This window comes from uncultured Devosia sp., from assembly GCF_964244875.1.
GTDB lineage: Bacteria > Pseudomonadota > Alphaproteobacteria > Rhizobiales > Devosiaceae > Devosia.
The window spans coordinates 1-55,174 of record NZ_CAXTKA010000014.1 but is presented as its reverse complement, the minus strand read 5'-3'; the positions used below and the strand labels follow the sequence as shown (position 1 = coordinate 55,174).

Sequence of the window (55,174 nt, the reverse complement as noted above, 5' to 3'; positions counted from 1 at the left end):
GGGATCGTGTTCAAGCTGGCCGAAACCAGCTTTGAGGTGCTGACCGTCCTGGACGGTGTCACGCAGGCGCCCTATTTCGCCAAGCGGCACTGGGTGCATGTGGCGCCCGCCGCCTTGCCGGACGACGATATCCAGCACTACCTGGCGGCTTCGCACGCCATTGTCGCGAAAAGCCTGACCAAGACACTGCAACGTGAATTGGGCTTGCTGGACAACCAATAGCGGCAGCGACGCCCCGTGCTGGCTTGCCTTGGTCATGGCGGCAGAACCGCATAGATCTTGAGGGGGCCGCCAAGGCTGACCTCGGGGAGCCAGGCGGGCAGCGCGCCTGCTTTCGCCAGGGCCGAGAACGAGTCGGCGGCGCGATCGGGCAGTCCAACCATTTCCGCCATGGCGGGACAGGTGACCACCAGGCCAATGCCGCGGCGCTGCAGAATCAAGCGAGCCTGCCCGATCGGCAGATTGAAGAAATCGAAGGTGTCGCGCACCCCTTCGGCGTCGCGGTGATAGGGCGCGGAAACGACGGCATGGGGCGTTTGCAAGAGCATGTGCGACCCCAGGTCGATCGGCGTCATGATTCGTTCGGGTGGGAGAGCCGCGAGATCGGCAAAGGCGGTTGGCAGCAGGCAGGGCAGCTTGCTGGCCTGGGCGCTTGCCACGATTTGGGCGCGGCCGGGGCGCAGCGTCGTTATCCCGTCGACCCCCAAGACGATGGCCGAGCCGGCAAAAACCAGACAGCTGGCGACTAGGGCAATCGCCGTCAGCGGACGCCGCCGAACGGCAAAGTGCCGCCAGGCCAGGGCGATCACCCATGCCGCGGCGGGCACGGCGGGCATGACAGCGAGGCGGGCGCCCCGCACCTGCATCAGCATGATGAGGGCGGCAAAGACCAGGAAGGCCAATAGGGCCAGCCATTGGGCACGATCCCGGGTGACAAGCATGATCCGCGCGAGGGTGGCGACGATGGCCAGCACGACCGGCAGGCCGGTTGCCAGGGTAAAGGCCGGCAAATCGAACAGCGAGGCGATCCAGGGCTTGGCCTCGGCGATATTGCCGATCCAGTGTTGGCGCAGCCATGGATCAAGCCCGCCATAGGGCCCGTCAAGGCATTGCGGGTAGATGAACAGCAGGGCGGCGAGCCCCAAGGCCCCGAGCCCGGCAAGCATAAGGAACCGAAGCCATGCCCGCCGTGGTGCCGGAACCATGGTGACCGCGCTAAAGGCCAGCATGACGATGAGGGCGCCCCCGGCATAGACCGGCGAAATCATGTCGCAGGCCGGCTCCAGCCAGCGGGAGGGGGGGCGCGTTAGTGCCAGATGCACCACGGCCGCCATGCCGAAGGATACGCCGAACTCACGCAACTGGGCTGCTCGGCCTGGGGATATGACCCACAGCGCACCGAAAACGGTTATGGCGGCGGCAATGGCGGGAATGGATTCGGTGGCGATCGCCAAGGCCGTGGCGCAAAGCAGGCCGGCCAGCCAGGCAAAGCGGGCGCGCTCCAGGGCCTCGATCGTGGTCCAGGCGATCAACAGCGTCAAAAGAATTTCCACATTGTGATGGTCCAGCCGCCCAGGCGCGAATTCGGTGGTGATGGCCGGGCTGAGCAGGGGCAGCACCAGGGCCGGCAGCACGCCGGCCGGGCCGACCAGGCGACGCGTAAGCCCGGCGCTGACGGCGAGCAGCGCCCCCAGCAGGCACAATGGCCAGGCATAGGCGGTCGCGATGGTGGCCAGGTCGGCGCCAAGGACGGGGCGCAGCACCAGGATCAGCGTGGCGATGGGCAGATCGACCAGGCGGGACCAGTGCACTTCGGCGCCGAAGGGCGTGTTCAGCCGATGCTGCACCAGATCGTACCAGGGCTGACCGGCAAGGAAATCGCGCACGATCACCAGGCGCATGGCGTCATCGGTATCGGCCAGGAGCGGGGTGCCCGGGGTCAGCAGCGCCCGACCGATCAGCACCAGCGACGCGATGACGAAGGCGGCCGGCAGCAGCCAGGGACTGTCCCCGATGGGCGCTTTGACAGTCCTGATCGTGGGCTTGGTCATGGGTTCGAGCGCTGCACCGGTCGGGCCTGTTGCCCTGGAGCATTGGCTCATGGCGGTTAAGATCGCGCCAATGGCCCGGACACAGAAAAGGGCGACAGTTTACGCTGTCGCCCAGTGGTCGGGAAGAAGCCGATTATGTGGGATAAGGCGCCGCCGGTCCCAGTTCAGGCGCGGGGTTGGGGCACGATCCGCAGATAGGGCTTGGGTTCCTTCCAGCCATCGGGAAACTTGAGCTTGGCCTGCTCGTTGTTGACCGAACCGGCGATGATCACGTCCTCGCCGTTCTTCCAGTTGACCGGGGTGGCGACCTGGTGCTTGGCGGTCAGTTGCAGGCTGTCGATGACGCGAATGACCTCATCGAAATTGCGGCCGGTCGAAGCGGGATATTCGATCTTGAGCTTGACCTTCTTGTCCGGCCCGATGACGAAAACACTGCGCACGGTCAGCGTGTTGTCGGCATTGGGATGGATCATGTCATATTGGCGCGCCACCTCGCCCTTGGTATCGGCGAGCAGCGGAAAATTCAGCGCCGTGCCCTGGGTTTCCGCGATATCGCTGGCCCAGGCGGCGTGATCCTCGAGCTTGTCCACCGACAGGCCCAAGACCTTGACGTCGCGCTTGTCGAATTCGGGCTTCAACTTGGCGGTGTAACCCAGTTCGGTGGTGCAGACCGGGGTGAAATTCTTGGGGTGGGAGAACAGCACCGCCCAATGACCGTCGATATAGTCGTAGAAATTGATCGGGCCTTCAGTGGAGTCGAGCTGGAAATCGGGCGCAGTATCGCCGATCAGTATTGCCATGATGATAGGTCCTTTCCTCGTCCGGACGGACGCGGTGCGTGAGGGCAGACTATCGCAACGGGGACGCCGGGCAGAAGCACCCGGTTGCGAAATCTTTTTGTGTTTTGCACAACGAGAACGCCATGACATTCCAAAGCCCATGACGGCGGCAGCATTGCGCTTTTGACCGGCACGGCAGCCGCCCTGCATCTGTCCGTCATGGCGTGCGGGCCGGCGCGCCATTGCTCCAGGTGACGTGTTCGCCCGCCAATGGAATGACCGAAAGGGACATCTTGCCACTGCCCTGCTGGATTTCGCGGGCATGGGCCAGATAGATCAGGGCATTGTTGGCCCCGTCATAGACCCGGGTGACCCGCAGCGACTTCCAGATCAGCGAGCGGCCCTCGCGGAAAATCTCCTCGCCGCCCGGCCGCGTGGCGATATCGCCGATGGTGATGGGGCCGACCACCGAGCAATCGAGCGCCGAATAGGATGGGTCCTCGAACCAGTTGCCCTGTTGCAGGCGATCGATGAAGCCGCGGTTGAAATAGGCCAGGTGGCAGACGACCCCAGCGATATCCGGGTCGGGCACGGCATCGATGGCGATGTCGTTGCCGGTCCAATCGACGCCGACATTGCCGACCTCGCGACTGTCGCCGCAGGCGGCCAGGGCGACGGCCAGCATGGCAGGCAGGGCGATGCGGGCGAAACGGTTCATGGCAAGGTCCTTGTGTGGCGTCAGCGATAGATGGGCGATCGCGGCCCCTGCACCAATGATCATTGCCGCTTGCCGCCCAGATGGCGCTCCAGCAGCCGCACCAGCAGCGACAGCGAAATGGTCATGGTGAGATAAAGGAAGGCCACGACGTTGTAGGTTTCAAAGAACTTGAAGGTGCTCGAGGAATAAACCTTGCCCAATTGGGTGATGTCCTGCACCCCCAGGGCCGATACCAGCGCCGAGTCCTTGATCATCGACACGAAGTCATTGGCCAGGGGCGGCAGGATGGTGCGGAGCGCCTGGGGCGCCACCACGAGGCGAAAGCAGTGCCAGCGCGACAGGCCGAGGGCCCGCGCCGCCTCGACCTGCCCGCGATCGACGGCCTGGATGCCGGCGCGGAAAATCTCCGCGATAAAAGCCGAATAGCACACCGTAAGCGCCAGGATGGCACGCCAGACGAAATCGAAATCGCGGATGGTCACCGCCTCGAGCCAGCCAAGCTGCAGCAGGGGAGCCAGCACCACATTGATGCCGGCGACAAACCAGGGCGCGCCCACAAAGGCGACGTAGAACAGAAAAACCAGCACGGGAATGCCCCGGATGATTTCGACATAGAAGGTCGCCACCTCCCGCAACAGGCGATTGGCCGAGGTGCGCGCCAGCTCCACCAGCAGCCCCAAAGCGATGGCCGCCGCGAAAGCCATGAACGCGACCCACAGCGTCGTGATCACGCCGCCCGCCAGGGACCGGAAAATCTGGGCATAGCCGGCATCGGCGGCGATTGCCCACAGGCCCAGCACGAACAGCAGCGCAATGGCCAGCAGCCACCAGGGGACATTGGCGAACGGGGAGGTGCGAACGGGGGATGGTGCCATGGGGGCAGGGACGGTGGATCGATCCGCCGCCCTTTGGCCTTATTGGGCGGCGTTGTAGTCGTAGAACCACTTTTGCTGCAACGCCGCCATGGTGCCATCCGCCTTGATGGCGGCAAGGGCGGCATTGACGGGCGCAACCAGATCCGAGCCGGGAGTGAGGATAAGGCCGAAATCCTCGCTGCCCAGGGGGCCGCCGACAACTTTGAACGCGCCGGGATTGGCTCCGATATAGCCATTGGCCGAGGTTTGGTCCATCAGCACCGTATCCACATCGCCCGCTTGCAGCGCGCTGACCGAGGCCCCGAAGGTGTCGAACAGCTTGATGCGCGGATTGGCCTCGTCGCCATCGAGCACCGAATAGACGGCCGTATAGAAATTGGTGGTGCCGGCCTGGGCGCCGACCAGGAAATCGGCATTGGCGCCAAAGCTGGGCGCATCGGTGAAGCGGGTCTCGTCGGCGCGCACCAGCATGAGCTGCTCGGAGGTGAGGTAGGGATCGGAAAAATCGACCTGGGCCTTGCGCTCGTCATTGATGGTGATGCCGTCCATGCCGATTTCGAACTGGCCATCGCGCACGGCCTGGATCATCACGTCCCAGCTCGACACTTGCCAATCCACCTTGGCATTGAGGCGCTTGGCGATCTCGTTGACCAGGTCATATTCCAGCCCGACGCCCGCGCCGGTCTTGGGATCGGTGAAATTGAGCGGCACATAGGCGTTTTCGGTGACCGCGACGATGGTGCGCCCCGCCAGATCCGGCAGGGCCTGGGCATGGGCCGCAACGGTGCCGAGCAGAACGATGGCGGCAGCAATGAACTTGGATGTCATGGACGGGCGGGCTCCTGGACGCTGTTGGCCGACAATAAGCAGGGCGGTGCGGTTTTGGAAATGAGATTGTTGCAGAAATACGTCGTGCCTCGAGTTACCATCCGATTATCGCACCGGGCGCAGGCGCGGGGGTAATCGGGCTAGCCGGCTTTGCCGTGGCTATCGATATGGCCCAGGTCCCGCCCGGGATCGATCCGGTCGCGCACCAGCTGCTTGAGGGCTTTGACATCGGGGAAGCCGCCATCGCGCCGGCGCTCCCAGGTCAATTCGCCGTCGAGGCTGATCTCGAAGATATCGCCGGTGCCCGGCACGAGGATAACCGCGCCTATTTCGAGACCGAAGGTGGTGAGCACTTCGGCGGCCATCCAGGCCGAGCGCAACAGCCAGTTGCACTGGGTGCAATAGGTTATGCGCAATTCCGGCTTGCTCATTTGCGGCGCGATTTGGCCAACTCGGCGGGATTGACCAGGGAGGCCAGGATCGTATCGACCAGGTCCAGATCCTGCCGCTTGCCCTGGGCCTGCTGCTGCAGGTCGACCAGGTAGGAGGTGGTGTAATAGAGCCGGCGCGCCAGCATGGCGGCAATATGGAGGGCAAATTCGGGGCGCTTGTCCAGAAAGGTCAGCGCATCGGGGATCTCGTAAAGCTTTGTGGCCGACAGCGCCTTGACGGTGGCGCTGTGGGGCATGTCGAGCAGGACCGACATTTCCCCAAAGATCGAGCCCGGCTCGTCGACATGGGTGACCTGGGTGCGCTCGCGGATGATCTCGAGCTGGCCTTCGGACAGGATATAGATCTTGCCCAGCCGCTCGCCCTCGGCCAGAATCGTGCTGCCGGGCTTGAAGCCCACCAGTTCGAGCCCTTCGCAATAGTGCAGAATATCGACCATGTGCGCCCCCGCCTGACCCGTCTATAGCAGCTTGCGGATCGGGGCTTCAAGCTCGGCGGGCACGGTGGCGGGGGCAAAGCGGGCGGTGACGGCGCCATCGCGGCCGACGAGGAACTTGGCGAAATTCCACTCGATGTCCTCGGGATGGACCGCCTTGAGCCAGCCATAGAGCGGATGGGTGCCCGGACCATTGACCTCGATCTTGCCGAACAGGGGAAAGCTGACGCCGTAATTGACCTCGCAGAATTCGGCAATCTCGCTATCGGAACCCGGCTCCTGGCCGGCAAACTGGTTGCAGGGGAAGCCCAGGACAACCAGACCCTCCGAGCGATGGGCCTGCCAAAGCGCCTCGAGCCCCCCATATTGCGGGGTGAGGCCGCATTTGCTGGCGACATTGACCAGCAGCACGACCTTGCCGGCATAGGCATCAAAGGGCTGCGGCGTGCCATCGAGCAGGGGGAGGGTAAAATCGTAGAAGGCGGACATAAGGGGACTTTCGACGCGCGGTTCGCCTCATCGTCGCCGATCCGATGGGCAAGCGCAAGCGCCGGACGGCGCGGAGCCTCCGGGTGCGGGCAGCAAAGACGGACCCCGAGGCGGACGTCGACCCCGATGATAGATGTTGAGGGGCCAAAGCCGCCTCGGGGTGCCGGTTTTTGGAACAGATTCCGGTTGCTCGCGCGCCGTGATCGCTCGCCACGGTGCGGCCGGTTCTCGAACCTGCGCGGCAGGCAAAGGCCGCGCCCGGCTCACCCCGCCACTGTTCGCCTGCAGGCCATCGCGCGGGGTGATGGGCGCAAGTTTAAGCGAGCGGCGACAGCCGGGGATAAGTTTGTGGCGCTGGCTCGGGCTCCGCTTCGGGCGGACCCGTCCGCGCGGCGCGGCCGGCCTCGAAGCCTTGCTGATAGGTGGCGCGCTGGCGCGCATCCAGGCGTTGGACCAGCTTGCGGCGAATGTCGGCCATGTCATCCCTGGGGTGCTTGAGCGCCAGCGCCGGCGGCTTGAGACGCATGACCGGCCGGTAGGCGCCGTCGACCCGCCAGATGCGGCATTTGTAGCGCTCGTCCCAGGTCGTATTGAGGCTTTCCCAGACGTCGAGCCCGGCCAGCGCCTGGCCCAGCTGCACGGCGAGCCCGGCCAGATCCCCGGCCGCCACCGGAAAGCGCTCGCGGCGCTGGCGGGTAAAGGGCAGGCCATCGCTGAGCAGGCCTTCGGCCACGATGCGTACCGGCTCGGACACGGCGGCATCGGGCTTTTTCGCGCCGAGCGCGACAAGGTCCTTGTGCAGCGCGGTGAGGCTCAGCCACAGCGCCTCATGGCGCTCGGCCAAGGCGTGGGTGGCCTTCGGCCGCTGGTTCCGCCCCTTGGCGGAACGGGAGGCGCCGGGGGCGCTTGGCTCGACGGGCGACGGGTTGCCGGATTTGGCGGCGGTCGCAGCTTGCGGCGCCAGCTGGCCTTGAGGGCCGGGCCCGAAAGGCGGTGGGCTGGTGGGTTTGGGCATGAAACTCTCCTCGTTTGGCAGAAGCCGGACAGGAAAGAGTAAGGCAGGATGGCGACGCGGGGATTAGCGGCACAAGTGTCCTGCCCGCTCAGACCGGCAGGCCGAATTTCTGCCGCGCCACGGCGCTGACCGGGGTGAACAGATTGACCAGATTGCCATGGGGATCGCACAGCAGCGCCGAGCGATTGCCCCAGGGCATGGTGGTGGGGATTGCTCGAAGGCCAGGTTTTGGGCGGCGAGCCGGACGAAATCGGCATCGACGTCGGGGGTGAGGAATTCGATGATGACGGAGGCATTGGCGGCGGGGCGGGCGAAATTGGGGCAATAGGGCGAGGGTGCGCGTGCTGGCAATGGCGAGCGTGCCGGATTGGTGGCGCGTTGGCCGAAATTCTCGGTGGATCATGTGGGAGTAAGGTTGGTGACGGTGGCGTAGAAGGCGGTGAGGGCTTTCGGATCGGCGGTGATGATGCGGAGGGAGATGAGATTCATGGGAAGCTCCAAGGGTGGGGATGGAGCCGAGGGTATGGGTGGGTGTGACGGGGGGTGTCAGGAGGGTGCGGAGGAGCAAGCTGACCTTGAGGGACGGGCCCGAAAGGTGGCTGGTCGGGGCATGAAACTCTCCTAGTTGGCGAGGTGAGAGAGCGGATCAGTTTTGTGCTTAGGGCTCTAGCTTGCTCGGCATCGCAAATCCCGATATTCGTTCGGCCGAGGGGCCAACACAATGCAACCGTCGTTCAGACCAGCTTCTGTTCTCGATTTGCTGCTTCATCGCGACAATCCTCGCCACGTCAGCAAAAACAACCAAGAAGAGGTCATCGAGTACCTGCTTGCGAGTGAAGAGGTTTACAACCTTGCACGCCACATAGGCGCGCGGGGAATAAATCCGCTTGAGGTAGTCGCGGTGTTTCCGGACGACGACGGCAACCTTGTTGTGGCTGAGGGCAACCGCAGAATATGCGCTGCTCAATTGCTGACTGACCCAGAGAAGGCCCCAGAGTTCGCGCGGGCACGATTTAGGGCCTTTGCTGCAAAGTCTGTGGACGTATCTCAAGTCAACGTTGCGGAATTCCCTGACTACGCGACTGCCCAACCTTGGTTGCAAGTCCTTCATGACGGCGAACAAGACGGAATAGGGCGTCGTCGGTGGAAACCTGAGCAGAAGGCCAGAGCGACCACCAACAGGAGCACTGACGCCCTCGCGGTGGCGTTGCTGGATTATGCGGAACAACAAGGCATAATAAGCAGCGAGATGCGAGCGGACGTGCCCGTATCCACCGCCACCCGTTATCTGGCTAACCCGAAGGTTCGGGAAGCCATGGCCCTCGCTTCGTCCGCGACCAGCGACAAGGTCGTGATCACCACGAGCACACAGGAATTCTCGAAGATCGTCCAGTACTTCATTGATGATCTAAGAAGTAGGAAACTGCATTCTCGATCTGTCACCAAGGACTGGTTGGCGTATGCAGACGAGATCAATGCGGCGTTCGGCGCAAATCGTGCAGGTCCAGCCACACCCACGGAAGTTCGTACTCCCGCCGCTGCGGGTGGGGCGCCGCGTAAATCGGCGCGCCTCACTCGAGCTAAGATCGTAACACCGGAAACAAAGTTCATCGCGAAGTCTGCTGGCCTGATCGACAGCCTAAACAGCCTCGGTTCGCTGAAGCTCTCTGGGCTGTATCACTCTCTCACATCCATTAGGTTGGACGAACACCCGGCACTTTTGACGACTGGGGCGTGGGTGTTCGTAGAGAACTTGACGGCCCTTCACGGCCGCAACCCTAACACGGATTTCGTAAGCTATCTGAATTCTAGATTATCCGGTTTGGGGGTTTCAAAAGATCAAGGTAAGGACTGCAAATTGAGTCTCGAGTACATTTCTCAGCACGGAAATGCACAGAAGCACAGCGCAACATTCACGGTCGTTGACGCTAGGAATCTTCACAACCATTTCGAGGTCCTGAGTGACTTGTTTGCTGGCCTAGCAAGCGAGTGTGCGGCCACGAAACTGAGCAAAAAACCTTGAGCCGCTCAGCCTCCCCGCTCAGGTACCCCGGCGGCAAGGCATGCTTGTTCGACTTGGCAACACAATTTCTTCGCATTAATGATCTGCAGCAGAGACACTATGTTGAGCCCTATTCCGGGGGCTGTGGCCTGGCGTTGAGCCTTCTTTTCAGCGGCCATGTTTCCCAAGTACACCTAAATGATCTTGACCGAGCGGTTTGGGCTTTTTGGAAATCTGTGTTGGAAGAGACGGAGCAGTTAGTAGAATTAATACAGAATACCGAAGTCACGGCATCAGAGTGGAGTAAACAGCGCGCGGTTCAATCCCGCAAAGCGGAGGCAGATGTCGTAGAACTAGGGTTTTCTACATTCTTTCTAAATCGGACCAATCGATCGGGGATCATACATAGCGGCGGGATGATCGGTGGCAAGGCCCAACAGGGTGATTGGAAACTGGACTGCAGATACAACAAACACGATCTGATTAAGAGAATTATTAGGGTTTCTCAGTACAAAAACAGAATACATTTATACAACGAAGACGCTGAGGAATTTCTCATACGTCTTGGAACAGTCATTCCTGCAACTGGCGTGATCTATATTGACCCACCTTACTACGAGAAAGGCGCACAGCTATACAAGAATTCCTATCGCGTTGCAGACCACGAGCGCATTGCCGAGCGACTACAGTCTGTTACGAACCCGTGGTTCCTAACCTATGATAATGTAGAGCCTATTCGACGGCTATATGCGCCATATCAAAGTGTAGAGTTAGATATCGGTTACTCGGTTCAAACCAAGAGGCGAGGCTCGGAACTACTAGTTGTCTCGAAGAACCTCACATTGCCCGTAGAAGATATTGCTGTAGCACACTAATCGATGGAAAATATCGACTAACAGGTTCGCATGCCGGGATTCAGATTTAGATGTCAATCGTTGCTTTTACCGCCTCGGCTAAAGCGTTCATTGGATCATTTGAACTCGATGGATATAGCGCATTTTTCGCAAATTGAGGAAATCTACCGCTGTTGTCCCAAAAGCTTTCAGGTTCAAAACTAAACTTCGCAATCAGCCTGCGACCAAAATCCATCTCGGCATGGGATAGAGCAATTTTTGTTCAGCGCTTGCGAATTCCGGATACTCGCCCAGTAAGTATCCCTCCTGCAGATGGGGACGGACTGCAGACGGAGGGCAGACACTGGCGAGGCGAATAGTTTGAAGCCCTGCCTCTGCACTTGCGGTGATCGCTCCACTGATGTTGGGTATGCCCAAAACAAAGACAAAAGCCTCTTTGGAGCCGTCCTGCGACGCAAAAGAAGCGGCGATGCGCAATGACTGGGTCACATCGAGCAGCGGCGTGCGGCAGATTTCATAGTGCTGCAAAATCGCCCAACGCAGTATGCGTTGGCGGGCCAAGCGCTCCCTGCCGAGCATTTCTTGCGCCTCATACTCATCAACGAGCGCTTTCTCCGCAGCGACCAGCTTTTTAAATCGCTGATTAAGAGCCGTGTCAGTCGGCACTTTGCCCGTCCCTGGCGCCCGCAATATGGTAGGTTTCAGGGTTGTATAGCCGAATATGTTTTTGTGGTCAGTTGATTGACCTCGGAACAGGGGCACGAAGTCACGATTTCGAAATTGTAGCTCAGCTACTCGTGTAGCTAAATCCATGTAGCTGGTGACCTTGAGTGCCTTGGCCTTTCGGATCGCACACGACGTTAGGCTCGCAATTTGCCCACGCGAAGTGAATGTCAAAATCTTTTGCGAACCAATAATGTCCATTTTGTCCGCCCAACAATATCCAGTATTATCATCGTCATTTAAATGCAGTAAAAAAACTAGGTTTTATTGAACGTCGCCGGTTACTCGTCCCCCATCTTCAGCGCCTTAATAAACGCCTCCTGCGGGATGTTCACGTTCCCGTATTGCCGCATCTTCGCCTTGCCCTTTTTCTGCTTGTCGAGCAGCTTGCGTTTGCGGGTGGCGTCGCCGCCGTAGCATTTTGCGGTCACGTCCTTGCGCATGGCGCGGACGGTTTCGCGGGCGATGATCTTGCCGCCGATGGCGGCCTGGATCGGGATCACGAACAGATGGGGCGGGATCAGCTCCTTGAGCTTTTCGCACATGATGCGGCCGCGCGTTTCGGCGACGGTGCGATGCACGAGCATGGAGAGGGCGTCGACGGGTTCGGCGTTCACAAGAATGCTGAGCTTGACCAGGTCGCCCTCGCGGTGATCGGCCAGGGCATAGTCGAAGCTGGCATAGCCCTTGGATATGGATTTGAGGCGATCGTAGAAATCGAACACCACTTCGTTGAGCGGCAGGTCGTATTCCACCATGGCGCGATTGCCGACATAGGAGAGATTGCGCTGGATGCCGCGGCGGTCCTGGCAGAGTTTGAGAATGGAGCCGAGATATTCGTCGGGGGTGAGAATGGTGGCCTTGATCCAGGGCTCGCGGATGGACTCGATCTTCATCACGTCGGGCAGATCGGCCGGATTGTGCAGCATCAGGGTTTCGCCATCGGTCATGGCGACTTCGTAGACCACCGAGGGGGCGGTGGCGATCAGGTCGAGATCGAACTCGCGACTGAGACGCTCCTGGATGATTTCCAGATGCAACAGGCCCAAGAAGCCGCAGCGGAAGCCGAAGCCCAGGGCGGCGCTGGTTTCCATCTCGAAGGAAAAGCTGGCGTCGTTGAGGCGCAGCTTGCCCATGGCGGCGCGCAATTCGTCGAACTCGGAGGCGTCGACCGGGAACAGGCCGCAGAACACCACGGGCTGGGCCGGGCGGAAGCCGGGAAAAGCCTCGGCGGTGGGGCGCTTGTCGTCGGTGATGGTATCGCCGACATTGGTATCGGCGACTTCCTTGATCGAGGCGGTGAAAAAGCCGATTTCACCGGGGCCGAGCTCGCCGATATCGACCAGCTTGGGCGTGAAGACGCCGACGCGGTCCAGCTCATAGGACGCATTGGCGTTCATCATGCGGATCTTCTGGCCCTTGCGCACGGTGCCGTCGATGACGCGAATCAGCACGACGACGCCCAGATAGGTATCGTACCAGCTATCGACCAGCAGCGCCTTTAGCGGGGCGTTGACGTCGCCCTTGGGGGCGGGCAGGCGGGTGACGATGGCCTCGAGCACCTTGTCGATATTGAGGCCGGACTTGGCGGAGATTTCCACCGCGTCGCTGGCGTCGATGCCGATGACGTCCTCGATCTGCTGCTTGACGCGCAGGGGCTCGGCGGCGGGCAGGTCGATCTTGTTGAGGACGGTGACGATATCGTGGTCGGCGTCCATGGCGTGATAGACATTGGCCAGGGTCTGCGCCTCGACGCCCTGGCTGGCATCGACGACGAGCAGGCTGCCCTCGACGGCGGCGAGGGAACGGCTGACCTCATAGGCGAAATCGACATGGCCGGGGGTGTCGATCAGGTTGAGGACGTAATCCTGGCCGTCCTGGGCACGGTAATTGAGGCGCACCGTCTGCGCCTTGATGGTGATGCCGCGCTCGCGCTCGATATCCATCGAATCGAGCACCTGCTCCTTCATCTCGCGCACCTCCAGCCCGCCCGTGAGCTGGATAAGGCGATCGGCCAGGGTGGACTTGCCATGGTCGATATGGGCGACGATGGAGAAATTGCGGATATTGCTGAGCGGCGTGGTCATTGGGCGCTGATAGCAGACGCCGAAGCGCGCGCAAAGATGGTTTAGCGGGGGTTAATGGCGCGTTCGGCGCAACGCGGAGGCGATTTGTGCGTTGGCGTACCATGCGAACCCTCCTTGCCGTGCCGCTGCTGACGCTCGCGCTGTCCCTGCCAGCAGCGGGGCAGGATATCTTTGCGCCCCTGCGCGATATGGTGGAGGGCATTACCCAGCCCGAACGGCAGCCGCCGCGCCGGCCGCGCCCCGCACCCGCCGAGGAGGAGGCGCCGGTGCCCCAGGAGCGGCCGGCCGATCTGGGCGCGACCGAAGCGCCGCCCGCCGTGGCGCCACCCGCAAAGCCGGAGCCGCCGGTGGTGGCAACACCCGTGGCACCCGTGCCGCCGGTGGCGGCGCAACCGGGGGTGGACCTGCCCCGGGAGCGGCCGGAGGAGCCGGAACCTGAAGCCGTCGAGCCCCCCGCCGTAGCGGTGGACAGTACCCCGGCGGCACCCGAGGGCACGACCGAGCCAGCCGAGCCGGGCCGGATTTTCCAGACTGCGTGCCCGGCGGTGCTGAGCGGGCAGGTGGAGGCGCAGGCGCTGCCGCCGATCAGCGAGGGGCAGTGCCAAGCGCAATCGCCGCTATCGATCACCGGCGTGCTGGCCAATGGGCGCATGGTGCCGCTGAGCGGCGCGGTCACCACCGATTGCGGCATGGCCAGCGTCTTGCCGGACTGGGTTGGACAGGTGGACAATTATGTGCGCGCGCACGACGACACCACCATCGCCAGCGTCACGGTGGGCACCGGCTATATGTGCCGCAACGTCAACAATGCGGCCGAGGGCAATCTGTCGTTCCACGCCTTTGCCGACGCGCTGGACGTGGTGGGATTTGCGCTCGAGGACGGACGCAGCGTCACGGTCGAGGAGGGCTGGACCGGGACCGAGGCGCAGGGCAGCCGGATCGTCAGGTTCGCCCATGACGCGGCGTGTGGGCACTTCACCACGGTGCTGGGACCCGAGGCCAATGCGCTGCATCACGATCATCTGCATCTGGACCTGGGCTGCCACGGCAAGAGCTGCACGGCGCGGCTCTGCCAGTGATCAGCTGCCGGCATAAAGCGATAGCACGGCCTCCACGCCCTGGCGATCGGCACTGCCCTCGGCACAATCGGGGGTCGTGCCGGCGACGCTGGCCTTGATCCGGTCATAGGCTTCGATGCTGCCGGTGGCATCAAGCCCCATGGCCTTTTCGAACCGCACACGATCATTGCCCATCCGCGTTGCCACCGGCGCGGGCACCGTAATGGCGCAAATGTCGATCACCGCCTGGGTGGCATAGATGCCGGTCAGCATATTGGCCTGCTTGGGCATGGCATTGATCACCGCGCTGGGATCGACGCGGATATCGACGGGAGCCGGGGCCGCCTCCTGGGCCAGGCCGGCCGTGGTGGCGGCCAGAACGAGGGCGAGGGTGACGAGGGGGCGGATCATGGAGCAACTCCTTGAGGGCGGAACCGGCGGACCGGCGCAAAAGTGGGGGTTGGCTTGTTGGAGGCCCTGATTATGGCCTGAGCGCGGCGCCGGCATCATCAGGGGTGATCGGGGGCACGGTTTGCCCTATATGCTGGAAGTTCGCGGGCTGGCGTGATGGTACTGCGGCTATCCTGGCGCGCGTTCTGCGCTGGGTGGCCGGCAAGGCGTAAGGGGCAAACGGGTTGGCGTTGAAGCATTTTACCGCACCGGACGGCACGGAATTGTCGTATCAGGTGACGGGACCGGCTGGCGCGGTGCCAGTGGTGTTGTGCCACGGGCTGGCGGCGGGCGGACGGCAGTTTGCCGAGGATGCCGCCTATTTCGCCCAGTTGGGATTTCGCGTCATCGTGCCCGATATTCGCGGGCATGGCCGCTCGGGCTTTCCACCCGGCTATCCGGCGGCCGGGTTTTCGATTGCCATGATGGCGGCCGACATGCTGGCGCTGCTCGAGCATGCCGGTGCGGCGCGGGTGCATTGGGTAGGCAATTCGCTGGGCGGCATCATTGCGCTTGAAATGCTGGCGCGGGCACCCGAGCGGTTCCTGAGCCTGGCGCTGTTCGGCACCGCGTTTCGACTGAAGCTGCCCCGCTTGACCGGCCCGATCTTTCCGCTGCTCTATCGCGTGCTGGGCAAAGGCTGGCTATCGGAACTGACGGCGGCCGGCACGACGCGGATGCGCGGGGACCGCAGGCTGATCGCCGAAATGATCGCCGCCTTCGATCCGCGGGTGGGAAAGGCCATCACCGGCCAGGTGCGGCGCTATGATCTGACCGCCAACATATTGGGTTTTGCCGGGCCGGTGCTGATCCTGGTGGGCGGGCTGGACCGGGCGGTCAACCTGGTGCTGCGCCCGGCGCTGAAACGCATCGGGGCGCGGGCCAACTGGCGGGTGGTGGACCTGCCGACCGGCGGGCATTGCGCCAACCTCGATGCCAGCACGCAATTCCGGGCCGAGCTGGAGCAGTTCTGGGCCAGGGCCTAGGGCATAGGAATTGGCTGAGCGCGTCGCTCAGGCCGTCTTGCCGGCTCGCGCCCGGTCGGCGGCGGTGCGCGACAGTTTCCTGGCCTTGTTGGCACGGGCGATCGCCTGGGCGGTATCACCCAGATGCCTGGTGCCGCGCTGTTGCGCGAGATCGATCTGGTGCTGGCGTTCGGCGGCGGAGCTGTGTTTGTCGGCATCGCCGGCGCAATAGGGGCACGAAATGTTGTCGCGATGGGCGGGATCGGCCCGGTCGGCCGCTGTCAGCGGATGGCGGCAGGCGCGGCAGAGGGTCGCCTCGCCCTGGACCAGGCCGTGGGTGACCGAGACGCGCTCGTCGAAGACGAAGCATTCGCCCTGCCAGCGGCTATCGGCCGGGGGCACCTGTTCGAGATAGCCCAGGATGCCGCCCTTGAGGTGAAACACCTGATCAAAGCCCTGGCTGAGCAGGTAGGAGGACGCCTTTTCGCAGCGGATGCCGCCGGTGCAGAACATGGCGACCTTGCGGTCCCGCGCCGGATCGAGATGGCGGGCGACGAAATCCTTGAACTCGCTGAAGCTCTTGGTCGCGGGATCCAGCGCGCCGACGAAACTGCCCAGGCCCACTTCGTAATCGTTGCGGGTATCGAGCACGACGACATCGTCATGGGCGATCAGGGCGTTCCAATCGGCGGGCGCGACATAGGTGCCGACGGCCTTGGCCGGGTTCGCCTCGGGCGCGCGCAAGGTGACGATCTCGCTTTTGAGGCGCACCTTGAGGCGCAGGAACGGCATGGTGGTGGCGCTGGAATATTTGATCTCGGCACCCGCCAGGCGCGCATCGGCCAGCAGGTGCGCGACCAGCGCGTCGATCGCGGCAGCGGTGCCCGCCACCGTGCCGTTGATGCCCTCGGGCGCCAGGATCAGCGTGCCCTTGATGGCGCGCGCGCAGCAGAACTGGGCCAGTGCCGGCTGCAGGGCCGCAGCGTCGGGCAGGTCGGCGAACTTGTAGAGCGCCATGACCGTGATCGGCGCGGTCATGGCGGCATTGGCGGGCATGGGGTGGGATGGCGCGGTCATCGGGCGCTTCTAGCACCAAGGCACCACCCGCGCCAAGCGCCCGGGCAGCCCTAGACGATCAGCGACTGGTGGCAATGCACGCCCGCCATGCTGCCCCGGCTGAGCGCCAGATGGGCGCTTTGCATGGGATGGGCGAGGTCGCCGGCGGCGTAAACCCCGGGCAGGCTGGTCTGGAAATCGTCACCCACTGCGATAAGCTCGCCCAGCGGGCCTTCGGTCAGGTCCAGTCCAAGCGCGCCATGCAGATCGGCCGCGAGGCGCTGGCGGGGATGGGCGAACAAAGCATCGAGCGGCACGGGATCGCCCTGCTCGATCCGGATGGATGAGAGATGACCATCGCGGTGGTCGATGCCGGCGACCCTGCCGGTCACGATGGCGACACCGCGCCGGGCGAGCTTGGCGTGTTCGGCTTCCGGCAGGTCCTGGCCATTGGTGAACAGCGTCAGTCGAGCGCTCCAATCGTGCAGCAGCGCCATGGCATGGAGCGACAAGGGGCTGGAATAGAGCAGGCCCAGCCGGCCGTCGGCCACTTCAAAGCCGTGGCAATAGGGACAATGCAGCACGCTGCGGCCCCAGCATTGGGCAAACCCCTCGATATCGGGAAAAACATCGGTGATGCCATAGCTCAGGATCAGCCGGCGCGCGGCAAGGTTTTCGCCGGCAGCGGTGGTGACGGTGAAAGCGTCGCGCGTGCCGGCCAAGGCAGTCGCCGCGACGTCCAAGAGGCGCACGCTGGGATAGCGGCCCAGTTGCGCCCGCCCTTCGGCCAGGATTTGCGTGGGCGGCTTGCCGTCGTGACCGAGCAGGCCATGGGCATGGGCGGCGTAGCGATTGCGCGGCAGGCCGGTATCGAGAACGGTAACGCGGCGGCGGGCACGGCCCAGCTGCAGGGCAGCGGACAGGCCGGCAAAGCTGCCGCCAACGATGATGACATCATCCATGGTCTGGATCTCCGTGTGCATTGGCATGGGGGACGTGTCCCGCCTGGCGCTCGCCGGCGAGACCGGCCAGGGTCAGGCGCTTGAGGCGGGCCGCCAGCAGCGCTTCGGCATCGATGAGAAAATCGGTCATCACCGCATCGACGCTGCGCACGATGGCGCAGCCGGGATCGCCCGGATCGCTTGCCGCCCGCAGCAACAGGCGTTCCCCGAGGGCGGCCTGCACATCGTGCAGCGTTATCTCGGAGGGCAGGCGGCCCAGGCGCCAGCCGCCATCATGACCCTTGGCGGAGCTGACGATGCCGGCCGCGCGCAACGCGCCCATGACGCGGCGGACCACGACGGGATTGGTCATCAGGCATTGCGCCAGGGTGGTGGAGGTGATGGCGTCAGGCTGGTCGACCAGGTGGACCAGCGCGTGCAGCGCGACGGAAAAGCGGGCGGACTGTTTCATGTAACTTATAATGTTACATTAAAAGATGATCGTCAAGATCCCTGGCGAGAGGCGGTGGTGAGACAGTCCCTGACATTGCCAGGGTGGCTGTTGGCAGTATCAGGCCCGCACTGGGTTTGAGCCGACCCGTCGCCATCCGCCCGACATTCCAGCTTGCCAAAGCCGGGTAATCAGATACAGACTGTTGGTATCTTTGGCGGTCGAGTTGAATCATGCAGCAGGGCTTAAAACGGACGCAGGAACAACGGCGTGCCGATACGGTGCGGGCCTTGCTGGCGGCCGCTCGGCAATGCTTTGCCGACAAGGGTTATGCGGGCACCGGGACGCCGGAAATCGTCGCGGCGGCCGGCATGACGCGGGGTGCGCTTTATCATCATTTCGCCGACAAGGCAGCCCTGTTCGCGGCGGTCGTTGAGGAGGAGCATGCGCTTTTGGCCATGTCCGTCAATGCGGCACACGCCGGCGAAGACGAGCCCGGACCGGTCAAGACCCTGATCGAAAGCGGCGATGCCTTCCTGAGCGCCATGCAGGATGACGGGCGGCGCCGCATCCTCCTGGTCGATGCCCCCGCGGTGCTGGGCCGCGAGGCGCTGGACGCGATCAAGGCGCGCCATGGCCTGCGCAAGCTGGTCGCGGCGGTGGAGGCGGCGATCAAGGCCAAGGCCATCCGCGACCTGCCGGCAGTGCCGCTGGCGCATCTGCTCAACACCATGTTCGACCGGGCCGCCCTGGCGGATGCCGACGCCTTGCCAGGCTATCGCAAGGCGATCAAGGCGCTGATCCGGGGGCTGAAGATTTAGGGGGAAGCCCCCTCACCCTGCTTGCTCCGCTGAACGCGTCGCAAGCTGTCCTTGTTCGGATCAAGCCGCTCCACGGGAGCGTCTTGTGGCTTCGCCACCGCCTCCAAGTCCCACAAGGGGCGAGGGGTGACGACTGTGATTTCTCGGCTCAGTCCCCTTCTCCCCTCGTGGGAGAAGGCGCCCGAAGGGCGGATGAGGGGGTGTTCTTGACACTGTTCGCGAAAGACCTCTTCACCTTTCCCAGCGAGGAAAGGTGAAGGGCTTGCGTTAAACCTAAGCGGCTTCCAACGCCTCCAGCCTTGCGCAAAGCGTTTGCACCGCGGCAATCAGCGGGGCGATGAAGGCGTCGTAGCGCAGGCCTTGCTCGCTGTCGGGGTCGGCGGGATCGGCCTGGACATGGCCGGCGAAATCGGCGCAGCCGGCAGTCTCGAGGGCGGTTTTGACCTGTTGGGCGAGGAGGCCATAATGGGTGCGGCGGCCGGGACGGGGGGTGCCGTCCGCGTTGCCGCCGACGCTCCAGCGGTAGCGCACGGGCTCGAGCGCCAGGATGAAATCGAGGCCGAGATCGGTGGGGGCGATGTCGGTTTTCTGGCGGGCATCGGAGGTCTGGATGGTGCCGGTGGCGGCCCACACCGCGGACCAGCGCGCGCCGCTGGCGCCCAGGGTCACGGCATTGTCGGTGGCGGGCCGCAGGGGAGCGCCGAGGGTGACGCCGCCGGTCGTATTGTCAACGCTGAGCGCATTGAACCAGGTGGCGCCATTGGCGCTGACCTTGAGGCGCCAGAGATTGTCGCCCATCAGGCCCATTTCGGCGCGGCCGGAATAGCCGGCCTGGTAGAGCAGGCTCGCCGTATCGGCGGCCGCGGCCTTGTTGAGCTTGAGCTGGTGGCCATTGCCGGCATGGGTGAACAGGCTCGCTGCGGCCGCAACGGCAAGCCTGTTGGTGGCATCGGCGCCGGTATTGATGCCCAGGGTGGGAATGCCGGTGGCGCCATTGGCCGCCAGGGCCGTCCAGGCGCCGCCGGTAAACACCATTATGGCCTGCTCGGCTTTGCAATAGACCTGCCAGCCGGGCGCGGGATCGTAGAACAGCCAGGCGCCGGCCTGCCAGGCGGCGATCTCGTCGGCATGGCCGGACCAGTCCCCGGTGGCCCCGGGCGCCACGATATAGGCCTCGCCCAGCACCGGCGTGGCGGGCGGAACGGCCAGGGTTCGGGTCTCGACCACCGGCTGCACCAGGGCGTCGAGGGCCTGTAGCGCCTCGTTGTGGGTGATGTGCTTTTGCGCCTGCTGCGGCATGATCAAGGGCAGGCGAAGGCGCGATGTTTCGTCCATGGGGGTCTCCTTTGGGGGAGACTCTAGGGGTTTGGCGATGGGCGGGGACAAGCGGGAAAGACTGGGGGTGCGAGAGCCGCGATATCGGGGACAGTCCACCCCCACCTTGATTCTCCCCCTCAAGGGGGAGGTGTCGACTGCGATATGTCGCCAAGGCCCTGCCATCAAGGGGAAGCGGGACGATGAAAGCGGTAGCGGACGCCCTAGAATACGAAGTCGTAGAGCAGCTTGACGTTCAATGCGGCGATGACGACGGCGATCAGGAGGGCGAAAGCGATGAGCCATTTGGGGGCGACGAGGGCGCCCATTTTCTCCTTGTCGGCGGTGAACATTACCAGCGGGAACACGGCGAAGGACAATTGCAGGCTCAGCACCACCTGGGTCAGGATCAGCAATTGAGCGGTGCCGGACTGGCCGAACCAGATGGTGACGCCGGCGGCGGGAATGATGGCGATGGCGCGGGTGATCAGGCGCCGCAGCCAGGGCGCTAGCTGGATATTGAGAAACCCTTCCATGACGATCTGTCCGGCCAGGGTCGCGGTCACGGTCGAATTGATACCGCAGCAGAGTAGCGCCACGCCGAACAAGGTGGGGGCGATGGCCAGGCCCAGCATGGGAGCCAGAAGGCTATGCACTTCGCCCAGTTCGGCCACCTCGGTTTGCCCGGCGACGTTGAAGGTAGCGGCGGCCAGGATCAGGATGGAGGCATTGACGCATAGCGCGAACATCAGCGCGACCGTCGAGTCGATGGTGGCGAACTTGAGCGCTTCCTTGCGCTCGGGAATGCTGTCGCCATAGTCGCGGGTCTGCACGATCCCCGAATGCAGGTAAAGATTATGTGGCATGACGGTGGCGCCCAGAATGCCCAAGGCGAGATAGAGCATTTCGGGATTGGTGACGATCTCGGTGGTCGGCGCGAAGCCGCGAATCACATCGCCCCAATTGGGATCGGCCAGCGCGATCTGGACCACGAAGCAGGCGGCGATCACCGCCAGGAGCGCGACCACCAGGGCCTCGACCCAGCGGAAGCCGAGCTTTTGCAGGTAGAGAATGAGAAAGACGTCGAGCGCGGTGATCAGGACGCCAAGTTCGAGCGGAATGCCAAAGATCAGGTTGAGCCCGATCGCGGTGCCGATCACCTCGGCGATGTCGGTGGCTATGATGGCGATTTCGGCCAGGGCCCAGAGCATATAGGCCACCGGGCGGGGAAAGGCATCGCGGCAGGCCTGGGCGAGATCGCGGCCCGAGGCGATGGCGAGGCGCGCGCACAGCGATTGCAGCACGATGGCCATGATGTTGGAGACCAGTGCCACGGTCAGCAGCGCATAGCCGAACTTGGAGCCGCCCGCCAGCGAGGTCGCCCAATTGCCGGGATCCATATAGCCCACGGCGACCAGATAGCCGGGACCGACAAACGCCAAGGCACGGCGCCACACATTGCCGCCGACCTTGACCGACCGGTGGACATCGGCGAGCGATGCGTCGCCACGGCTCTGGTTCCAGCCGGAAAAAGTCTTGGGAATACGCGCGTCCATGCCTGATCCAATTTCGCTGTTGCAAGTCATTTGCATATGCGAGGGAAACGCATCGCGCAAGGACTTAATTGCGAATGATTTGCAACAACGGCATGCAGCCAAATAGGTTTCACCTCATGCGTCGTTGACGCGGCGGCGGTACTCGCTGGCGAGATAAATGACGGCGAGGGCAAAACCGGCGCCGATGCCGATCTGGAGCCAGTCGACGCGCGCGACCAGATCAGTGGCGAAGGCCGCAGCGCTGAACGGCGCCTCGGTGGTGAACCAGTGTTCGATATAGCCCTGGGTCACCTTGAAATCGACGCGCTCGGACAGATAGCGCCAGGTATAAGTGTGAACCGGACTGAGGCCGCCCAGCGTGACCCATTCAATGATGGCGACCAGTAGCGGCAACAGGCCCGAGAGGGGAATGGCCCAGCGTCCGGCAACGACGCCGAGCGCCCCCACCTGGGCGATGAAGGGCAGATACCAGAGCAGGCCCACGACCAGGGTGACCAGAAGGCTCAGCGCGATCTGGACATAGACCCAGGCGACATTGCCGAGCAGGCCAAAGCCGTCGCCGCCATTGATCGCCGAGGTGACGATGGCAATGGCGAACAGCAGCAAGGCGCTGAGCAGGGCAACGCCGAAGATCAGGCCGGGGAACAGGGTCAGCGTGGCGGTCAGCTTGGCCATCAGCACCTTGAAATCGGAGACCGGCATCGACTTCCAGAACAGCATGGCATTGTTGCGCCGGTCGGCAGCAAAGCCGTCGGCGCAGTAGAAAAACAGCGACCCGATCAGATACAGGCACCAGGCCATGGCAAAGGCGAGAAAGCCGACCTCGTAGATGCGCGTGGGCACTATGGCAAAGATGGCGCCGGAAAAGCGGGCATCGACCCGCCCGAAGGCAAAAGAAAGCAGGGTCGCGCCAACCATCAGCACTACCAGCACCAGCGGGGCGACCAGAAACGGGCCGCGATGCTCGAGCAGTTCGCGGTGAACCAGGGCAATGAAGGCCTTCATATGCGGCTCTCCGGATTGGCCGTCTGGCGCTGCATCAGGGCGACGAACAGGTCGGACAGGGTGGGCGTCGACAGCTTGCCCAGGGGTTCGAGCCGGCCGCGCGGCACGCCATCGAAGATCATCACGGTCTGGCCGAACCGGGTTTCCTCATAGACCGGACCCAAGGCGCGCGCCGCGGCCTGGTCGGCAGGATCGTTCACCACCAGCTGGGTGAACTTGTCGTTCACGGTTTCCATCTGCATGTGCAGGATCAGGGCACCATCGCGGATGAACATGATGTCGGACAGCATGAACTCGATCTCGTCAACCTGGTGGGTAGTGATGATCAGGGTGCGCTCCTCGGTCATGTAGTCTTCCAGCAGGCGGCGATAGAAGCGCTTGCGGTAGGTGATATCGAGGCCCAGCGTCGGCTCGTCGAGCACCAGCAGCTTGGCATCGATCGCCATGACCACGGCCAAGTGCAGCTGGGCCATCATGCCCTTGCTCAGATGCTTGACCTTGAGGCCGGGCTTGATGTCGGTGCCCTCGAGAAAGCTCTGGGCCTTGGCCTGGGAAAAATTGGGATGGATATTGGAGAGGAGCGCGAACAATTCGCGCACCCGCAGGAAGCGCGGCAGGCTGGCTACGTCGGAAATGAAGGCGACGTTTTCCATCAGATGGGCGCGGCGCGCGAATGGGTCCTCGCCCAGCACGCGAATGGTCCCTTCGCAATTGGTCAGGCCCAGCATGGCATTGAGCATGGTGGTCTTGCCCGCGCCATTGTGGCCGATGACGCCATAGATGCGGCCGGGGGGAATTTCGAAATCCAGCCCGTGCAGCACCGCCTTGCGGCCGAAGGATTTCTTGAGGCCCTTGGCCGAAACGATGGGTTCGATACTGGGGTGGGAAAGCTCGGTCATTTGCCCTGTCCTTGCACGGGAAGCGTTTTGGCCAATAATGCGGTGGCATCCAGTTCCAGCGCGGCGATCTGGGCGGCGATGCGTGGCCACTCGTCGCGCAGGAATTTCTCGCGTTCATGGGCGAGCAGTTCGCCCCGCGCGCCGGTTTTGACGAACATGCCCAGGCCCCTGCGTTTTTCGATGACGCCGATATCGAGCAGGGCTTCGAAAGCCTTGGTCACCGTCAGCGGATTGACCGAAAGCTCGCCCGCGATCTGGCGCACCGAAGGCAAGGCCTCGCCTTCCCCCGCCGCACCGCGCAGGATCATTTCGATAAGCCGCTGCCGGATCTGCACGAAGATCGGCTGACCGGTGTGAAAGTCGTCCATGCGGGTTGCTCATATAGTGTGCTAGTTATCTAACACACTATAGGATGCTGTCAAGCGGCTTATGTAGTAGTGTGAGGCGCAATGACGAGGGATCAGCCGACAAGGACCGCGTGGCTGCACCGCACGCCGTAAACCTGCACGTCGGCTTCGCCCAGCGACAGGCCCAGGGTTTCGAGCAGGGTCGAGATCGTGAGATCCAATGTGGGGGTCAGCGGGGCGAGCAGCGCTTCGATCGCCGGACCGATCACGCCAATGGGAATGCCGGCGGCGGTCAGCTTGAGATCGCCCAACAACGAGCCGACGAGGGAGCCGCTAAAGCTGGTGGTCTTGGCGGTCTTGACGGTGCCCGCGGCGATCTCGGCGGCAGAAAACGTGAGCATGGCGGGGGCGATCTGGGCGATCTCGGCATGGGCGACACCGGTGACCTTGATGCCCAGAACATTGACCATGGTGGCGGTGCCGATGGCCGGATTGGTGTTGAAATCGCCATACCTTGCCGCATTGACCTCGCCCAGGATCAGCCGGGCGACGCCGGGCCGGGCGGCGATGGTAGCCGCTCCCGAAACATTGGCGCCGGTGAGACAGGACGCCGAGACCAGCATGGCTTCGGCATGCGCCACCTCGAGATAGAGCGGCAGCCGGACGGACAGGATGGGCAGCAGCAGCAGCATGAGGTCGAGATTGGCGATGAGGCGCAGCCTGATCTGGGCGGTGCGTACCACGGCGTGATCGGTGCCGACGGCAAACCAGGTGCCGCCCTGGGGCGGCTCGCCGATGGCAAGGCTGACATCGATGCCGACGAGGCCTGGCACGGCCGCCGTGAGCCCCAGAGCCACCTGATGGGTGCCGTCGCTGAGACCGGCGCTGACCGAGAGCAGCTCCAGCGCCGACAGGTCGGTAAACAGATTATTGCCACCACTGCCGATCGAGGCCCGCGCCAGATCGCCCAGGGCAAAGAGTTTGCCGATCAACACGTTCCCATTGCCGCCGATACCGGATGGGAGCAATGCCGAGGCGATGCAGCGTGCCCCCTTGCCGCGAGCGCCGATAAGGGCATAGTCGGACGCCGTCCCAAGGAGCCGAAACGATGAGCCAGCATCCCTTCCGAATTGAAATCTGCGTCGAGGGCGTGGATGGGCTGGTGGCTGCGCAACAGGCGGGCGCCGATCGGGTCGAGCTGTGTGCCAGCCTGATCGAAGGCGGGTTGACGCCCAGCCTGGGCGTGGTGCGCGAGGCCCTGCGCGTGGCGACGATCCCCTTCCATGTCATCGTGCGGCCGCGCGGCGGCGACTTTTTGTATTCGCCGCTCGAATTTGCCAGCATGCTCGAGGACATCGAGGCCCTGCGCGATCTGGGGGTCGCCGGGGTGGTGATCGGCTGCCTCACGGCGGCAGGCGAGATCGATGAGGGGCGCACCAAAGCCCTGGTGGATGCGGCACGGCCGATGCGCGTCACCTGCCACCGCGCATTCGACATGACCCGCGATTTTGCCGCGGCGATCGAAACGCTGGTGCGGGCCGGGGTCGACCGGGTGCTGACCAGCGGGCAGCGCGACACGGCGATCGAGGGTCTCGATATCCTGCGCGCCACGGCAGACGCCGCGGCAGGACGCATCGTGGTCATGGCATGCGGCGGGCTGGACGTCGGCAATATCGCGCAGGTGCGGCGCGACAGCGGGGCGGACGAGCTGCATTTCGCGGCGCTGGCGACCCACAAGAGCGCCATGGCCTTCCGCAATCCCCATGTGGGCATGGGCGGCACCGCGATCGAGCGCGAATACGAGCTAACCGTGACCGATGGCGCGGCGGTCGCCGCGACCATTGCCGCTGCACGGGCGGGGTAGCGATTCAGTCGAAGATCTCGTCGGGATAGACGCCCCAGAGTTCTTCCTGATGCAAAAAGCCCGAATAGCTGGCCGGGCGTTCGCCTGCGACCTCCTGGCTGGCGGTGACTTCGCACCACAGGCCATCGCATTGCCGGATGGTGACCAGCAGCCCGGCTCCCAGCGTGGCCCGCACGGCACTGTCGTCGGCGGCACTGGCCCGCAAGGCGATGGTGCCATTGGCCTGCACCGGGGAGACGTAGCCGGCGCGCGGGCCCTGCAGCAGGTTCTGGTGCACCCAGCCCTCGGCGCCATCGACGTCGCGGATTTTGCGCCAGGTGTCGAACTCGGCGATGATTTCTACCGGCACCCGGTCCTTGAGAAAAATCCAGGCGATCTCGTACTTTTCGCCGGGCCCGACGCGCACATTGACCGGGCTCGAGCGGGTGGTGACGAAGCGCGGCAGCTTGAGCCCGCTGGGATTGTTGGTCTGGGCGAAAGCGGGGCCGGGAACGGCCAGGGCAGCCAGCGTGATCAACGCCACCAGTGCGCGCAGGGCGGGCCGGAGCATGCGGGCAAAATGGTCGCCTCGGACGGTATCAAACATGACTTTGCAGATGGGTTGGATTTGCCTTATCACTAGCCAATGAACCTTAATGGTCGCTGAAAGGGCGTATACCCCCGCGCGCTTGTAGCACGCCCGATCGATCCGGACAGCGCCTTGCCAGACGCTGCAGCCCCTCCCTTCCTGCGGACCGCATGACCACCACGAAACCTAAAATTCTTGTGACCAGGCGGCTGCCCGAGGCGATCGAGGCCCGCATGGCGACCCTGTTCGAAACCGATGTCAACGAGGCCGATATTGCCCTGACCGCCGACGATATCATCGGGGGGCTCACGGGCAAGGACGTGCTGGTCTGCTCGATCACCGATGCGGTGGATGCCGCCTTGATCGCGCGGCTGCCGCCATCGGTGCGCATGATCGCCCAGTTCGGCAACGGGGTGGACAATATCGATGTCGAGGCGGCCCTGGCCGCCGGGCTGACGGTCACCAATACACCCAGCGTTCTGACCGAAGACACCGCCGACATGGCGATGGTGCTGATGCTGGCTCTGCCCCGCCGGCTGGTGGAGGGCACCCAGTTGCTGGTGCGCGACGGGGTCTGGGCGGGCTGGTCGCCGACCTCGATGCTGGGCCACCGGCTGCGCGGCAAGGCCCTGGGCATTGTCGGCATGGGACGGATCGGCACCGCCGTGGCGCAACGCGCCAGGGCGTTCGGGCTCAACATTCATTATTTTTCCCGCAACCGGCGGCCGCCGGCAGTCGAGGAGAAGCTGGACGCCACCTATTGGCCCGACCTGGACGCCATGATCGCGGCGGTGGATATCGTGTCGCTGCACACGCCTCACACGCGGGAAACCTTTCATATCCTGTCGGCGCAGCGGTTGGCGCGGATGAAACCGGGCAGCTTCGTGGTCAATGTGTCGCGGCCCGAACTGATCGACGAAAACGCGCTGGTCGAGCGGATCGAAAGCGGGCATTTGAGCGGGGCGGCGCTCGACGTGTTCGAGAACAAGCGCGGCATCAACGCCAAGCTGCTGGCGCTTGCCGAAGCCAACAGGGTGGTGCTCACGGCCCATATGGCCTCGGCGACGCTGGAGGCGCGCATCGAGATGGGTGAGACGGTCATCGTCAATATCCGCGCCTTCATGGACGGGCACCAGCCGCCCCATCGCGTGCTGCCCGAAGGCGCGCAAGCGCCGGGACGGGGGGGGCGCGGCTGAGTGTTGCGCCAAATACCCAATGGGGAACGCATCGCCATGGGAACGTGTCTCGGCCCTTGCTAAAGGGGGTGCGGGCCACCTAACTCTGACGCCGTTGCGGCGAGCCGGGGGCAGTGCGCCGCGCCATGCGCAATCCTGCAGAGCGAGCCGGCCTGATGATGAGATATGCCAAGATCCCCCGCGCGGCCCTGCTGGCGGTCCTGCTGCTGCTGCCGGTTGGCACCATGGCGCAGGAACCGAGCGACCAGCCGCCGCTGAGCGAAGCCGATGGCGGGCTGGTACTGGACCGGCTGGGCTACCGGCTCAACCTGCCGATGCCGGACTGGCTGGAAAATGCCTCCGGGCCGATCGACGGCCAGGTGGGCATCCGCACCCAGACCGACGATCGCCAGGCGCTGCTGGAAATTCGGCCCAAGGGGGAAACCGAGGCGCTCTGGACCACGCTTTACGGCGCGCGCATCATCCTGGCGACGGACCGCCCGCTGCCCCAGTTTCGCGCCGCCACCATGGCCGATTATGCGGCAACCTGCCAGCCGGCCCAAACCGGGTTTTTCCAGCTGGAGCCGGACCAGGGCGATGTCCTGCCCCCCCTGGGCTTCGTCTGCGGCGCCTATCGCGACGATCTGAGCGGCTATGCCGGGCTGGGCGAAGTGGCGGTGATGAGCTTCAAGAAGCATGCGGGCGGCTTTGTCGTGGTGTTCCAGCAATGGCGCGGCGCGGCCTTTGATCCCAAGGTGCCCGCCAGCTGGCCCGTCGCGACCGACATAGTGCAGGCCCGCGCCAACCAGTTGCAGGCGCAGACGGCACTGGCCGTGCTGGATTGACGCGCGGCGCGTCAGCGCATAAAGCGGGCCGATGAGCAAAGACCACAAGCCCTCCGGGCCCTCCCAGCGCATGCTGCGTGTCGGCGAACTGGTGCGCCACGCCTTGGCGGCAATGTTCGCGCGCGGCGAAATCGAGGACGATGCGCTGCGCGGCGCCGTCGTGACGGTGCCCGAAGTGCGCATGAGCAACGACCTCAAGCTGGCCAATGCCTATGTGATGCCGCTGGGCGGCAATCATGCCGAGGAAATCGTGGCGGCGCTGAACCGGCACCGCAAATTCATCCGCGGCCGCGTGGCGCCGCAGATCAACCTGAAATTTGCGCCCGAAGTGAAGTTCTTCGTCGATGACACCTTCGCCGAAGCCGGCCGCATCGATGCACTGCTGCGCTCGGACAAGGTGCAGCGCGACCTGGCCGATGACAACGAGGACGGCGATCCGGCGTGAGCGCGCCCAAGCGCATCAAGCGCGCCATTTCCGGCTGGATCGTGCTCGACAAGCCCTATGACATGACCTCGACCCAAGCCGTGGGCAAGGTGCGCTGGCTGCTGGGCGCCGCCAAGGCCGGGCATGCCGGCACGCTCGATCCGCTGGCCACCGGCATCCTGCCGATCGCCCTGGGCGAGGCCACCAAGGCCGTTCCCTACGTGCAGGACGGCAGCAAGCTGTATCGTTTCGCTATCAAATGGGGCGCGGCGACCGCAACGGACGATGCCGAAGGCGCGGTGATCGCCACCTCCGAAGTGCGGCCCAGCCAGGCGGCACTGGAGGCCGTCCTGCCCCGGTTTACCGGCACGATTATGCAAATGCCGCCGATCTATTCGGCGCTCAAGATCGATGGCGAGCGCGCCTATGACCTAGCGCGAGCCGGCGAAGCGGTGGCATTGGCGGAGCGGGAAATCCGGGTGGATTCGATGGCCTTGGTCAGCCATGGCGAGGAGCGATCGGTGCTCGAGGTGACGTGCGGCAAGGGCACCTATGTGCGCTCGCTGGCGCGCGACATCGCCGAGCAATTGGGCACCCGGGGACATGTCTGCATGCTGCATCGCGGCGCGGTCGGCCCATTCAACTATGCCGATGCGGTCACGATCGCCATGCTGGAAGCGGCGGCAGGCGCCGAGCGGGACGCCCTGCTGCGGCCGGTTGCGGATGGCTTGGCCGGGGTGCCGCAATTGCGGCTCAATCCGGCCCAGGCGGCGGCAGTCCGCCACGGCAATGCGGTATTGCTGACGGGAGCCGGCGCGCCGGTCAGCCTGGACGAGTGCTGGGCAAGCTTTGGCGGGACGGTGCTGGCGACGGGCGACGTGGCGTTCGGGCAGTTCCAGCCGCGTCGCGTGTTCAACTAGGGCTGGTTGGCCCTGTGTCGCCTCGCCCTTCGGGCAGATGTCGCGGCGCGAGCGGCAGTTGAGGGCTGCGATGCCGTAATGAGCGCGATGCGCCAGTATGCCACCCCTCACCCTAACCCTCTCCCCGGAGGGGCGAGGGGACTGCTCGGTGGGTGTCGACAGTGCGGTGCTTGCCAAAAAGCAGTGGACTGCTGTCCCTGAGCCAGACAAAAGGCGGGGATTGCGCCCCGCCTTTGGCTTCACCGGTGGATGAAGAAAACGATGATGAGCACCAGCCAGATCGGCACGCCCAGCAACCAAAGTCCGATACCGCGAAACATGTTGATCTCCTTATTGGGTGATGGTTAGAACCGGCGGAACACGTCGGCGAAAACCGTATTGCTGTCGCGATGATTGCCGCCCTTCTGGGCCGCCCAATAGGCGCCGATCGCCGAAATCAACAGCGATGCCGCGATCAGGAAGGCGGCGAGGATCCCGGTATTGCGCGCAATGCGGGCCGCTTCGATCGCCGTCTGGCGGGCTTCTTCGACGCTGGCCGCGACTTGATCGACGCGGGCACTGGCCTCTTCGGGCGTCAGCCCCGTATTGGCGGCAACGACATTGGCCAGGTAGGTCTTGTCATCGGCGGCAATGGTGCCGTCGCCCAGGGCGGCCTGGGCAAAGATACGCCCGGCCTCATCGCGCGCCGCCGTCGGATCGGTCGCGGCAGCAGGCTGGTTGGCGCGAAACAGGGTGTCGATGAAATAGGCGTTCGGATCGACCGCAACCTCGGCGGTGTTGGAAGCCGCCTGCGTTGCCGTGGCGGCGACATTGCCCACGGCGTTCGCTGCGGCACCGATGCCGCTGACGGCGATAACCGCGCCAAGCACGGCGGCTCCGGCCCAGACCAGCAGGCCATGCGCCCCGTCGCGAACATCGCTTTCATGCTCGGTAGCGTCGAAATGGCGGCGGCGCATGCGGCCGGTGAGGTAGCCACCCGCCATGAAGCTGGAAATCTGCACCCACAAGAACCATGAAGCGGCGGCGATGCCGATCCAAATCGGGGAGGCACCTTCACCATCGAAGTCGATGAAGTTCAGCCCGATGGCGGAGCCAAACGAGATCAGCACCAGGGAAATGGCCGAGGCCAGCAGCACCCCGGCAATGATCGCGGGCCAGTCGACATAGGATTTTTCGTCCGCAGATGAAGCTGCGCCGCTAACGACGGTTACGCCTGCCGGGGCATCGAGTGCCATGATAGTCTCTCCAAGGATAAGTGTTGTTGGCTGTGCCGCGACGATCAGTGCAGACCGATGAACGACAGGACGGCCATCACGACCACGACGAGACCGACGAGATAGATAATTGAACTCATGACAAGGCCCTCTCCAATTTGCGCTTGAATTGACGCGATGTCACACAACCGTGAGGAGGCTGAATCGTTCCGAAGTGACCGGAATATATGCACAGAATCGATGGGTATCCGGCAAATGCGCCGGGAGCCGCCGCGGAAGATGCAGCACCGAAACAGGACAGCAAAATCCAGTTCAAAGGCAGCTCAGGCGCATCTCCTCGCCGGTCAGTACCATGGCGTCGATGAACGCACGTGGGTTACCACAGTGGTACCTGATTTGCAGCAAACCGGGAACATTGTTCATTAAACTCGTTGAAGGGTCATAATTCATAAGCTCATCAGTAATAATCATCGAGCAGGTGGTTTTTTTATTGCATAAAGCTGAAATAATAGAGGAAGCATAGGCACCACCACCGTGCCCATAGAATTCATTGATAAAGGTGATCGTGCCCTGGATCGGCGCCGCCTCGTTGTAATCGCGGATATCGTCTTCTGTACATGAGGAAGAAAATATTTCGCCATTGATGGTAATATTTTCGGCATCGAACACTAATATAGTGCCCTTTCCTCGGAATGTAGCAAATCCGTCGCTGGCAACTTCGGATACATCGTATATTTTTCCGTCTACCGAGGATATATTCTCGCCATCGAACATCACGATTACCTTTGGCTCCGAAGAGTTCACGTAGCAATCTGCTGCAAAAGCCGAGTTAACGGAAAACAGAGCCCCAAGAAACAACATTACCAGTTTTGTCATAACCGTTTCCGTCCAAAAGAATTAGTCTTTTCACTCCACATCATCACTATGTAATCAGCAATTAAAGTCAATGGGAGAAGGGAAGTGCTTCACTTCTCCCATTAAAGCTATATTGGAGGCATTCGACAACCTCATGCAGAGGCGTCTTCGAGACTGTCGGTCAGCTTACTGATGTCCGTCGAGCCGACTAAAGTGCGTCGGTGATGGCGGTGGTGAAGCCGCCTTCGGGCTGGGTAGTGATGATCTTCTGGTCGAGCAGGGCCTTGACGGTACGGTCATAGACCGCCTCGTCGAGCGCCGGATCGCCGGCGTCGATCAGCTTGCTGACTTCGCCCACCATATAGAGCTGATGCTCCAGCGTGGCGGCGCCGGTCTCGTCGCTGTCGACGACGATCTGGGCGGCCTCCTCGGGATTGTCCAGGGCATATTGCCAGCCCTTCATCGAGGCACGCACGAAGCGGGTATAGGCATCGGCCTTGGCGGGATCGGCCAGGGTAGCTTCCATGACGTAGAGTCCATCCTCGAGCAGGTCGTTGCCCAGGTCGGTATAGTTGAAGATGGTCAGATTGTCCGGGCCGTAGCCGGCATCGAGCGCCTGGCCATATTCGTTATAGGTCATGACCGAGATGCAGTCGGCCTGCTTCTGGATCATCGGCTGGATGTCGAACGACTGCTGCAGCACCTTGACGTCGCCGCCTTCGGCGGCAGTGCTGAGCCCGAGCTTGTTCATCCAGGCAAAGAACGGATACTCGTTGCCGAAGAACCACACGCCCAGCGTATGGCCCTTGAAATCGGCTTCGCTGGTGATGCCGGTTTCCTTGGGGCAGATCATCATCAGGCCCGAGCGCTTGAAGGGCTGGGCGATGTTGACCAGGGGCACGCCCTTTTCGCGCGCCGCCAGGGCCCCGCCCATCCAGTCGACAATGATATCGGCGCCGCCACCGGCGATCACCTGTTCGGGGGCGACATTGGGGCCACCGGGCAGGATGGTGATGTCGAGGTTTTCCTCGGTGTAGAAGCCCTTTTCCTTGGCGACGATATAGCCGGCGAACTGGGCCTGGGTGACCCATTTCAGCTGCAGCGTCAGGGCGTCCTGCGCCCAGGCCGACGATGCCGATAGCGCCATGGCGCCGGCGGCCAATACGACGAGAAGTTTCTTCATTGTTGTTCCCTTTTCCCTGTTATGCCCGCCCGCGAACGGACGGATGCCAGAACGTGACCGAGCGCTCAATGAGAGCGATCACGCCGTAGAAGGCAGATCCCGCGACCGCCGCCATGGCGATCTCTGCCCAGACCAGGTCGATATTCAAGCGGCCGACCTCGGTCGAAATCCGGAAGCCCATTCCCACAATGGGCGTCCCGAAAAACTCTGCGACGATGGCCCCAATCAGCGCCAGAGTCGAATTGATCTTGAGTGCGTTGAAGATGAACGGCGCCGCTGCCGGCAGCCGCAGCTTGACCAGCGTCTGCCAATATCCCGCCGCATAGGTGGCCATCAGGTCCCGCTCGATGGCGGACGCGGCATTGAGCCCGCTGACGGTGTTGACCAGCATGGGAAAAAACGTCATCGCCACGACGACGGCGGCCTTGGACTGCCAATCGAAGCCGAACCACATGACCATGATAGGCGCGATGCCGATAATGGGCAGGGCGGAGACGAAATTGCCGATGGGCAGGAGGCCGGCCTTGAGAAAAGGGGAACGGTCGACCAGGATGGCAATGGCGAAGCCGGAGGCGCAGCCCATGAAGTAGCCGGCCAGCACCGCCTTGAGGACTGTCTGCTGGAAATCGGCCCAGAGCGTGGGCAGGGAGGCGGTAAGCCGCATCCAGACCTGGGAGGGGGGCGGCAGGATGACCTGAGGCACATGGGCGCCACGCGTCACCACCTCCCAGGCCAAAAGGATGGACAGGCCAAAGACCAGCGGGATAAGCATGGCCAACCCCCTTGCGCGGCCGGAGCGCAGCGCTCTAGCCAGCCGTTCGACGAAGAGCCAGGCGAACAGCCACGTCGCGACCATGGCTATCCAGAAAAACGGCGGCGCCGTATCGAACACGGGAAGGCTGACCAGCATGGCCACGGCCCCGAGCCCGGCCAGGGCACCATCGACCCACAGGCTAAGCGGCAGGCCAAAGCGCAGCAGGCTGACAAAGCCCAGTCCCAGGAATGCGGTGAGCCAGGGTGCGAGATCCATCGCCACAAAGCTGAGGGCAAAACCCGCGGCGCAGAGACCGCCGGCTACCAGGGCGAGATAATATTGCAGCTGGCTCATGCGGGCCGCCCGCCCATGCGCGCGGCGACCAGGCGTTCGAGGACGCCGATGGCAATGACCAGCACGGCGGCCAGGGCCGCGGCGATGAACAGCGCCGCCCAGATCTGGATGGTCTGGCCATTGTAGGAGCCGGTCAGCAGACGCACGCCCAGCCCGCCGCCGGCATTGTTGGACAGCTCGCCCACCACGGCCCCGATCAGGGAAATGGCAATGCCCACCTTCATGGACGCAAACAGGAACGGCATGGCGGAGGGCCAGCGCAGCTTGGCAAAGACCTGCCAGGGCGTGGCGTTATAGGTTGCCAGCATGTCGAGCTGGATGGGTTCGGGCGTGCGCAGGCCCTTGACCATGCCGACCACAACCGGGAAGAAGCTGAGATACATCGAGATCAGCGCCTTGGGCAACAGCCCGGTGACGCCGACGGCGCCGAAGCCGACGACGACCATGGGCGCGACAGCCAGGATGGGCACGGTCTGACTGGCGATGATCCAGGGCATGAGCGAGCGGTTGGCGGCATCGTTGTGCACGATGGCGACAGCCAGCGCGATGCCGAGCCCGGTGCCGAGCTCGAAGCCGAACAGCGTGCCCGACAGGGTGATCCAGCCATGATAGGCAAGCGAGCGGCGCGAGGTAGGATCGATAGCGATGGCCGCGTTCCAGATTTCGCCGAACACCTGATGGGGCGCGGGCAGCACCGGCTTGGCCTGCGTCCAGGTGTCGAGGACGAATTGGAGGGCAGAAACATCAAGGGCGCCGGCGCGGGCGTACAGCATCCCCTGCCAGGGCGCGTTCATCCAGATGGCGGCGGCATACCAGAACAGCACGATGGCCAGCAGCACGATGAGGATGGGGAGGGCGCGGGTCATGGATGCTCACCGTGGCTAGCCCATGCCCCCACCCGGCCTCCCTTTGGCAGGGGGAGCAGAAGAGTCGGCGTTTCTGGCGCGATTGCGCCCCAACCACTGCGCGGTCCCTCGCCCTGCCAGGGGGAGGCCAAGTGGGGGTGCGATAGCACCATCACATCACCTCCTCATAGGAATGCCCGGCCCGCAGCCCGTCGCGCACGCGCGCGGCAATGGCCAGAAACTCCGGCGTTTCGCGGATGTCGAGCGGCCGCTCCTTGGGCAGCGGGCTGTCGATGATATCCGTCACCCGGCCAGGACGCGGGCTCATCACCACGATCTTGGTGGACAGGTACACCGCCTCGGGAATGGAGTGGGTGACAAAGCAGATGGTCTTTTGCGTTGCGGCCCACAGCTTGCGCAATTCGGCATTGAGGTGGTCGCGCACGATTTCGTCGAGGGCGCCGAACGGCTCGTCCATCAACAGCAGATCGGCATCGAAGGCCAGCGCGCGGGCGATAGAGGCACGCTGCTGCATGCCGCCGGACAATTGCCAGGGATATTTCTTGTCGAACCCGGACAGATTGACCAGATCCAGGGTGCGCCGGATGCGCTGGGCCTGCTCGGTGGCCGAATAGCCCATGATCTCGAGCGGCAGGGCCACGTTTTTCTCAATGGTGCGCCAGGGATAGAGTGCGGGCGCCTGGAACACATAGCCATAGGCCCGCGCCTGGCGGGCGCGGCGCGGGCTCATGCCGTTGATGCGCAGACTGCCCGAACTGGGCTGTTCCAGATCGGCAATGGTGCGCAAGAACGTAGTCTTGCCGCAGCCGGAGGGGCCGATGAAGGACACGAACTCGCCCTTGGCAATGGTGAGATTGACCGCGCTCAGAGCGTGGACCGGACCATCATTGGTGCTGAAGGTCAGGCCAAGATTCTGGGCGGAGACGACAGCGGCCATTAGCCGAAGTCCCCCAACACTAGCCGTTTTGCTTCCGCTAGCATGGAACGCAAATACGACACTCGATCCAAGATCTCTTCCAAGAGCGGCTGCTCATAGGTAAGGAGCCCATGTTTGTAGGTTCCCTTCTCGTCACCAGCTTTGCTCCATTTCAAGAAATGCAGCTCGATCGCGAGATTACGGCGCCTAGAGCCCGTCAGCCGACCATGAGTCAAATTTAGGCGATGACTCCACACCATCTTCATCATCCGCTCGATGGTCGTTACGTCGACCTTGCCTTTCTTATCATGAAGGTTTTCGAGCAAGGGCAAGTCTGACAAGGCCTTTATGACGAACGCCCGCCGCCTTTCATCATTATTGAAGGCTGGCAGTAATCGATGATCCTTTATGAATCTCGGCTGGTGTTTGACCACTGCAAAAATGAAATCATCGCAACTATACTCGTAAGCAGACATCTGCGTGCATACACGCCCGATCACAGCCATCTCGTACATAACAGTTTCGTCGAAATCGAAAGTTCCAGATGGTACCCTGATAGAAAGGGTTGATTGGGTAGAGGCGTCCATCACACCCCCGTGGCCGGAATGCCCGCGCGTTCCACCTTGCGCGGGGCGACGATGTCTTTCCACTGCGACAGCGCTCGGCTGACGGGGTTTTTTGGCTCCCGGGCGACGAACTGGCCGTGGCCCTGCTCGGCCTTGATCTCGTTTTCAACCATGCAGACCTTGCCGCGCGACAGCACGAAGCGCGGCAGACCACTGACCTCGAAGCCTTCGAACACATTGTAGTCGATCGCCGATTGCTGAGTGGCGGCGCCGATGGTCTTGCTGCGCTTGGGGTCGAGCACCACGATATCGGCATCGGCACCGACCAGGATGGCACCCTTCCTGGGATAGCAGTTCAAGATCTTGGCGATATTGGTCGAGGTCACGGCGACGAATTCGTTCATGGTCAGCCGGCCAGTCATGACGCCTCGGGTCCACAGCACCGACAAGCGATCCTCGAGCCCGCCGGTGCCATTGGGGATCTTGGCAAAATTGCCGAGCCCAACGCGCTTCTGCTCCGTGGTGAAGGCGCAGTGATCGGTGGCCACAACCTGGAGCGAGCCCGCGGCAAGGCCGGCCCACAGCGAATCCTGGTGCAGCTTGTTGCGGAAGGGCGGCGACATGACGCGGCGGGCCGCGTAGTCCCAATCGGGGTTCAGATATTCACTTTCGTCCAGCGTCAGGTGCTGCACCAGCGGCTCGCCATAAACCCGCATGCCCGATTGGCGGGCACGGCGAATGGCCTCGTGCGCCTGCTCGCAGGAGACATGCACCACATAAAGCGGCACGCCGGCCATGTCGGCCAAGACGATCGCCCGATTGGTGGCTTCGCCTTCCACTTCGGGCGGACGCGAATAGGCATGGCCCTCTGGGCCATTGTTGCCGGCATCAAGCAGTTTCTGCGTCATGGCGGCGACGATATCGCCATTTTCGGCATGGACCAGCGGCAGCGCGCCCAGCTCGGCGCAGCGCGAAAACGAGGAGAACATCTCGTCGTCATTGACCATCAGCGAGCCTTTATAGGCCATGAAGTGCTTGAAGCTGGTGATGCCGCGATCCACCACCTCGGCCATTTCGCGCCAGACCTGCTCGTCCCACCAGGTGATCGCCATGTGAAACGAATAATCGGTCGAGGCCTGCGACGTCTTGTTGTCCCACATGCGCAGCGCCTCGAGCAGCGATTGGCCGGGGCTGGGCAGGCAGAAATCCACCACCATGGTGGTGCCCCCGCTTAGCGCCGCACGGGTGCCGGATTCAAAATTATCGCTGGAATAAGTGCCCATGAAGGGCATCTCCAGATGCGTATGCGGATCGATCCCGCCCGGCATGATATAGCAGCCTGTGGCATCGAGGACGCTGTCGCCGGAGAGGTTGGGGCCGATCTCGACGATGGTTTGGCCATCGATCAGGACATCGGCGGGATAGGTGAGGTCGGCGGTAACGACGGTGCCGTTTTTGATGACGGTGGTCATGCAGAATTCCTGTCGATCGAGTGTGAAGTCGGCACGACTTCCCCTCGCCCCTCCGGGGAGAGGGTGGCCGGAGCGTAGCGGAGGTCGGGTGAGGGGTTTGCCGCGAGCACGGCGCTTAGCGTCAGCCAGCAGCCTTCTCGATTGCCGAGCACTTCATTGTTCCAGAACCGGAGCACCGAGTAACCTTGGGCGTTGAGGAAGGCCGTTCGGATGTCATCTTTGGCTGAAGCCGCATGTTGGCCACCGTCCAATTCGACAATCAGCATGGCGTCGCGGCAAGCGAAGTCAGCAAAGTAGGGACCAACGGGATACTGTCGGACGAATTTATTGCCATCAATCTGGCGGTTGCGGATCATTTGCCAGAGCGCCCGCTCGGCATCCGTTTCCGCCCTCCTCAGTGATCTGGCACGAACCACCGCGGCCGTGGACGGCTTTGAGCCCCTCACCCGCCGCTGCGCGGCGACCTCTCCCCGAAGGGGCGAGGTGAGGTCGGTGCTGACCTCGCCATTGTCCGTCACGCCACGATCCCCGCCGTCTCCACCACCGCGTGAAACAGCACGTCCGCTCCCGCGCTTGCCCATTGTTTTGATATTTCCTCCGCCTCGTTGTGGCTCAACCCATCCACACAAGGACACATCACCATGGCTGTTGGCGCCACGCGGTTGATCCAGCAGGCGTCGTGGCCGGCGCCGGAGATGATGTTGCGGTGGCTATAGCCCAGGCGCTCGGCGGCGGTGCGGATGGCGGCGACGCAGCCTTCGTCAAACGTGACGGGATCGAAGGCACCGACCTGTTCGATTTCGGCGCCGATATCCATGTCCGAGATGATGGCCTCGATGCCGGTGCGAATGGTCAGGTCCATTTCGTCGAGCGTCGTTTTGCTGGGCGAGCGAATATCGATGGTGAACACTGTCTTGCCGGCGATGATGTTGCGCGAATTGGGATAGACCTCGATATGGCCCACGGCGCCAACGGCGTCGGGCTGGTGGCTCATGGCGGTCTGGTGCACGAGCTCGATGACGCGGGCCATGCCCAGGCTCGCATTGCGGCGCTTGGGCATCGGGGTGGAGCCGGTATGGGCCTCGCGGCCAGTCAGGGTGACCTGGAGCCATTTGAGGCCCTGGCCGTGGGTCACGACACCGATATCGACACCTTCGTCTTCAAGGATCGGGCCCTGTTCGATATGCAGCTCGAAAAAGGCATGGATCTTGCGATCGCCAACTTTTTCGCGGCCCTTCCAGCCGATCCGCTCAAGCTCGTCGCCAAAGCGTTTGCCGTCCTTGTCGGTGTGGGCATAGACGTCGGCCTGGTCGAGAATGCCGGCGAAAACGCCAGAGGCCATCATGGCGGGGGCGAAGCGGGCGCCCTCCTCATTGGTCCAGTTGGTGACGACGATGGGATGGCGCGTCTTTATGCCCAGATCATTGAGCGTGCGGACCACTTCGAGACCGCCGAGCACGCCCAGGACGCCATCATATTTTCCACCGGTGGGCTGGGTATCGAGGTGAGAGCCGACATAGACGGGCGCGAGGGACGGATCACTGCCCTCGCGGCGGGCAAACATGGTGCCCATTTCGTCGATGCCCATGGTGAGGCCGGCGGCCTCGCACCAGGATTGGAACAGATGGCGGCCCTCGCTGTCCTCATCGGTCACGGTCTGGCGATCGTTACCGCCGGCGATGCCGGGGCCAATTTTGGCCATGTCCATCAGCGAGTCCCAGAGCCGATCACCATTGATGCGCAGGTTTTCGCCGGGAGAGGACATGGGTTACTCGTGCGGTTTGGTCAGGAAAGAAAGCCCCTCACCCTGGCCCTCTCCCCGAAGGGGCGAGGTGAGGGGTTCGGCGTGGGTTGCAACGTCCGTGCTTTCACCGGCGCTGCGGCTATCGTCCCCTCGCCCCTCCGGGGAGAGGGCCAGGGTGAGGGGACTGACGCTGGTGAGAGCCACTGCCATTCTACTTATGGCTCGGAAAGCTGAATTCAGCGCCGCCTTTGATGCCGGCCGGCCAGCGGGTGGTGACGGTTTTCAACCGTGTATAAAAGTGCACGCCTTCGGGGCCGTAGATCGAATGGTCGCCGAACAGCGAGCGTTTCCAGCCGCCGAAGGAGTGGTAGGCGACGGGGACGGGGATGGGGACGTTGATGCCGACCATGCCCACTTCGATCTTGTCGGCGAATTCGCGCGCGGCGTCGCCGTCGCGGGTAAAGATGGCGGTGCCATTACCGTATTCGTGGTCGTTGATCAGCTTGACCGCTTCGTCATAGCTGTTGGCACGGACCACGGAGAGGACGGGGCCGAAGATTTCTTCCTTGTAGATGGTCATGTCGGACGTGACATTGTCGAACAGCGTGCCGCCGACATAATAGCCGCCTTCATAGCCCTGCAGCGTAAAGCCACGGCCGTCGACGACCAGCTCGGCGCCTTGGCTGACGCCGGCGTCGATGTAACCGAGTATCTTGTCGCGATGCATCTTGGTGACCACCGGACCCATTTCGGCGTCCTTGTCGGTAGCGGGGCCGATCTTGAGCGCCTCGACGCGCGGCTTGAGCTTGGCGACCAGCGCGTCGGCGGTTTCCTTGCCGACCGGAACGGCCACCGAAATGGCCATGCAGCGTTCGCCGGCCGAGCCGTAGCCGGCGCCCATCAGGGCATCGGCGGCCTGGTCGAGATCGGCATCGGGCAGGATGACCATATGGTTCTTGGCGCCGCCGAGAGCCTGAACGCGTTTGCCGGCCTTGGTGCCGCGCTGGTAGACATATTCGGCAATCGGGGTCGAGCCGACGAAACTGACCGCCTTGATATCGGGATGATCGAGAATGGCGTCGACCATCTCCTTGTCGCCATGGACGACATTGAGCACGCCTTCGGGAAGACCCGCTTCCATGAACAGGGTCCAAGCCAGCATGGAGGCCGACGGATCGCGCTCGGAGGGCTTGAGGATGAAGGTATTGCCGCAAGCGATGGCGGCCGGATACATCCACATCGGCACCATGGCCGGGAAATTGAACGGGGTGATGCCGGCAACGACGCCGAGCGGCTGTCGATCGGAATAGGTATCGATCGAGGGGCCGACATTGCGCGAGAACTCGCCCTTGAGCAATTGAGGAATGCCGCAGGCGAAGTCGACGCAATCGATGCCGCGCGCCAACTCGCCCAAGGCATCGTCATGCACCTTGCCGTGCTCGCGCGAAATGGCCCGGGCCAGCTCGTCGGCATGGGCTTCGAGCAGCGCCTTGAACTTGAACATGACGCGGGCGCGCTTCATCGGCGGCGTATTGGCCCAGGGCGCCCAGGCTTGTTTTGCCGAAGCGACGGCGGCGTTAAGTTCGCTCAGCGTCGACAGCGGCAGCTCGGCCAATTGCTCGCCGGTCGCGGGATTGAACACGGGCACGCGGCGGCCGGTCGAGACGTAGCGCTTGCCGGCGACGGCGTTTTCGATGGTGTCCATTATTCGATGCTCCTCAGCACGGCGCGAATGCCGTCGACCAGTTCATCGATCTGCGATGTCGAAATGATCAGGGGTGGCGACAGGGCGATGATGTCGCCGGTAGTGCGAATGAGAAAGCCGGATTCGTAGGCGGCAAGGAACGCCGAAAAGGCGCGCTTGGTGGGCGCGCCGGCGATGGGCTCGAGCTCGATGGCGCCGATCAGCCCGACATTGCGGATGTCGATCACGTGCGGCTCGCCCTTGAGCGAATGCAGCGCCTCGGCCCAATGGGGGGCGAGTTCGGCGCCGCGCGTCAGCAAGCCGTCCTGCTTGTAGGTTTCAAGCGTTGCCAAAGCGGCGGCGGAGGCAACCGGATTGCCCGAATACGTATAGCCGTGGAAAAATTCGATGACATGTTCGGGGCCCGCCATGAAGGCATCGTGGATATCGGCGCTGACCAGCACCGCGCCCATGGGGATGACGCCGTTGGTCAGGCCCTTGGCGGTCACCATGATATCGGGCGTGACGCCGAAATAGTCGGCGCCGAACGCAGTGCCTAAGCGGCCATAGCCGGTGATGACCTCGTCGAAGATCAACAGGATGCCGTGCTTCTTGGTGATCTCGCGCAACCGCTGAAGATAGCCGGCCGGCGGGATCAAAACGCCGGTGGAACCGGCAACCGGCTCGACGATGACCGCGGCGATGGTGGACGCGTCATGGAGCGTCACGATGCGTTCGAGCTCGTCGGCCAGTTCGGTGCCGTATTCGGGCACGCCCTTGGTGAAGGCGTTTTTGGCCAGGTTATGGGTGTGGGGCAGGTGATCGACACCACCGAGCAGGGTGCCGAACATCTTGCGGTTGCTGACGATGCCACCCACCGAAATGCCGCCGAAATTGACGCCGTGATAGCCGCGTTCGCGCCCGATCAGGCGGGTTCGGGCGCCCTCGCCCTTGACGCGATGATAGGCCAGGGCGACCTTGAGCGCGGTTTCCACCGACTCGGAGCCCGAATTGGTGAACAGCACATGGTCAAGCCCGGCGGGCGACAGATCAACCAGCCGGTTGGCCAGTTCGAACGCCTTGGGATGGCCCATCTGGAACGCCGGCGCATAATCCAGTTCGGCCGCCTGCCTGGCAATGGCCTCCACGATCAGCGGGCGCGCATGGCCGGCATTGACACACCACAGGCCCGCCGTGCCGTCGAGCACCTGGCGGCCATCGCTCGTGGTGTAATGCATGTCCTTGGCCGCCACGAACATGCGGGGCGCTTTCTTGTATTGCCGGTTCGCGGTGAACGGCATCCAGAAAGCGCTCAGGTCATTGGGCACGGCATTGGCATTGGACAAGGCGTCTGGCTCCCTCGGCGATCAGTTGTTGGTCTTGTTGATTGGCTCTTGACGTGGGAAGGCAAACCCAAGAATTTTGACCAGTTGGAAAAATGTTAGCACTCCCAAACTTTCCCGCAAGGCGAAAATGGCTTCGACCAAGGTGAAAAACGCCGACATGCCGGTGCCGGCCAAACCGCGGATCAAGCCGGGCATGGAGGAGGGCGGCAAGACGCGGCCGCTGACGCGCATCCAGCGCGAAAAACAGGATATCATCCTGGGGGCGGCGCTCGAGGTCTTTGCCGTGCATGGCTTTCGCGGCGCGACCATCGACCAGATCGCCGAGGTCGCGGGGATGAGCAAGCCGAACCTGCTGTATTATTTCCCCCGCAAGGAGGAAATCCACCGCCGGCTGATCAGCGAACTGCTGATCACCTGGCTGGCACCGCTGCGCGAGATGGACGAAGACGGCGATCCATTCCCCGAAATCCGCTCCTATATCCGCCGCAAGCTGGAAATGGCGCGCGACTTTCCGCGCGAAAGCCGGCTCTTTGCCAATGAGATGCTGCAGGGGGCGCCGCACATCATCGAGATGATCGAGATCGATCTGAAAAACCTCGTCGACGAGAAGGCCCAGGTGCTGCTGGGCTGGATGGACGAAGGCAAGCTGGCGCGCAGCGATCCCTATCACCTGATCTTTTCGATCTGGGCGACGACCCAGCATTACGCCGATTTCGACGTCCAGGTCCGCGCGGTCCTGGGCCCCGCTCGCGGCGGCGAGGGACGCTTCGAAGACGCGGCGCGGTATCTGGAGCAGTTGTTTCTGTTCGGGCTGACGCCGAAGGCGCGGTAGTACGCCATGCGGTACTGTCACCGAAATAGGCGCAATTTTATGCAAAGCGTGGCAGATGGATTCATCGACAAGCGTTAGCTTTGAGGAACTTTACCGAAGGTTCTGCGATGGCAACGCCCGGCATTGCTGCCCTGTTCGATGCTGAAAATGTCGCTGCCGAGTTCGTGGCGCCGGTTCTGGCGGCACTCGCCACCCAAGGTACGGTCGGTACCTGTCGCGCCGTCGGCGATTTTTCCGGCAACTTGCTGCCGGGCTGGATCAGTGCGGCAAAGGCCCACGGCGTGGAGTTGGTGCTGCAACCCAATCTGGCAAAGGCAAGAACTCCGCAGACATCATGCTGACGATCGAGGCCATGCAGATCGCCCACCGTGGCTGCACGACGACCATGGCCTTGATCACCAGTGACCGCGATTTCACGCCGCTGGCGCTGCGATTGCGCAGCATGGGTTTGGAGGTATTGGGGTTTGGCAAGGCAGACGCCGGGCCATCCTTCCAGGCTGCCTGCACGCATTTTCAAGCCATTATCCCCGCCAGGATTACGGCGCCGGTGCCGCAACCGGCCAGCCTCACCCCATTCACCCCGCCTCAAGTGTTGCGCCTGCGGCGCGCGGTGCAAGTGGCGTGTCACGCAAGCGGGGGGCAGATTATCTTGCCGGCTTTGCGCAGCGCCATCCTTGCGGCCGAACCAGAACTAGTCGCAAAGCTTACTGGCAAAGGCCGGTTTCTCAGGACGCTCGAGGCGTACAACATCGTCGAGCGCTTAGGGTCGGGGCCCGCTCTGATGGTGTGCCTGCCAAGGTTGCGCTCAGCTTAGGCAGACCGCCTCTGTTGACGTGACCACCCCGTCAGCAGTTGACAGCCATACCGCTCAAACTTACACTTAAGTCGTACATTAAGTGTCAGGAGACCATCATGGGTCACGTGGGCGCGCATATGATGCTGTCGCTGGATGGGTTCGGCAGCGGGCTCAACCAAACCAGGGAACGCCCGTTCGGGAGCGTCGACCCGCGCGACCTCGGTCGCTGGATGTTCGAGGACGCCGAGAACAACAAGGACGTGATCGCCGCCGTCACCGACTACGGCGCCTATATCATGGGCCGTAACATGTTCGCTTCCCCTGGCCCCGATGTGTGGGAACGCGACTGGACAGGCTGGTGGGGGCCCAATCCGCCCTATCATGCCCCGGTTTTCGTTCTGACCCATCATGCGAGATCGCCCATCGCAATGGAGGGCGGAACGACTTTTTACTTCGTGACCGAAGGACCGGACGTCGCCTTGGCCCGTGCCAAGCAAGCGGCGGGGGAGCGCAACGTGGCGGTAGCCGGCGGGGTCTCGACGACGCGGAATTATCTCAACAGCGGGGCGATCGACGTGCTGCACTTGCAGATCGCGCCGATGATCGTGGGCGCCGGCGAGCGGCTATGGGACGGGTTGACGGCAAGGCTGGAGCCGATCGGCGCGCGGCACACGCGCTTTGCGACCGGCCTGGACTACCGAGTGGTCAAGCCCTAGCCATCCAGTTCCGGGTAATGCCGGAACAGATCGTCCTCGTTGCCGGGCAAGCGGCGCTGGCTGCGCAGGTAGGCAGAGATGTTGGGGCGCTCGGCGACGGCGTCGTGCAGGGCGCGGACGTTGGGATAGTCGCCGCCGATCCGGCCCATGAGCTTGGGAAAGGCGTAATCGAGACCTGCCACGATCTGGAACAACGACAGATCGGCATAGCTGATCCGATCACCGGCGAGATGGGCAGATCCCAAGGGATTGCGGGTGAGGACGGTTTCAAACCAGGTAAGAAACTTGGGCACGCGCTGCTGGCGAAAGTCCGTTGAGCGGCGGCGTGCCTCGGGCTTCTGATCTTCGTAATACTGCCCGGCGCCGAGCGGATGGTGGGCGTCATGTCCCTCAACGACAAAGTCGGCGATCGTCAGCTGGATCTGGTGAACCCAGAGCCGCAGGCGCCGGTCTTGAGGCGCCAGATCGAGCGCCTCGCCGAGATAGAGCAGAATGGCTGAAACCTGGCCGAGCACCATGTCGCCATCCTTGAGCACGGGCGGCGCGAACGAGGGGGTCTGCGCCTGTTCAGCCAGTGCCTCGATGACCCCGTCTCCCTGTTCGCGCGCCACATCGCGATACGGCGCGCCGGCTTCTTCCAGCGCCAGCCGGATATATTCGCCGCGCCCCTGAATGCCGGTCCAGTAATAAAGTTCGTAAGCCATGGCTGCACAATGGACCAGGCGCAGCACGGTTCCGCCGATGCGCCGCTATGTCGGCCGGCGCCATCCTGAGCGCTCGGAACGCTTTGAAACTGCCCGTCGTTCTGCATGCGGAACGAGACCGGGGCTGGCTATGTCTATGCTTGCGCGCGCGCCCGTCAACGGCCAGGCGGCTGGCAACGCTGGCGTGCTGCCCCATTTCCGCTTTGCCGTCAAACTCCCCAAAGTCATTACGCACGACCTCAAATTGACCACCGCCGTTCCGGAACTCGATATTTTCTTTGGCGACATCGCGCCTCTGGCGGGCAAACTCGGACCGGTTCTGGTGCAACTGCCGCCTTCGCTGGCCTTCGATGGTGCCCGCGACGCCGCGTTTTGTCATGCGCTGCGCAAGCGGTGCCAAGGGCGCATCGTCATCGAGCCTCGCCATGTCAGTTGGGCCTCGCCTGACGCGAGCGCCATCCTGAAGCAAAACGCCATCGAGCGCGTCTATGCCGATCCCCAGGACCCTGCGCTGCGCGACGCCGTCGATACCGCGGGCTTTATCTATCTGCGTCTTCATGGCGCGCCCAAGATTTATTACTCGACCTACTCGTCGGCCGAACTCGCAACGGCAGCGCGGCTGTTGCGGACCGCTGCGGCAGGGTCATGGTGCATCTTCGACAACACGGCATCCGGCGCCGCCCTGCGCAATGCCTTGGCGCTCAGGGCCTGCCCCGATCTTGCCTGATCGCTTTCGCTCCAGTGACCTTAATTACCATCTAAATCTCCCCGTGAACGATTTTGCATACGAATGCAAAAGTGTATTGCATTCGTATGCCGGCCCACTTACCAATTGCGACATGCGCAAGACAAAGGCCTTTGACGGCTTCTTTTACACCAGGGACCGTGCCGGCTGCGGGAGCGCGATACGACAACAGGTTATGGTCGGCGCACGAATTCAGGGAGCGCCGTTCACCGTCAGGAGAACGAAATGAAGCTTATCGTGAAGACCACCGTTTCGCTCGGCGTCCTGTGCCTCACGGCAGGGGCGGCTTTTGCCGATTGCGGAATTTCCGCCGGCTCCGTGCGCATTCTGTCCAACGACTTCGATGTGCTCAAGGTCGTGGCCGACGGCGCCAAGGAATGCGCCAGCGGCACCGTTACCGTGACCTCGAACCTGACCACCGAGCATAAGAACCTGCAGGTGCCGGCGCTGACCATCAGCCCGGCCGAGTACACTGTTGCCGTGGTGGCCAATGGCTCGATCGCCCCGCTGCTAAGCGCCGATCTCATTCGTCCGCTCGACGATCTCGTGGCTCAATACGGCCAGGATCTGCTGCCCAGCCAACTGATCAAGCTCGATGGCAAGACCGTGGCCGTCGCCTTCTCCGGCAATTCGCAGCACCTGTTCTACCGCAAGGATATTCTCGAGCAGGCCGGGATCGCGCCGCCCACCAGCTACGAAGACGTGCTGGCTGCGGCAAAGACGATCAGGGACAAAGGCATCCTGCAATATCCTCTGGCCGCCGCCGACAAGCCCGGCTGGGATCTGGGCGCCGAATTCGTCAATATGTATCTGGGCACCGGCGCCGAATTCTTTGAGCCCGGCTCCGCCAAGCTGGCGATCAATAGCGAAGCGGGCCTCAAGACGCTGGAAATGATGAAGGCGCTGACCGCCTACATGCCGCCCGACTACATGACTTATGATGCCGACGAGATGAAAGCCGCTTTCCTGTCCGGTACTGTCGCCATGATGGATGGCTGGGGCTCCTACTCCAATTCGGTGATCGGCGCTGATGTCGCCGATCAAACCGTTGCCACCAATACCGTGCTGGCGGCGGCGCCGACGTTCAACGGCGGCACCATTCCGGCTGCTGCCCTGTGGTGGGACGGTTTCGCCATCGCCAAGAATATTTCCGATGAAGACGCCGCAGCCTCGTTCCAGGCTATGGCCCATGCCATTCGCCCGGAGGTCGCGACCGCCAACCCGGACGTGGCGCCCTGGCTGCTCAAGGGCTATCAGCCCGGCCCGTCCGCCGCCGGCGTGATCGCCACCGCAACGGCCGGCGCGCGTCCCTATCCGATGCTGCCCTATATGGGCCTGCTCCACACCGCGCTCAGCGACGAGATTGGCGACTATCTGCAGGGCTCCAAAAGCGAGCAGCAAACGCTGGACGACGTTACCGCCGCCTACAATGCATCGGCCCAGCAAGGCGGCTTTGTAACCCAATAAACCAGGCTGGCGGGGGCTCCGGAGAGTGCCCCGCTTGCCGCAGGGCGCCGTTCGAAGCGTTGTTTGGGCAACGGCATCGCCGTCGGTACCTGCGATGCCAGCCGGCCGCTGGCCATCCTGATTGAAGGCCGATCCTGATGATTTCAACTGCCGACAGCATCGTCGAGAACAAGCGCTTGGTGATCGAGGCGATAGGGGCCATCGCGGGCGGCGGCCTCGAGGGTCTGGAAGAGCACCTGACAGCCGCCTATCACCCCGACGCCAAGTGGCGCGGATCGCATCCGCTCAACGAAATGGATGGGCGCCCAGCCATCGAGACCAGGGTCTGGCGCCCGCTGCTCACCGCCATGCCGGACCTCGAGCGACGAGACCTCATGGTCGCTGCCGGTCGCTACCAGGACCACGACCTGGTGGCGACGCTGGGCCATTATGCGGGCGTGTTTCGCCGGGACTGGCTCGGCATTCCGGCCACCGGCAGGCCGGTTTTCCTGCGCTCAGGCGAAGTCCACCGCATCGAGGACGGCAGGATCGTTCAAAGCAGCGTGCTGTTCGATATTCTCGATCTGATGCGACAGGCCGGTTTTCGGCCCATTGCTCCCAGCCTCGGCCGGGAGCATCAGTGGCCGGGTCCGATCGGGCCGGGGGCGATCTGCCTTGACCCGGTTGATTTACAACTGGGCGCAGCCTCGCTGGCCCAGACGCTGGCCATGCATGGCGGCATCCACGGCTATGCCCACGATGCCGACAATCCGCGTCAAAGCTATCTCGCCAGCACCCAGCAACAGTTCTGGCACCGCAAGATGATGTGGTATGGACCCAGCGGTATCGGCACGGCGCGCGGCTGGCAAAACTATGTGGACTTTCATGCCGTGCCCTGGATTTCCGCCTTTCCCGACCGTCACGGCGTCGGCCATTACGTGCGACTCGGCGATGGCCCGGTGTCGGTGACCGGCGGCTGGCCCAGCGTCGAGGCGACCCATTCGGGCGGCAGCATCTTCGGCATGGCACCGACCGGGCGCACGGTGCGCGTGCGGGTGATGGACTTCTACTATCACCACGACGGCATCATCCGCGAAAACTGGGTGCCGATGGACATCATCGACCTGCTGGGGCAGATGGGCATCGACGTTTTCGAGCGCATGCAGAGCTTTTTCCAGCGCGGCCGCTATCCCGATTGATGGCCGGATCGGGCTCGTTCGCTGGGGTAAGACCCGCTGGAGTTTGGGCTTTACCGTTTTGCATTCGTATGCAAAATGACATAATGCCAGTTTAGGAGAGATCGGTTGCCCCATCGCACGTTCTTCTGGTTCATCCTGCCCTCTGCCGTGGCGATGTTTTTGTTTATCGCTTTGCCCGTCGTTTCGGTATTCGTACAGTCGCTGTTCGTCGAACACGAGCGGGTGCTGGTCACCGTGGAAAATTGTGGCCCGTTCGGCTGCACCACCGACTCCTATGTCGATCCCGCAGCCACGGCCGAACTTGAAGCACGCGAACCGCTCGGCAAGTTCAATGGGCTGGGCACTTATCTCAACCGCTCGCACCTCGCCGTCAACGAGATTGGCGCCATCCTTGCCAGCAATACCGGTCTGGGCGATATGGCGTCGCGCATCTACGGCCTGCCGTTCTATCGCGCCTTGGCGTTTACGCTGACCTACACTTTCGTGGTCACCCCCGTTGCCATGCTGCTCGGCTTCCTGATTGCCCTAGGGGTCAACAATCTCCCCCGGCACTTCAAGGGCCCCGCGATCTTCTTTTCGCTGCTGCCGATGATGATCACGCCGCTGATCGGCTCGTTGATCCTGTATTGGATGACCAGCGCGACCGGGATTATCGGGGCCAGCCTGCAGCGGTTGTTCAATGATCCCAACCTTTACCTGCAGGCCTCGCCGACCCTGACCTGGGTCATGTTGCTGGCCTACGGCATCTGGACCAATGCGCCGTTTTCCTTCGTGGTGTTTTATGCCGGACTGCAGACCGTGCCGCAGGACACGCTGGAATCGGCAATGGTGGACGGCGCGGACCGCTGGGAGCGCATCCGCTATGTGGTGATCCCGGCGCTGATGCCGCTGGCGACCTTTGTGGCGCTGGTGCAGTTGATGGACAATTTCCGGGTATTCGAGCCCATTGTCGGCTTCAACGCCCAGGCCAATGCCTCTTCGCTGAGCTCGGCCGTATTCTCGGATTTGCAGGGCCAGGACACCCAATTGTTCGGCTCGGCCGCCGCGACATCGGTCCTGACCATCATCGGTGTCGTCATCCTGCTCCTGCCCGTGTTGCGCAACACCTGGCGCGAATTCAACCGCAAGGTCGTGTGAGGCCGCCATGACAACCGCCATTCAGCGCACGCCCATCCTGCTCAGAACCCTTGCCACGGCGTTCATCCTGCTCTGGCTGTTCGCCGCCGCCTTTCCCTTTTTGTGGACGGTATGGGGCTCGTTCAAGGTCGAGGGGGACTTTTTCTCCCGGCTGAGCTGGTTCAACGCCGTAACCGGCCCTTTGACCGAGCAGCAGACCGGCGCGAGTTTCACCGGCGCGGGCTATTACGGCGCCTGGGTCACCAACGAATTCTGGCGGGCGGCGGGCAATACTGTCGTGGTCACGGTCTTCGTGGTGATCATCTCGCTGACCTTCGGCACGCTGGGCGGCTATGCGCTGGCGCGCTCGGGCTATCGCTATTCGTTCTGGATCCTGATCATCGCGCTGGTGTTTCGCGCCATGCCCCATATCACGCTGGTCTCGGGCTATCTGCTGCCCTTCTTCGAGCTCAATATCTGGGGCCATCTACCAACGTCCATCGTCGTGCTGGTGGCCATCAACCAGCCGTTTACGCTCTGGATGCTGCATTCGTTTTTCCTGAGCATTCCCAAAGACTTGGATGAAAGCGCCATGGTGGACGGATGTACTCGCTTCGAGGCGTTCCGGCTTGTCATCATCCCGGTCATGTGGCCCGGCGTGATCACCACGGGGCTGTTCAGCTTCCTGCTTGCCTATAACGATTTTGCCGTGACGGCCATGCTGCTCAGCAAGGACAACCAGACCATGGTGCCCAAGATCCAGAGCTTCATGAGCTCGATCTACCAGGCCGGCAATGTGATGTATGCGGTCGCCGCGGTGGTTTCGGCCACGGTGCCGCTGTTCATCCTCGTCCTGTTCTTCCAACGTCAGATCGTCAGCGGCCTCACCGCTGGCGCCGTGAAAGGTTAACATTTCGTGGCACAAATCCGTCTCAAGAACGTATCAAAGCGCTGGCACAATTTCGTGGGTGTCGACAATCTCAGCCTCGACATCGCCGATCAGGAATTTCTCGTGCTGCTGGGCCCCTCCGGCTGTGGCAAGACCACGACCATGCGCATGATCGCGGGGCTGGAGGCGATCACCGAAGGCGAAATCTGGATCGGCGACCGGCTGGTCAACGCTCTGGAGCCCAAGGACCGCGACATCTCGATGGTGTTCCAGAGCTACGGGCTCTATCCCAACATGACGGTTTACGAGAATATCCGCTTTCCGCTCAAGGTGCGTAAGATTGCTCAGGAGCAGCATCATGAGCGGGTGATGGCGGCGAGCAAGATGGTCGAGCTCGACGAGTTCCTGCAGCGGCGCCCGGCGGCCCTGTCGGGCGGGCAGCGCCAGCGCGTGGCTCTGGCCCGGGCGATCGTGCGCGAGCCCAATGCCTTTTTGATGGATGAGCCGCTGAGCAACCTCGATGCCAAGCTGCGCGTCTCGACGCGGGCGCAGATCAAGAACCTGCACCACACCCTCAAGCGCACGACGATCTATGTGACCCACGACCAGATCGAGGCCATGACGCTGGCCGACCGCGTCGTGGTGATGAACAAGGGACTGGTGCAGCAGGTCGGCACGCCCATGGACATCTACGATCGTCCGGCCAATACCTTTGTCGCCAGCTTCATCGGCTCCCCCGCCATGAACCTGGTGCCCGGCGAGATCGCCGATGGCGTGTTCACCGGCGACAATATCCGCGTCGAAGGCCTGTCCAAAACCGCCAAGGGTCCGGTGACGCTGGGCTTTCGCGCCGAAGATGCGGCGCTGGCCACCGGGCCGGGGCAGATCGCGGCGCCGATCTATGCGGTGGAACTGCTCGGCGAAGCCACCATGATCTCGATTCGCGCCGGCGGCGACCTGGTCTCGATCAAGGTCGCCAAGGACTACCGCGCCGAAATCGGCGATCCGGTGCGCATCACGATCGCGCCCGCGGCCTGTCACCTGTTCGATCGCACGGGCGGCCAGCGTATCGGCACGGGCCCCTGACATGTCGGCGCAGGAGCCAGCCTGGGCGACCGGCCCCAACGCAACGACGCGCCGCGCGGCCTTTGCCACAAGCGTGGCGCAGCACGGTCTGGCTCTGAGTGCGGCCGAGGCGGAGAGCGTCTATCAGCTCGCGGCCTGGATCAGCGAGAGCATTGAACGCTTGCCTGACGCCGAGCCGGTGTCGAGCGCCAGCGACGTGCTGGACGTGAGCTTCATCGAGCAGGGCAGGCGAATGCGCGAGGGGCGGCTGACCTCGATAGCGCTGGTCGAGGCGCATCTGGAGCGGATTGCCCGGCGTGATCCGAGCTATCGGGCGTTCTACACGGTGGATGCCGCGGGCGCATTGGCCGCCGCCGCGCGCGCCGACGCCGAACTGGCTTCCGGTCAGGATCGTGGCCCGCTACATGGCATTGCCATCGGGATCAAGGACCTGATCGATGTTGCGGGCCTGCCCACCACCGCCGATGCCCCCGGTCGCGCCAGTGCCATTGCCGACAACAATGCCGCAGTCGTCGACCGGCTCGTGGCCGGCGGCGCCATCATCCTGGGCAAGCTCGCGACCTATGAATGGGGCACGGTCGGTCCGGACAATGGCGGCCTGTTCCCGCCGGCGCGCAATCCCTGGAGCCTCGAGCACATCACTGGCGGCTCGTCCTCGGGCGGGGGCGCCGCCGTCGCGGGTGGGCTATTGCGCACCACGATCGGCACCGATACCGGCGGCTCGCTGCGCGGGCCGGCATTCTATTGCGGCGTGGTCGGGCTCAAGCCGACCTTTGGCAGCGTGCCCACAGGCGGCGTGCTGGCCATGGCGCCGAGCATGGATCACATCGGCCCGATGAGCGCGACCGTCGCCGAAGCGGCGGTGACGCTCGATGTCATCGCGGGGCTGGCTGGCGCGACCTCGGCAACGCGGCTCCTGGGCCAGCCCATTGCCGGGCGCCGCATCGGCTATGCCCGCAACTGGTTTGCCCAGGATAGCCAGACCATGCCGGCCGTGCTGGCGGCGATGGACGCGGCGCTGTCGACCCTGTCCGAGCTTGGCGCGGCGATCGCGGAAGTCGAGCTTCCCGACTATGACGTCATCGAGGTGGCCGCGGCAGCGATCCTGCATCGGGAAAGCTTCGAGTACCACGCTGCCGACTTGCGAGAGCGTCCCGAGGCCTATGGCCGCCGGGCGTTCCTCAGCCTTGCCACCGGCCTGGCAATAACCGACGCGGAACTGGCCGCAGCACGCCGGGCAGGGGAGCGGTTCCATGCCGCCATCGACCTGGTGCTGGAGCGTTGCGACGCCATCGTCACCGTCGGCGCCCTGACCACCGCGCTACCGGCGGCGCCGTTCGAAACAGAGGCCGTGTGGACGCCGATGCGCACCATCGGCTTCAATGTCAGTGGGCATCCGGTGCTGGCGGTGCCGATCGGCTTTCACGCCGGCCTGCCGATCGGCATGCAGATCGTCGGCCGGCAGCACGACGAAGCCGGCATCGTCCAGCTCGGCGACGCTTTCGAACACGCCACGGACCATGCTATCCAGCGGCCACGGGCGGTCGGTTAAGCCAAATGATTCTGGGCAATGAACATGCGTTTGTTTACACAATTGCATACGTATGCAATACTATTTCCCAAAGATTAGGGAGCGGCAGATGCCAGTTTGGCTCAAGCGCGGTAAGGATTTGCAAGAGCGGGCCGAGGCCGATCGGCAGGTGCGCGCCACTGTCGAGGCAATCCTGGGCGATATCGAAAAACGTGGCGATGCGGCGATTCGCGAGCTCAGCGCCAAGTTCGATAAGTGGGAGCGCGCCGAGTTCCGGCTGAGCCAGGCCGATATCGATGCCTGCATGGCCCAATTGAGCGACCAGGACCTGCACGATATCGAATTCGCCCAGACCCAGGTGCGCAACTTCGCCCAGGCGCAGCGCGCCACCATGACCGACCTCGAGATCGAAACCTTGCCCGGCGTCACGCTGGGTCACAAGCATGTGCCGGTCAACGCGGTGGGCTGCTACGTGCCGGGCGGCAAATATCCGCTTTTGGCATCGGCCCATATGTCGGTGATCACCGCCAAGGTCGCCGGATGCGAGCGGGTGATTACCTGTGCGCCGCCCTTTGGCGGCAAGCCCGCTCCCGCCGTCGTCGCCGCGCAGGCCATGGCGGGCGCCGACGAAATCTATGTCCTGGGCGGCATCCAGGCCATCGGCGCCATGGCGATCGGCACTCAATCCATCCAGCCGGTCGACATGCTGGTGGGCCCCGGCAATGCCTTTGTTGCCGAAGCCAAGCGCCAATTGTTCGGCCGCGTCGGCATCGACCTGTTCGCCGGGCCGACCGAAACGCTGGTCATCGCCGACGAGACGGTGGACGGCGAAATCTGCGCCACCGACCTTTTGGGCCAGGCCGAGCACGGCCCCACGACCCCGGCGATCCTGTTGACCAATTCCGAAACGCTGGCGCGCGACACCATGGCGGAAGTCGAGCGGCTGCTGGCCATCCTGCCGACCGGCGAGATCGCCCGCCAATCCTGGGCCGATTTCGGCGAGGTGATCGTCTGCGACAGCCATGAGGAAATGCTCTTCGAGGCCGATCGCATCGCCTCCGAGCATGTGCAGGTGATGACCGACCGCGACCTGTGGTTTCGCGACAACATCACCAATTATGGCGCGCTGTTTTTGGGGCCGCGCACCAATGTCGCCTATGGCGACAAGGTGATCGGCACCAACCACACCCTGCC

At 63.2% G+C, this 55,174-nt stretch carries 58 protein-coding genes (1 of these 58 cut by a window edge); 23 read left to right on the top strand and 35 right to left on the bottom strand.

The features are described from left to right. Positions 1-222 carry the 3' portion of an MmcQ/YjbR family DNA-binding protein gene (locus ACFE8X_RS15110; RefSeq protein ID WP_375452317.1) on the top strand. 123 nt of this gene lie to the left of the window's left edge, so only the last 222 of its 345 coding nucleotides appear in the window; its start codon lies off the left edge, out of view; the stop codon is at positions 220-222. Between the two features lie 32 nt (positions 223-254). On the opposite strand, the gene ACFE8X_RS15105 is transcribed toward ACFE8X_RS15110, so the two are convergent. From ACFE8X_RS15105 to ACFE8X_RS15065, 9 genes are all read right to left on the bottom strand, one after another. Beyond that, on the bottom strand, positions 255-2,051 hold the full coding sequence (locus ACFE8X_RS15105; RefSeq protein WP_375452316.1) for a hypothetical protein: 1,797 nt from the start codon (positions 2,049-2,051) through the stop codon (positions 255-257). Between the two features lie 164 nt (positions 2,052-2,215). Then, positions 2,216-2,851 carry a peroxiredoxin gene (locus tag ACFE8X_RS15100; RefSeq protein ID WP_375452315.1) on the bottom strand — a complete coding sequence of 212 codons (636 nt, stop codon included), beginning with the start codon at positions 2,849-2,851 and terminating at the stop codon, positions 2,216-2,218. 196 nt (positions 2,852-3,047) lie between these two features. Further along, a complete protein-coding gene (locus tag ACFE8X_RS15095) occupies positions 3,048-3,515 on the bottom strand; it encodes a CreA family protein (protein ID WP_375452379.1) in 468 nt (155 codons plus the stop codon). 92 nt (positions 3,516-3,607) lie between these two features. After that, positions 3,608-4,423 (bottom strand): amino acid ABC transporter permease, encoded by an 816-nt coding sequence (locus ACFE8X_RS15090; protein ID WP_375452314.1) that lies wholly within the window; start codon positions 4,421-4,423, stop codon positions 3,608-3,610. A gap of 39 nt (positions 4,424-4,462) precedes the next feature. Beyond that, complete coding sequence (locus ACFE8X_RS15085; protein ID WP_375452313.1) at positions 4,463-5,251, bottom strand: transporter substrate-binding domain-containing protein; 789 nt, start codon at positions 5,249-5,251, stop codon at positions 4,463-4,465. A gap of 140 nt (positions 5,252-5,391) precedes the next feature. Beyond that, positions 5,392-5,682: a SelT/SelW/SelH family protein gene (locus ACFE8X_RS15080; RefSeq protein WP_375452312.1), complete on the bottom strand. Its 291-nt coding sequence runs from the start codon at positions 5,680-5,682 to the stop codon at positions 5,392-5,394. Next, the gene (locus tag ACFE8X_RS15075; protein ID WP_375452311.1) at positions 5,679-6,140 is read right to left on the bottom strand and encodes a Crp/Fnr family transcriptional regulator; all 462 of its coding nucleotides are present in this window, start codon (positions 6,138-6,140) and stop codon (positions 5,679-5,681) included. Before ACFE8X_RS15075 ends, ACFE8X_RS15080 begins: the two co-directional genes overlap by 4 nt. A gap of 21 nt (positions 6,141-6,161) precedes the next feature. Next, positions 6,162-6,626, bottom strand: a complete 465-nt coding sequence (locus ACFE8X_RS15070) for a glutathione peroxidase (RefSeq protein WP_375452310.1) — start codon at positions 6,624-6,626, stop codon at positions 6,162-6,164. A gap of 316 nt (positions 6,627-6,942) precedes the next feature. After that, the gene (locus ACFE8X_RS15065; protein WP_375452309.1) at positions 6,943-7,641 is read right to left on the bottom strand and encodes a hypothetical protein; all 699 of its coding nucleotides are present in this window, start codon (positions 7,639-7,641) and stop codon (positions 6,943-6,945) included. 721 nt (positions 7,642-8,362) lie between these two features. On the opposite strand from ACFE8X_RS15065, the gene ACFE8X_RS15060 reads away from it, so the two are divergent. Then, a complete protein-coding gene (locus tag ACFE8X_RS15060; protein WP_375452308.1) occupies positions 8,363-9,664 on the top strand; it encodes a hypothetical protein in 1,302 nt (433 codons plus the stop codon). Continuing rightward, positions 9,631-10,518, top strand: a complete 888-nt coding sequence (locus tag ACFE8X_RS15055; protein WP_375452307.1) for a DNA adenine methylase — start codon at positions 9,631-9,633, stop codon at positions 10,516-10,518. Before ACFE8X_RS15060 ends, ACFE8X_RS15055 begins: the two co-directional genes overlap by 34 nt. A gap of 192 nt (positions 10,519-10,710) precedes the next feature. Here the strand turns inward: ACFE8X_RS15055 and ACFE8X_RS15050 are convergent, their stop codons facing one another. Then, positions 10,711-11,421, bottom strand: coding sequence for an FRG domain-containing protein (locus ACFE8X_RS15050; protein ID WP_375452306.1), 711 nt, complete (start codon positions 11,419-11,421; stop codon positions 10,711-10,713). An 80-nt stretch (positions 11,422-11,501) separates the two neighbouring features. After that, positions 11,502-13,307: a translation elongation factor 4 gene (lepA, locus tag ACFE8X_RS15045; RefSeq protein ID WP_375452305.1), complete on the bottom strand. Its 1,806-nt coding sequence runs from the start codon at positions 13,305-13,307 to the stop codon at positions 11,502-11,504. 101 nt (positions 13,308-13,408) lie between these two features. Between lepA and ACFE8X_RS15040 the strand changes: the two genes are divergently transcribed. Further along, positions 13,409-14,386, top strand: a complete 978-nt coding sequence (locus tag ACFE8X_RS15040; RefSeq protein WP_375452304.1) for an extensin family protein — start codon at positions 13,409-13,411, stop codon at positions 14,384-14,386. Here the strand turns inward: ACFE8X_RS15040 and ACFE8X_RS15035 are convergent, their stop codons facing one another. Then, positions 14,387-14,776 (bottom strand): hypothetical protein, encoded by a 390-nt coding sequence (locus ACFE8X_RS15035; RefSeq protein ID WP_375452303.1) that lies wholly within the window; start codon positions 14,774-14,776, stop codon positions 14,387-14,389. Positions 14,777-15,000: 224 nt separating this feature from the next. Here ACFE8X_RS15035 and ACFE8X_RS15030 point away from each other — a divergent pair, with 224 nt between their 5' ends. Then, entirely contained in the window at positions 15,001-15,801 is an 801-nt protein-coding gene (locus ACFE8X_RS15030; RefSeq protein ID WP_375452302.1) for an alpha/beta fold hydrolase, read from the top strand. A 27-nt stretch (positions 15,802-15,828) separates the two neighbouring features. On the opposite strand, the gene ACFE8X_RS15025 is transcribed toward ACFE8X_RS15030, so the two are convergent. The 3 genes from ACFE8X_RS15025 to ACFE8X_RS15015 are packed head-to-tail and all read right to left on the bottom strand — an operon-like array spanning position 15,829 to position 18,249. Then, complete coding sequence (locus ACFE8X_RS15025; RefSeq protein WP_375452301.1) at positions 15,829-16,857, bottom strand: rhodanese-related sulfurtransferase; 1,029 nt, start codon at positions 16,855-16,857, stop codon at positions 15,829-15,831. A gap of 50 nt (positions 16,858-16,907) precedes the next feature. After that, entirely contained in the window at positions 16,908-17,798 is an 891-nt protein-coding gene (locus ACFE8X_RS15020) for an NAD(P)/FAD-dependent oxidoreductase (RefSeq protein WP_375452300.1), read from the bottom strand. After that, on the bottom strand, positions 17,791-18,249 hold the full coding sequence (locus ACFE8X_RS15015) for an Rrf2 family transcriptional regulator (protein WP_375452299.1): 459 nt from the start codon (positions 18,247-18,249) through the stop codon (positions 17,791-17,793). The genes ACFE8X_RS15020 and ACFE8X_RS15015 overlap by 8 nt, the downstream gene beginning before the upstream one ends. 212 nt (positions 18,250-18,461) lie before the next feature. Here ACFE8X_RS15015 and ACFE8X_RS15010 point away from each other — a divergent pair, with 212 nt between their 5' ends. Then, positions 18,462-19,049 carry a TetR/AcrR family transcriptional regulator gene (locus tag ACFE8X_RS15010; RefSeq protein ID WP_375452298.1) on the top strand — a complete coding sequence of 196 codons (588 nt, stop codon included), beginning with the start codon at positions 18,462-18,464 and terminating at the stop codon, positions 19,047-19,049. A 273-nt stretch (positions 19,050-19,322) separates the two neighbouring features. Here the strand turns inward: ACFE8X_RS15010 and ACFE8X_RS15005 are convergent, their stop codons facing one another. The 6 genes from ACFE8X_RS15005 to ACFE8X_RS14980 form a co-directional block, all read right to left on the bottom strand. Continuing rightward, positions 19,323-20,384: a DUF2793 domain-containing protein gene (locus tag ACFE8X_RS15005; RefSeq protein WP_375452297.1), complete on the bottom strand. Its 1,062-nt coding sequence runs from the start codon at positions 20,382-20,384 to the stop codon at positions 19,323-19,325. A gap of 203 nt (positions 20,385-20,587) precedes the next feature. Next, entirely contained in the window at positions 20,588-21,919 is a 1,332-nt protein-coding gene (locus ACFE8X_RS15000) for an Nramp family divalent metal transporter (protein WP_375452296.1), read from the bottom strand. A 114-nt stretch (positions 21,920-22,033) separates the two neighbouring features. Continuing rightward, positions 22,034-22,924 carry a hypothetical protein gene (locus tag ACFE8X_RS14995; RefSeq protein ID WP_375452295.1) on the bottom strand — a complete coding sequence of 297 codons (891 nt, stop codon included), beginning with the start codon at positions 22,922-22,924 and terminating at the stop codon, positions 22,034-22,036. After that, positions 22,921-23,823, bottom strand: coding sequence for an ABC transporter ATP-binding protein (locus tag ACFE8X_RS14990; protein ID WP_375452294.1), 903 nt, complete (start codon positions 23,821-23,823; stop codon positions 22,921-22,923). The genes ACFE8X_RS14995 and ACFE8X_RS14990 overlap by 4 nt, the downstream gene beginning before the upstream one ends. Then, the gene (locus ACFE8X_RS14985) at positions 23,820-24,191 is read right to left on the bottom strand and encodes a GntR family transcriptional regulator (RefSeq protein WP_375452293.1); all 372 of its coding nucleotides are present in this window, start codon (positions 24,189-24,191) and stop codon (positions 23,820-23,822) included. Before ACFE8X_RS14985 ends, ACFE8X_RS14990 begins: the two co-directional genes overlap by 4 nt. Before the next feature lie 92 nt (positions 24,192-24,283). After that, positions 24,284-25,162 (bottom strand): hypothetical protein, encoded by an 879-nt coding sequence (locus ACFE8X_RS14980; RefSeq protein ID WP_375452292.1) that lies wholly within the window; start codon positions 25,160-25,162, stop codon positions 24,284-24,286. Between the two features lie 116 nt (positions 25,163-25,278). Between ACFE8X_RS14980 and ACFE8X_RS14975 the strand changes: the two genes are divergently transcribed. After that, positions 25,279-26,034: a copper homeostasis protein CutC gene (locus tag ACFE8X_RS14975; protein WP_375452291.1), complete on the top strand. Its 756-nt coding sequence runs from the start codon at positions 25,279-25,281 to the stop codon at positions 26,032-26,034. A 4-nt stretch (positions 26,035-26,038) separates the two neighbouring features. Here ACFE8X_RS14975 and ACFE8X_RS14970 read toward each other — a convergent pair whose 3' ends face one another. Beyond that, a complete protein-coding gene (locus ACFE8X_RS14970; RefSeq protein WP_375452290.1) occupies positions 26,039-26,620 on the bottom strand; it encodes an SH3 domain-containing protein in 582 nt (193 codons plus the stop codon). Between the two features lie 152 nt (positions 26,621-26,772). On the opposite strand from ACFE8X_RS14970, the gene ACFE8X_RS14965 reads away from it, so the two are divergent. The 4 genes from ACFE8X_RS14965 to truB all read left to right on the top strand — a co-directional run bounded on the left by ACFE8X_RS14965 (position 26,773) and on the right by truB (position 29,966). Then, on the top strand, positions 26,773-27,798 hold the full coding sequence (locus ACFE8X_RS14965; protein ID WP_375452289.1) for a 2-hydroxyacid dehydrogenase: 1,026 nt from the start codon (positions 26,773-26,775) through the stop codon (positions 27,796-27,798). A gap of 155 nt (positions 27,799-27,953) precedes the next feature. Further along, on the top strand, positions 27,954-28,622 hold the full coding sequence (locus ACFE8X_RS14960; RefSeq protein WP_375452288.1) for a hypothetical protein: 669 nt from the start codon (positions 27,954-27,956) through the stop codon (positions 28,620-28,622). Between the two features lie 31 nt (positions 28,623-28,653). Next, positions 28,654-29,067, top strand: a complete 414-nt coding sequence (gene rbfA, locus ACFE8X_RS14955) for a 30S ribosome-binding factor RbfA (RefSeq protein WP_375452287.1) — start codon at positions 28,654-28,656, stop codon at positions 29,065-29,067. After that, positions 29,064-29,966, top strand: a complete 903-nt coding sequence (gene truB / locus ACFE8X_RS14950) for a tRNA pseudouridine(55) synthase TruB (RefSeq protein ID WP_375452286.1) — start codon at positions 29,064-29,066, stop codon at positions 29,964-29,966. The genes rbfA and truB overlap by 4 nt, the downstream gene beginning before the upstream one ends. A gap of 344 nt (positions 29,967-30,310) precedes the next feature. Here the strand turns inward: truB and ACFE8X_RS14945 are convergent, their stop codons facing one another. The 12 genes from ACFE8X_RS14945 to ACFE8X_RS14890 form a co-directional block, all read right to left on the bottom strand. Continuing rightward, positions 30,311-31,201 carry a hypothetical protein gene (locus ACFE8X_RS14945; RefSeq protein WP_375452285.1) on the bottom strand — a complete coding sequence of 297 codons (891 nt, stop codon included), beginning with the start codon at positions 31,199-31,201 and terminating at the stop codon, positions 30,311-30,313. A 291-nt stretch (positions 31,202-31,492) separates the two neighbouring features. Then, positions 31,493-32,056, bottom strand: coding sequence for a hypothetical protein (locus tag ACFE8X_RS14940; protein WP_375452284.1), 564 nt, complete (start codon positions 32,054-32,056; stop codon positions 31,493-31,495). Between the two features lie 187 nt (positions 32,057-32,243). After that, positions 32,244-33,218, bottom strand: a complete 975-nt coding sequence (locus ACFE8X_RS14935; RefSeq protein ID WP_375452283.1) for an ABC transporter substrate-binding protein — start codon at positions 33,216-33,218, stop codon at positions 32,244-32,246. A 19-nt stretch (positions 33,219-33,237) separates the two neighbouring features. Then, positions 33,238-34,074, bottom strand: coding sequence for an ABC transporter permease (locus tag ACFE8X_RS14930; protein WP_375452378.1), 837 nt, complete (start codon positions 34,072-34,074; stop codon positions 33,238-33,240). Positions 34,075-34,322: 248 nt separating this feature from the next. Next, positions 34,323-35,192 carry an ABC transporter permease gene (locus ACFE8X_RS14925; RefSeq protein WP_375452282.1) on the bottom strand — a complete coding sequence of 290 codons (870 nt, stop codon included), beginning with the start codon at positions 35,190-35,192 and terminating at the stop codon, positions 34,323-34,325. A 151-nt stretch (positions 35,193-35,343) separates the two neighbouring features. Further along, complete coding sequence (locus ACFE8X_RS14920) at positions 35,344-36,129, bottom strand: ABC transporter ATP-binding protein (protein WP_375452281.1); 786 nt, start codon at positions 36,127-36,129, stop codon at positions 35,344-35,346. After that, positions 36,129-36,695: a hypothetical protein gene (locus ACFE8X_RS14915; protein ID WP_375452280.1), complete on the bottom strand. Its 567-nt coding sequence runs from the start codon at positions 36,693-36,695 to the stop codon at positions 36,129-36,131. Before ACFE8X_RS14915 ends, ACFE8X_RS14920 begins: the two co-directional genes overlap by 1 nt. Next, positions 36,695-38,146: a dihydropyrimidinase gene (gene hydA / locus ACFE8X_RS14910; protein WP_375452279.1), complete on the bottom strand. Its 1,452-nt coding sequence runs from the start codon at positions 38,144-38,146 to the stop codon at positions 36,695-36,697. The genes ACFE8X_RS14915 and hydA overlap by 1 nt, the downstream gene beginning before the upstream one ends. After that, positions 38,143-38,664: an endonuclease domain-containing protein gene (locus ACFE8X_RS14905; protein WP_375452278.1), complete on the bottom strand. Its 522-nt coding sequence runs from the start codon at positions 38,662-38,664 to the stop codon at positions 38,143-38,145. Before ACFE8X_RS14905 ends, hydA begins: the two co-directional genes overlap by 4 nt. Continuing rightward, on the bottom strand, positions 38,661-39,911 hold the full coding sequence (locus tag ACFE8X_RS14900) for a Zn-dependent hydrolase (RefSeq protein WP_375452277.1): 1,251 nt from the start codon (positions 39,909-39,911) through the stop codon (positions 38,661-38,663). The genes ACFE8X_RS14905 and ACFE8X_RS14900 overlap by 4 nt, the downstream gene beginning before the upstream one ends. A 190-nt stretch (positions 39,912-40,101) precedes the next feature. Further along, on the bottom strand, positions 40,102-41,595 hold the full coding sequence (locus ACFE8X_RS14895; RefSeq protein ID WP_375452276.1) for a CoA-acylating methylmalonate-semialdehyde dehydrogenase: 1,494 nt from the start codon (positions 41,593-41,595) through the stop codon (positions 40,102-40,104). After that, complete coding sequence (locus tag ACFE8X_RS14890) at positions 41,595-42,875, bottom strand: aspartate aminotransferase family protein (protein ID WP_375452377.1); 1,281 nt, start codon at positions 42,873-42,875, stop codon at positions 41,595-41,597. Before ACFE8X_RS14890 ends, ACFE8X_RS14895 begins: the two co-directional genes overlap by 1 nt. Before the next feature lie 238 nt (positions 42,876-43,113). On the opposite strand from ACFE8X_RS14890, the gene ACFE8X_RS14885 reads away from it, so the two are divergent. From ACFE8X_RS14885 to ACFE8X_RS14870, 4 genes are all read left to right on the top strand, one after another. Continuing rightward, positions 43,114-43,752: a TetR family transcriptional regulator C-terminal domain-containing protein gene (locus ACFE8X_RS14885; protein ID WP_375452376.1), complete on the top strand. Its 639-nt coding sequence runs from the start codon at positions 43,114-43,116 to the stop codon at positions 43,750-43,752. 107 nt (positions 43,753-43,859) lie between these two features. After that, positions 43,860-44,093, top strand: a complete 234-nt coding sequence (locus ACFE8X_RS14880) for a hypothetical protein (RefSeq protein WP_375452275.1) — start codon at positions 43,860-43,862, stop codon at positions 44,091-44,093. Next, entirely contained in the window at positions 44,006-44,566 is a 561-nt protein-coding gene (locus ACFE8X_RS14875) for an NYN domain-containing protein (protein WP_375452375.1), read from the top strand. The genes ACFE8X_RS14880 and ACFE8X_RS14875 overlap by 88 nt, the downstream gene beginning before the upstream one ends. 98 nt (positions 44,567-44,664) lie before the next feature. Next, entirely contained in the window at positions 44,665-45,264 is a 600-nt protein-coding gene (locus ACFE8X_RS14870; protein WP_375452274.1) for a dihydrofolate reductase family protein, read from the top strand. Here ACFE8X_RS14870 and ACFE8X_RS14865 read toward each other — a convergent pair. Beyond that, positions 45,261-45,968 (bottom strand): glutathione S-transferase, encoded by a 708-nt coding sequence (locus tag ACFE8X_RS14865; protein ID WP_375452273.1) that lies wholly within the window; start codon positions 45,966-45,968, stop codon positions 45,261-45,263. The genes ACFE8X_RS14870 and ACFE8X_RS14865 overlap by 4 nt on opposite strands. Before the next feature lie 130 nt (positions 45,969-46,098). Between ACFE8X_RS14865 and ACFE8X_RS14860 the strand changes: the two genes are divergently transcribed. The 8 genes from ACFE8X_RS14860 to hisD form a co-directional block, all read left to right on the top strand. Beyond that, entirely contained in the window at positions 46,099-46,695 is a 597-nt protein-coding gene (locus ACFE8X_RS14860) for a DUF72 domain-containing protein (protein ID WP_375452272.1), read from the top strand. A gap of 243 nt (positions 46,696-46,938) precedes the next feature. Continuing rightward, positions 46,939-48,180: an ABC transporter substrate-binding protein gene (locus tag ACFE8X_RS14855; protein ID WP_375452271.1), complete on the top strand. Its 1,242-nt coding sequence runs from the start codon at positions 46,939-46,941 to the stop codon at positions 48,178-48,180. A 137-nt stretch (positions 48,181-48,317) separates the two neighbouring features. Next, positions 48,318-49,358, top strand: a complete 1,041-nt coding sequence (locus tag ACFE8X_RS14850; RefSeq protein WP_375452270.1) for an ester cyclase — start codon at positions 48,318-48,320, stop codon at positions 49,356-49,358. A gap of 105 nt (positions 49,359-49,463) precedes the next feature. Further along, positions 49,464-50,495 carry a carbohydrate ABC transporter permease gene (locus tag ACFE8X_RS14845; RefSeq protein ID WP_375452269.1) on the top strand — a complete coding sequence of 344 codons (1,032 nt, stop codon included), beginning with the start codon at positions 49,464-49,466 and terminating at the stop codon, positions 50,493-50,495. Between the two features lie 7 nt (positions 50,496-50,502). Then, positions 50,503-51,384 (top strand): carbohydrate ABC transporter permease, encoded by an 882-nt coding sequence (locus ACFE8X_RS14840; RefSeq protein ID WP_375452268.1) that lies wholly within the window; start codon positions 50,503-50,505, stop codon positions 51,382-51,384. A 6-nt stretch (positions 51,385-51,390) separates the two neighbouring features. Then, positions 51,391-52,449, top strand: coding sequence for an ABC transporter ATP-binding protein (locus ACFE8X_RS14835; protein WP_375452267.1), 1,059 nt, complete (start codon positions 51,391-51,393; stop codon positions 52,447-52,449). 1 nt (position 52,450) lies between these two features. Beyond that, entirely contained in the window at positions 52,451-54,001 is a 1,551-nt protein-coding gene (locus tag ACFE8X_RS14830) for an amidase (protein WP_375452266.1), read from the top strand. Positions 54,002-54,089: 88 nt separating this feature from the next. Next, positions 54,090-55,174 (top strand): histidinol dehydrogenase (gene hisD, locus ACFE8X_RS14825; protein ID WP_375452265.1); only part of this gene is annotated, 1,085 nt, incomplete at its 3' end.

Excerpts from the sequence above, each read along its gene's own strand:
- ACFE8X_RS15070 (WP_375452310.1), bottom strand. The coding sequence starts at position 6,626 with ATGTCCGCCTTCTACGATTTTACCCTCCCCCTGCTCGATGGCACGCCG.
- ACFE8X_RS15090 (WP_375452314.1), bottom strand. The coding sequence starts at position 4,423 with ATGGCACCATCCCCCGTTCGCACCTCCCCGTTCGCCAATGTCCCCTGG.
- ACFE8X_RS14930 (WP_375452378.1), bottom strand. The coding sequence starts at position 34,074 with ATGGTCGCGACGTGGCTGTTCGCCTGGCTCTTCGTCGAACGGCTGGCT.
- ACFE8X_RS15020 (WP_375452300.1), bottom strand. The coding sequence starts at position 17,798 with ATGGATGATGTCATCATCGTTGGCGGCAGCTTTGCCGGCCTGTCCGCT.
- ACFE8X_RS14880 (WP_375452275.1), top strand. The coding sequence starts at position 43,860 with ATGGCAACGCCCGGCATTGCTGCCCTGTTCGATGCTGAAAATGTCGCT.
- ACFE8X_RS14900 (WP_375452277.1), bottom strand. The coding sequence starts at position 39,911 with ATGTCCTCTCCCGGCGAAAACCTGCGCATCAATGGTGATCGGCTCTGG.
- ACFE8X_RS14860 (WP_375452272.1), top strand. The coding sequence starts at position 46,099 with ATGTCTATGCTTGCGCGCGCGCCCGTCAACGGCCAGGCGGCTGGCAAC.
- ACFE8X_RS14920 (WP_375452281.1), bottom strand. The coding sequence starts at position 36,129 with ATGGCCGCTGTCGTCTCCGCCCAGAATCTTGGCCTGACCTTCAGCACC.
- lepA (WP_375452305.1), bottom strand. The coding sequence starts at position 13,307 with ATGACCACGCCGCTCAGCAATATCCGCAATTTCTCCATCGTCGCCCAT.
- ACFE8X_RS14990 (WP_375452294.1), bottom strand. The coding sequence starts at position 23,823 with ATGACCGAGCTTTCCCACCCCAGTATCGAACCCATCGTTTCGGCCAAG.
- ACFE8X_RS14925 (WP_375452282.1), bottom strand. The coding sequence starts at position 35,192 with ATGACCCGCGCCCTCCCCATCCTCATCGTGCTGCTGGCCATCGTGCTG.
- ACFE8X_RS14895 (WP_375452276.1), bottom strand. The coding sequence starts at position 41,595 with ATGGACACCATCGAAAACGCCGTCGCCGGCAAGCGCTACGTCTCGACC.
- ACFE8X_RS15050 (WP_375452306.1), bottom strand. The coding sequence starts at position 11,421 with ATGGACATTATTGGTTCGCAAAAGATTTTGACATTCACTTCGCGTGGG.
- ACFE8X_RS14865 (WP_375452273.1), bottom strand. The coding sequence starts at position 45,968 with ATGGCTTACGAACTTTATTACTGGACCGGCATTCAGGGGCGCGGCGAA.
- ACFE8X_RS14885 (WP_375452376.1), top strand. The coding sequence starts at position 43,114 with ATGGAGGAGGGCGGCAAGACGCGGCCGCTGACGCGCATCCAGCGCGAA.
- ACFE8X_RS14840 (WP_375452268.1), top strand. The coding sequence starts at position 50,503 with ATGACAACCGCCATTCAGCGCACGCCCATCCTGCTCAGAACCCTTGCC.
- ACFE8X_RS15095 (WP_375452379.1), bottom strand. The coding sequence starts at position 3,515 with ATGCTGGCCGTCGCCCTGGCCGCCTGCGGCGACAGTCGCGAGGTCGGC.
- hydA (WP_375452279.1), bottom strand. The coding sequence starts at position 38,146 with ATGACCACCGTCATCAAAAACGGCACCGTCGTTACCGCCGACCTCACC.
- ACFE8X_RS15100 (WP_375452315.1), bottom strand. The coding sequence starts at position 2,851 with ATGGCAATACTGATCGGCGATACTGCGCCCGATTTCCAGCTCGACTCC.
- ACFE8X_RS14935 (WP_375452283.1), bottom strand. The coding sequence starts at position 33,218 with ATGAAGAAACTTCTCGTCGTATTGGCCGCCGGCGCCATGGCGCTATCG.
- ACFE8X_RS15080 (WP_375452312.1), bottom strand. The coding sequence starts at position 5,682 with ATGAGCAAGCCGGAATTGCGCATAACCTATTGCACCCAGTGCAACTGG.
- ACFE8X_RS14960 (WP_375452288.1), top strand. The coding sequence starts at position 27,954 with ATGATGAGATATGCCAAGATCCCCCGCGCGGCCCTGCTGGCGGTCCTG.
- ACFE8X_RS14830 (WP_375452266.1), top strand. The coding sequence starts at position 52,451 with ATGTCGGCGCAGGAGCCAGCCTGGGCGACCGGCCCCAACGCAACGACG.
- ACFE8X_RS15065 (WP_375452309.1), bottom strand. The coding sequence starts at position 7,641 with ATGCCCAAACCCACCAGCCCACCGCCTTTCGGGCCCGGCCCTCAAGGC.
- ACFE8X_RS14975 (WP_375452291.1), top strand. The coding sequence starts at position 25,279 with ATGAGCCAGCATCCCTTCCGAATTGAAATCTGCGTCGAGGGCGTGGAT.
- ACFE8X_RS14970 (WP_375452290.1), bottom strand. The coding sequence starts at position 26,620 with ATGTTTGATACCGTCCGAGGCGACCATTTTGCCCGCATGCTCCGGCCC.
- ACFE8X_RS15005 (WP_375452297.1), bottom strand. The coding sequence starts at position 20,384 with ATGGACGAAACATCGCGCCTTCGCCTGCCCTTGATCATGCCGCAGCAG.
- ACFE8X_RS14985 (WP_375452293.1), bottom strand. The coding sequence starts at position 24,191 with ATGGACGACTTTCACACCGGTCAGCCGATCTTCGTGCAGATCCGGCAG.
- ACFE8X_RS14940 (WP_375452284.1), bottom strand. The coding sequence starts at position 32,056 with ATGACAAAACTGGTAATGTTGTTTCTTGGGGCTCTGTTTTCCGTTAAC.
- ACFE8X_RS15105 (WP_375452316.1), bottom strand. The coding sequence starts at position 2,051 with ATGACCAAGCCCACGATCAGGACTGTCAAAGCGCCCATCGGGGACAGT.
- ACFE8X_RS15025 (WP_375452301.1), bottom strand. The coding sequence starts at position 16,857 with ATGACCGCGCCATCCCACCCCATGCCCGCCAATGCCGCCATGACCGCG.
- ACFE8X_RS15000 (WP_375452296.1), bottom strand. The coding sequence starts at position 21,919 with ATGGACGCGCGTATTCCCAAGACTTTTTCCGGCTGGAACCAGAGCCGT.
- ACFE8X_RS15085 (WP_375452313.1), bottom strand. The coding sequence starts at position 5,251 with ATGACATCCAAGTTCATTGCTGCCGCCATCGTTCTGCTCGGCACCGTT.
- ACFE8X_RS15060 (WP_375452308.1), top strand. The coding sequence starts at position 8,363 with ATGCAACCGTCGTTCAGACCAGCTTCTGTTCTCGATTTGCTGCTTCAT.
- ACFE8X_RS14890 (WP_375452377.1), bottom strand. The coding sequence starts at position 42,875 with ATGCCGTTCACCGCGAACCGGCAATACAAGAAAGCGCCCCGCATGTTC.
- ACFE8X_RS15035 (WP_375452303.1), bottom strand. The coding sequence starts at position 14,776 with ATGATCCGCCCCCTCGTCACCCTCGCCCTCGTTCTGGCCGCCACCACG.
- ACFE8X_RS15010 (WP_375452298.1), top strand. The coding sequence starts at position 18,462 with ATGCAGCAGGGCTTAAAACGGACGCAGGAACAACGGCGTGCCGATACG.
- ACFE8X_RS14965 (WP_375452289.1), top strand. The coding sequence starts at position 26,773 with ATGACCACCACGAAACCTAAAATTCTTGTGACCAGGCGGCTGCCCGAG.
- rbfA (WP_375452287.1), top strand. The coding sequence starts at position 28,654 with ATGAGCAAAGACCACAAGCCCTCCGGGCCCTCCCAGCGCATGCTGCGT.
- ACFE8X_RS14995 (WP_375452295.1), bottom strand. The coding sequence starts at position 22,924 with ATGAAGGCCTTCATTGCCCTGGTTCACCGCGAACTGCTCGAGCATCGC.
- ACFE8X_RS14915 (WP_375452280.1), bottom strand. The coding sequence starts at position 36,695 with ATGGACGCCTCTACCCAATCAACCCTTTCTATCAGGGTACCATCTGGA.
- ACFE8X_RS14850 (WP_375452270.1), top strand. The coding sequence starts at position 48,318 with ATGATTTCAACTGCCGACAGCATCGTCGAGAACAAGCGCTTGGTGATC.
- ACFE8X_RS15015 (WP_375452299.1), bottom strand. The coding sequence starts at position 18,249 with ATGAAACAGTCCGCCCGCTTTTCCGTCGCGCTGCACGCGCTGGTCCAC.
- ACFE8X_RS15040 (WP_375452304.1), top strand. The coding sequence starts at position 13,409 with ATGCGAACCCTCCTTGCCGTGCCGCTGCTGACGCTCGCGCTGTCCCTG.
- ACFE8X_RS14855 (WP_375452271.1), top strand. The coding sequence starts at position 46,939 with ATGAAGCTTATCGTGAAGACCACCGTTTCGCTCGGCGTCCTGTGCCTC.
- ACFE8X_RS15075 (WP_375452311.1), bottom strand. The coding sequence starts at position 6,140 with ATGGTCGATATTCTGCACTATTGCGAAGGGCTCGAACTGGTGGGCTTC.
- ACFE8X_RS14870 (WP_375452274.1), top strand. The coding sequence starts at position 44,665 with ATGGGTCACGTGGGCGCGCATATGATGCTGTCGCTGGATGGGTTCGGC.
- ACFE8X_RS14945 (WP_375452285.1), bottom strand. The coding sequence starts at position 31,201 with ATGGCACTCGATGCCCCGGCAGGCGTAACCGTCGTTAGCGGCGCAGCT.